This window comes from Kouleothrix sp., assembly GCF_046328425.1.
Lineage (GTDB): Bacteria > Chloroflexota > Chloroflexia > Chloroflexales > Roseiflexaceae > Kouleothrix.
Genome location: NZ_JAXLWP010000014.1, coordinates 57,672 through 115,342 on the forward strand (window position 1 = coordinate 57,672; position 57,671 = coordinate 115,342).

Genomic DNA, 57,671 nt, shown 5'->3' on the forward strand with positions numbered 1-57,671 from the left:
TATCGCCGATGATCGCGTGGATCAGGCCGACGCGCTTGGCGCGCGTGCCGCGCGGCAGAAACCACCAGTCGACCGCGCCGGGCAGCATCGAAGCCCAGCCGCTCAGGCAGCCGGCGAGCATGTTCCAGAACGCGACCTGGCGCCACTTCTTGTCGCCGGTGATCAGGCCGAGCAGATCGAAGCCCAGCGCGCTGGCCAGCAGGCCGATCGGCAGCGCTACCAGGATGGGGTGGGTGCCATGGCCAAGAATCTTGACGCGGCTCTCCATACGATTACAGCCTTTCGCCAGTGTTGAACAGAGCGTAGCCACGAAGTCCGGGCTATGCGTCGGGCGCGAGCGCCGGGCGGCGGGTGTGCCAGTCGGTCACGCGCTGGTAGGCGTCGCCGGCGCGCAGCAGCGTAGCCTCGCCGAACGGCCGGCCGATCAGCTGCAGGCCCACCGGCAGCTCGCTGCTGAAGCCGCACGGCACCACCAGGCCGGGCATGCCGGCGAGGTTGACCGGCAGCGTACACACGTCCTCCAGGTACATCGCCAGCGGGTCGTCGGTCTTCTCGCCGATCTTGAAGGCGACTGTGGGCGCGGTAGGCGCGGCGATGATGTCGACCTGCTCGAACGCCTCGGTGAAGTCGCGGCGGATGAGCGTGCGCACCTGCTGCGCGCGCCTGTAGTAGGCGTCGTAGTAGCCAGCCGAGAGCGCGTAGGTGCCGAGCATGATCCGGCGGCGCACCTCGGCGCCGAAGCCCGCGCCACGCGTGCGCTCCAGCTCGTCCCAGTAGCTGTCGCCGGGCTGCTTGACGCCGTAGCGCACGCCGTCGTAGCGCGCCAGGTTGGCGCTGGCCTCGGCCGGGGCGATGATGTAGTACACCGGCAGGGCGTACTTGGTGTGCGGCAGCGATACCTCAACGACCTCGGCGCCGCCGTCGCGCAGCACATCGAGCGCGGCGCGCACCGCGGCCTCGACGCCGGGCTCGATGCCGTCGACGAAATATTCCTTCGGCACGCCAACGCGCAGGCCGCGCACGTCGCCGCTCAGCGCGGCGGCGTAGTCGGGCACCGGCTGGGGCGCCGCGGTCGAGTCGCGCGGGTCGGCCCCGGCGATCGCGCCGAGGATCAGCGCGCAGTCGCGCGCGGTGCGCGCGAACGGCCCGATCTGGTCGAGCGACGAGCCAAACGCGACCAGGCCGTAGCGCGACACGCGGCCGTAGGTCGGCTTCAGGCCGGTGACACCGCAGAGCGAGGCGGGCTGGCGGATGCTGCCGCCGGTATCGGTGCCGAGCGCGCCAAGCGCCTCGCCGGCCGCCACCGCTGCGGCCGAGCCACCGCTTGAGCCGCCGGGCACGCGCGCGAGATCCCAGGGGTTGTGGGTCGGGAAAAACGCGCTGCGCTCGGTCGACGAGCCCATGGCGAACTCGTCGCAGTTGGTTTTGCCGAGCAGCACGGCGCCGGCGTCTTTCAGCCGGGCCACTGCGGTCGCATCGTAGGGCGGCACAAAGTTCTCGAGGATCTTGGAGCCGCAGGTAGTGGTAAGGCCGGCGGTGGTGATCACGTCTTTGATCGCCAGCGGCACGCCGTCGAGCGGCGAGGATGGCCCGCCTGCGGCGCGGCGCGCGTCGGCGGCGCGGGCCTGCTCGATCGCCAGGTCGTCGCTGATCGCCAGAAAGGCGCGCACCTGGTTCTCGACGGCGGCGATCCGGTCGAGCAGCGCCTCGGTAAGCTGCACCGATGTGATCTCGCCGCGATCGAGCCGCTCGCGGGCCTCGGCGATGGTGAGTTCGTAGAGTTCGGGCATATCCTCGTCTCTTTTCAGATCATTGTTCACAGGTGCAATTGGTATAAGAAAGCCTTTTTTGCCTGCGGCAGCGTTGTGCGGTTTTTCCGTGCTGCGCACGGAAAAACGCACTGATACAGAAGGAGGTACCGCTTTAATAGCCCCGGTTCTCGCCCTGTAGAATGGCAATCGCCGTCTGGATGATAATCTTGATATCAAACAGCAGCGACCAGTAGTCGATATAGTAGAGATCGTAGCGCGTGCGCTCCTCGATGCTGGTGTCGCCGCGCAGGCCGTTCACCTGGGCCCAGCCGGTGATGCCGGCCTTGAGCTTGTGGCGGCGCATGTAGCGCGGGATGCTCTGGCTAAACTTCTCGACCCACACCTGCTGCTCGGGGCGCGGGCCGACCACGCTCATCTCGCCGCGCAGCACATTCATAAACTGCGGCAGCTCGTCGAGCGAGTAGCGCCGCAGAAACGCGCCAATGCCGGTGACGCGCGGGTCGTCTTTGGTCGTCCAGTTGCCGAGCGCGGGCGCGTCGACGCGCATGGTGCGAAACTTGATCGTCGGGAACGGCTTGCCGTCGAGACCCACGCGCTCTTGGGCGAAAAACACCGGCCCGCGCGAGTCCAGGCGGATGAGCGCGGCGATCAGCAGCATCAGCGGCGACGAGAACGTGAGCACCAGCACGGCCACCACTATGTCGAGCATGCGCTTGAGCGCGCGGTTGAGTGGGTTATCGAGCGCCACATTCTTCACGCCGATCAGCGGCAGGCCGCTGACATCGCCGATCGACACCTCGTTGTTGGTGATCAGCTGGAACGCGTCGGGGTAGAGCTTGATCTCGACCGACTCGTCCTCGGCCAGCGCGACGATATCGAGCACCTCGTTCGACGATCGCCCCGACAGCGCGATGATCACCTCGTCGGCGTGGGTGGCGCGGATCACCTTACCGAGCGCCTGGGTGCGGCCCAGCACCGGCACGCCGTCGATCAGCGTGCCGACGGCGGTATGGTCGGAGAGAAAGCCCTGGATGCGGTAGCCCAGCCGCGGGTTGCGCCGGATCGTCTCGTACACCAGGCGGCCGGGCTCGCGTGCGCCGACGATCAGCACGCGGCGGGTATCGACGCCGCGCTGGCGCAGCAGCGCGAGCATGCGCCGGTACAGCAGCCGCAGCAGCATCGTCAGCACAATCGCGGCCAGCCAGGCCAGCGCCACCACCTGCTGGTCGATCGGCAGATCGTCGCCGTTGAACAGGCCGAGCGAGAGCAGCGCGTTGGCCAGGTAGAGCACGAACGCGCTCAGCGAGAGCGCCACCACCACTTTAAACGCCTCGTCGACGCGCGAGGCGCCGCGCTTCAGCGCGTACAGCCCGGTGGCGGCGAAGGTGGTAGCGACGATCACGTTATACAGCAGAATAAAGATCCGCGCGGTATACGGCCCGCTGGCGGCCAGCTGCGTCTGCAGATCGGAGTTGGCGGCGAGCCCCCAGCGGTACGCGCCGATAAACGAGCTATTGATCGCCAGCGCATCGCACCCCATCAGCACCAGCGTCAGCAGCAGGCGCGCGACCCACGGGCGCGGGCGCAGGCGGTTACCCGACGCGGCGCGCGGCCGAGGGGCGGAGGAGATTGCGGCCAAGGCTCAGATACTCCTTCAGCGTAATGCCGGCTTCGATCAGCATGTTGAGCGGCGCCGGGGTGCTGGCCGCGTAATGCTTGCGGTGAAACACGCGCATCGCGTCGTAGAACGCGCGGATCGAGCGAAACGGGCGCTGCCGGCTCGAGGCGCGCTTGTAGTGATGCACCGTGGCGCTCGGCACATACATGATCTTCCAGCCATACTGCTTGATCCGGTAGGCCCAGTCCAGATCTTCGCCATACATGAAGTAGGCCTCGTCGAGCAGGCCGACCTCGCGCACCACGCCGGCGCGCACCAGCATGCACGCGCCTACCACTGCGTCGACTTCGGTCTCGACCTCGGGGCTGAGGTAGGTCATGTTGTAGCTGCCAAAGCGCCGGCTGCGCGGGAATAGCTTCGAGAGGCCCAGCGCGCGGTACACGAACGCGCTCGGCGCCGGGAACGAGCGCCGGCACGCCAGGTCGAGCGAGCCGTCGGCCAGCAGCAGTTTCGGCCCGCAGGCGCCGACATCGGGGTGCGCTTGAAGGTAGGCCACCAGCGTCTCGAGCGCGCCGGCCGGCACCACCGTGTCGGGATTCAGCAGCAGCACGTAGTCGGGGGGCGGGAGCTGCGACGCGGAGGCTGGGAGAGTGTTGGCCGCAGCCGCCGGCTCCGCGCCCGCGAGCGCCAGCGCCGCGCGCAGCGCGAGGTTATTGGCGTAGGCGAAGCCACCGTTGTGCTGGCTCACGATCAGATGCACATGCGGAAACTCGGCGCGCACCATCTCGGCGCTGCCATCGGCCGAGGCGTTATCGACCACCCAGATATCGCGCGCCAGCGCCGACGCGCCCGGCGCGATCGAGCGCAAACAATCGCGCAGCATGTCGCGCGTGTTATAGCTGACGATCACAATAGCCAGGGTGGGCATAGGCAGCCCTTTCCGATCTGTTTGACGCGCCGCGTATTATACCATAGGTGATTCTACCGCCACGCGGCGTTGCTGCTCTACGCCGCCAGTACGGCGTTGCGCGAGCCCTAGGCTCAGGCCCTGCGCGCCAGGCAGGCCAAAAACTCTGTGCTATAATAAGGCCGATGGACCTGGTTGTAGCCCACAAGGAACCCTAGCTATGGCGCAGCGACGCATTCTTCAGATCGAAGACCCCGACGACAAGCGCATACTCAAAACCCGCGCGCACCCGATCAAGCAGTTCACGCCGGCGCTGCGGGCGCTAGCCGCCGACATGTTCGAGACAATGCACGCGGCCAATGGTGTCGGGCTGGCCGCGCCGCAGATCGGCATCAGCCAGCGCATCGCGGTGATCTGGATCCCGGCGGAAGAAGAGGAGCACCCCGACGGCACGATCGTCGAGGTGGCGCCCGAGCAGAACTATGTGCTGATCAACCCCGAGATCATCAAGCACAGCGACAAAGAAGAGATCGGCCAGGAGGGCTGCCTGAGCCTGCCCGGCCGCTACGGCGACGTGCCGCGCGCCAGCTGGGTCACCGTCGACTACACCGACCTGAACGGCAAGCGCCAGCGTATCCGCAAGGCCAACGGGCTGCTGGGCCGCGCGCTCCAGCACGAGATCGACCACCTCGACGGCGTGCTGTTCACCGAGCGCATGCGCGACCTCTCGACGCTTAAAGACATTCGCGAAGACGCCGACGCCGCGCCGATCGAGGCCTGAGAAATTGTCTGAGAAGTAACCACCAAGACACGAAGACACCAATCTGCCGAAGGCTGAGCACGCCAACAACGTACGCCCCACACTTATAGATAATGTTGCACTGCGTGGCTGCGCCATGCAGTGCTTTTTCGCGCCCAGGCAGAGCGGCGGCTCTGCCTGGGCGCGAAAATCAGATCAGCGCTACTGCTCGATCGTAATTGGCGCCCCGCGCAGAATATCCACCTCAAAGGTGTGGCGCACGTCGTCGAAGCCGGCGCGGCGCAGCACCACCTCGATATGCCAGCGCCCGCCCATGGTGGTGAAGTTGCCGCGCGCGACGTAGCGCTCGCCGCCGCTGGCGGCCGCCTCGGTCTGCAGCTTGTTCATCTGCATGCCCTGCATATCGAAGCGCAGCAGCACCTTGGTTTGCGCCGCAGCCGCGCCGGGCCGCCGGTCGCCCACATCCACCGCGAACTCGTTGTCGCCGATCTGCGCCGGTGCGATCCGCAGCGTCAGGCCGACATCGCCGACGCTGGCCGACTGCGCGATGCCCTGCTGCTCGTGGGCCTGCCAGGCAGCAACGCTGGGCGCTACGCTGGTGAGCGCGCCGGCAAGCAGCAGCACCAGCGCCCCAACGGCGATCTCGGCGCTTACGGTGCGGCCAAACGCGCGCGCCTGCGGCTGGCCGGCCCGCCGGATCCGGCGGGTCAGCACCAGCAGGTTGATCGCGCCAAGCGCCACCAGCAGCACGAACAGCGCCAGCTTCAGCGAGAGCGCGCGGCCGTAGGTGGTGGCCGCCAGCAGATCGAGGCTGCCGACGTGCAGGTAGTAGTTGTACAGCCCGGTCAGCGCGAGCGCCAGCACGCTGGGCAGCGACACGCGCGTAAAGCCGGGGATCAGCAGCGCCAGCGGCATGGCGCGCTCGGGCGAGCGCCGGGCGCGCGCCAGCGCCGCCAGCAGCGGCGGCAAGCCACCCAGCCAGGCCGCGCTGGCCGCGAGGTGCAGCCAGTCGACCAGCACGGCGACCGGGGCCTGCTGGCTGGCCGCGGCGTGCGAGAGCATGCTCATCGTCAGCAGCGCCGCGCCGCCGATCAGCAGCGCGATCCACCACAGCCGCGCCGCGCCGCCGCCGGCCAGCGGCATGCGCCACGAGAGCACAATCAGCTGGGCGATCAGCGCCAGGCGCGCCAGCCACAGCAGCCCGGCGCGGCCGCTGAGCAGCTGGAACAGCGGCAGCCCGAGCGCTTGCGCCAGCGATACATTCGCCGCCGCTGCCGCCTGAGTGAGCAGAAACAGCATGTTGCTGAGCACAAACGCCAGCCCGCCAACCAGCAGCAGGCGCCGCAGAAACGTGGTGATCGCCTGGTCGGCCTCGCCCCGCCGATCGGCCGCGTCTGGCTCGGCGGCGGCCCAGCGCCGGTAGGCCGGCCGCCACACCAGCAGCGCAAACGGCACCCCGCCGAGCGCTACCATCGCCGCCAGGAAGTTCAGCCAGCGCGCGGCGGTATCGAGCGGCGGCGGCGGCAGCGTTGCAGGGTCGGGCGCGCCAGGCGGCGGAATCAGCGAGCCGGCGGCCGGCGGCGTGCCAATGCCAAACGGCACGCTGCCCTCGGTGATATGCCCGTCGGCGGCGGAGCGCACGCGCCACAGCACGGTGTAGCTGCCCTTGGCCAGGTCGGGGATGATCAAGCGCAGCAGCTTCGAGTTGGCCGGCTCGACCTGGCCGGGGCCTTTTTCGATCAGCTGGTTCTGGCTATCAAATAGCTGCGCGCTGCTGAAGCTCGCATCGAGTTCTTCGCTAAACTCCAGCTCGATCGAGGGCGGCGCGGCCTCCAGCGTGGCGCCGGCCGGTGGCACCGAGCGCACCAGGTTGGCGTGCGCCTCGGCCGGCAGCGCGAGCAGCAGCAGCGCTGCCACGGCCAGCGCCGCCGCTACGAGTCGGTATATTCGTGGCATGGTATTCCTTTGCTGCTGCGGTGCTGATGAGCGGCGATTTCGCAAACCGGCGACAGCGCGCCTGGGCGCGTCAGCCAGCTTGCGGGCGCGGCGGCCTGCGCAGCGGGGGAAAGAACACCAGGGCCGGGAACTGCGCCAGCGCGGCAGCATAGCGGCGCACCAGCGTCGCCAGCGGCACCAGCACCAGCAGCGCCAGCACGAGATCGTGGACGGGCGGCTGCGGCATGTGCGCGGGCACGCCAGCATCGCCGCGCATCTGGCACTCTGCGGCGCGATCGGCGGCGTGGCCCGGCCCAGGCGCAGGGGTTCCGTGCAGATGGTGGTGCTGCGAGTGCTGGCTCGCGAAGTAGCGGCTGAACTGCAGCGGCAGCCAGATCTGGCAGTGCGCGACGCACAGCAGCGGCTCGCCCAGCGCCAGCAGCAGCGCAAGCAGCGGCAGGGCAAGCGCACGAGCGGCGCGCGGCCGACGGCGCCAGCAGCGAACCAGCGTATTCTGCAAGCGGCGCGGGTGCTTCACGGCATATTCCGGCTGGATGTTCACGAGCGTAGTTATACCCGATAGCCGCGTGCTGTGTCAATCGGCCGGTTGCGCGGCGCCCGCCTCCGATGGTATAGTGTGCGAAGGCTTCACGACGACACAGAAACGCGCCCGTAGCTCGCGACGATGGGCGCCTGGGGCGAACGATGAGCGACAAACGCACTTTTTTCCACTTTCAGGAGCGCGCGCTAGGCGGCCTGTGGGCCTGGGGGCTGGCCAGCATGGCCGCCGGGCTGGGAATGCTGGCGGTGCCAAACCGCGCGCTGCGCCACGCCGGGCTGCAGGCGCTCAGCTGGGGCGCGATCGACGCGCTGCTGGCCTGGCTTGGTCGGCGCGGGGCGCGCCGCAGCATCGCGCGCGGCGCGGCCGACGGGCCACGGCAGGCTCGGCGCTTCCGCGCGATCCTGCTGGCCAACGCCGTGCTTGACGCTGGCTATATCGCCGGCGGGCTCGCGCTGATCCGCAGCGCGCGCGGCCGGCCCGAGCGCGCCGGGATGGGCGTAGGCATTGTACCGCAGGGTCTGTTCTTGCTATGCTACGATCTGCTGCTGGCCTGGCTGGCCGGGCCGTGGGCCAGGGAGCTGCCTGAAGATCAGAATGTGTGAGAAGCTGCCTGATGCCGAACGAAACGATACTAGCGGCCATGCGCCAGGTGATGCAGGCATCGCAGGTGCCGGGCATCGTGGTGGGCATCGCGCGCGGCGACCAGCCGATTGAGTATGTGCAGGCCGGAACCGACGCGCGCGGCGCCGAGCTGCGCGCCGACACGCTGTTCACGGTGGCGTCGATCAGCAAGCTGGCGACTGCCCTGGCGGTGCTGCGCCTGTGCGACGCGGGCGTGCTGGCGCTCGACGACCCGCTCGGCCAACATCTGCCCGAGGCGCTTGCGGCGCAGCCCGGCGTCACGCTGCGCGCGCTGCTGTGCCACACCGCCGGGCTGCCGATCGATGTTTCGCCGCGCCACGCCGCCTACGCCCCCGGCCTCGACTGGCATGCGCTTGGCATGGCCTGCCTGCTGACACCGCCCGACGGCCCGCCTGGCCGGCGCGTGCAGTATGGCAACGTTGGCTATGGCCTGCTGGCGCTGGTGGTCGAGCGCCGCGCCGAGCTGCCATTCGCCGAGGCGCTCGGCCAGCTGGTGCTGCGCCCGCTTGGCGCCGAGGCATACCTGGGCGCCGAGCCGCCGCGCGCGCCGGCTAAGCTTGCGCATGTGCGTGGCCAGCACGCCGGCACGCCGCTTGAGCCGTTCAACTCGCGTTTCTGGCGCAGCCTGGCGCTGCCATGGGCCGGGCTCGTCACCACCACGGCCGGCGCGCTCGCGCTGGTGCGCGCGTTTCACGATCCGGGGTTGCTCAGCGCCGGCCTGCGCGCCGATGCCACGCGCGACCAGACCGGGGGCCTGAATGGCGGGTTTGTCGAGCCGCTGTACTGGGAGCCGTGCCCGTGGGGCCTGGGGCCTGAGATACGCGGAAACAAGTCGCCGCACTGGGTCGCGGCTGCGGCCGGGCCGGCGTCGTTCGGCCACAGCGGGGCCTCGGGGTGCGTGGCGTGGTACGTTCCCGGCAGCGACACCGCCTTCGCGATCGCGGGCACGCGCACTGCCGACAGTGGCTGGCTGCTGCGGCGCGCCCCGGCGATCGGCGCGGCGGTTCTGGCGAGCGCGCCGGGCTAAGGCCCTTCCTTTTGTAGATGACTTACATTTTTGGTGGGAGTTTGGGGGCGGCTTCGCCGCCCCCAATTTTCTTTTGTGTTGCACTACGTGGCGAAGCCACGTAGTGCAACACAAACTTAGGAGTTACGCAGTTGCGGTATTTGGCGTCTCGAAGCCGCACCTGTAGCCTGCGGCAGCATGGTATTTGCCGATCAATTTGTGTGCGGTTTTTTGCGCTACGCGCGAAAAAACCGCACACAAAGAAGATGTAAAGTACCGCTCTGCCGAAGGCTCGGCACGCCAACTGCGTAAGTCCTATTTGTGTTGCACTGCGTGGCGAAGCCACGCAGTGCAATGCAATCTATACGTGATCAAGCGAAGAGCGTATTATAGCAGATGCGGCGCCGGCGGCGTATGCTAGAATACGCCAGTGGCGGCATTGCGCAGCCACCCACGAGCACAGCTGGAGGCCACATGAACTGCTGGCACTGCGAGCGGCCGGCGCACGGCGCATGCCGGTTCTGCGGGCGGGCGATCTGCAAAGAGCACGCGCAGGAGATGCCGCATATCGTGGCGCTGTACGGCGACGCGCGCGCCGGCCACAAGGCGATTGTGACGGCGCGCGCGCTGTTCTGCGGCGTATGCGAGCCGCGCGAGGATCCGGTGGAGCTGCCCGAGTTGAAATAACACGCCAGCGCGGCTACTGGCAGCTCTGCTGCTCCATACCATACTGCTTTAGCTGGTCGCAGGTGAGCTGCGGCACGTACAGGCTTTGCCTGGCCCAGGCCACCAGATCGGGCGCGCGGTCGAAGCGCCAGAAGCGCACGGTGCTGTCACTCGCGGCCGAAATGACGCTGCGGTCGTCGGCGCTGAAGGCCACTTTGCGCACCGGCCGGGTGTGGCGGCTAAACTGCCGAACCGGCTGCTGCTGCTGCAGATCCCAGATAAACACATTCACATCGACGGCCGCAGCGGCGTAGCGGCCATCGTGGCTGAGCGCCACCGCCGCCACCTCGGAAGACTGCTTCGGCGACTGCCAGAGCGGCTGGCCGCTCGCCACGTCCCACAGCACCAGCGTGCCATCCTTCGAGCCCGACACCGCCCTGGTGCCGTCGGCGCTGAGCGCCAGCGCGTTGACGGTAGAGGCGTGAGCTGGCGCGAAATCGCGCACGCGCGCGCCCGTGTCGATATTCCACAGGCTTATGCCCGCGCCCGAGGCCACCAGCACCTGCTTGCCGTCAGGCACAACCTGCAGCACGTTCACGCTATCGGTGAGGCCGAGGAACTGGCGGATCAGCGTGCTATTCTCGACATCCCAGAGCATGAGCATGGTGTTGGTGAGCGCCGGGTTGGCCTTCAGATCGAGGTCGACCGGGATCAGCGAGCCGACGATCGCGCGCTTGCTGTCGGGCAGAAACGCCACGGCATTGACGCCAAACGTTTCGGTGATTGTGTCGGAGCGCAGGATGCGAACCAGGCTGCCGGTGCGCGCGTCGGCCAGCGCCAGCGTGCCATCGTGCTTGTCGCCGCCGGCCAGGATGTACTTGCCGTCGGGGCTGAACGCCACAGCCTTCGAGCCACGGGTCTGGTAGGATTGATCGAAGAGCTGCTTGCCGGTGCGCGCATCCCACAGCACGGCGTGGGCGCCATTGCTCGAGTCGGCGGTGCCGCCGAGAACGAACTGGTTGTCGGGGCTAAACGCGACATCAAGCAGCTGGCCCGGCCCCTTGAGCACCGGCCCTTCGACGTGATTGTTAAGCGACCAGAGCCGGAGCGTGCCATCGGCCGAGCACGAGATGATCTGCTTGGGATTCTGCGGATTCAGGCCGACCTCGCGGATATAGCCGCCGTGGCCGCGCAGCTGGCTGGCGATCGAGCCGCTCTTGATATCCCAGAGGATGATCGTGTTGTCGGCTGACGACGAGAGCATCTGCTTGCCGTCGGGCGTGACGGTGATGTCGTACACCAGCTTGGTGTGGCCTTTATAGAGCTGTGCGGGCTGGTCGCAGAGTGTTGGCGAGGGCGCAGCGCAGCTGAAATCCCAGCGCGCCAGCACGCCACTTTCGCCGCCGGCCACCACGCCGCTGTCGTCGGGCAGAATAGCCACGCCGCGCTGCTCGTTGCGGCCGTCTTTCGGCTCGAAGCGCTTGAGCGGCTGGGCGCTATCGACATCCCAGAGGATCAAGCTGCCGTCTTGCGAGGCCGACACCGCGCGCTTGCCGTCGGAAGTGAAGGCGACATTGTTCACCTCCTGGGTATGGCCTTCGTACACGCGCGCTGGCGTGGTGCAGGTGTCGGTGCCTGCGCCGGCGCAATCGATATCCCAGAGCTGCAGCGTCGACTCGGCCGAGGCGACCATGAACTGGTTGCTATTCGGGCGCAGCGCGAGGCCTTTAACCTCTTTCAGCTCGCCGGTAGACGAGACATAGGTGCGCAGGCGCTTGCCGGTGGCGACATCCCAGAGCATGATTGTGCCGTCGGTCGAGCCCGAAAGCACGCGCTTGCCGTCGGGCAGAAACACGGCCTGGCGAATATCGAGGGTATGGCCGGCGAGGCGTTGCAGCTCCTTGCCAGTTGCCAGATCCCACACGATCACCAGGTGGTCGTCGCGGCCGCCCGACACGGCCATGGTGCCGTCGGGGCTAAAAGCGACGGTATTGACGATACCTTTGTGGCCCTTGGCTGGCCCACCCGGCCGCGGGTAGACGTTCAGCGTGGTTGCCGAGCCGATCGCGTCGGCGAGGGTGCGCTCGGCGAACGGCAGCGGGCTGGGCTTATCGGCGGCCAGCAGCGCCAGCTGAAGCGCCTGATCGGGGTTGCCGCGCGAAAGCTCGGCCTGTGCCGCATACGAAAGCGTGAGATCGCGCGAGACATCGGCGCTCTGGTTGGCGCGCACGGCCTCGCGCTGGGCGATAGCCTGGGCGGTGGCAGCCGTGTCGGCGTTCGCCTGCGCCTCCTGCGCCTTCGCGTCCGCCCGCGCCGCATTCGCCTCCGCCAGCCCCCGCTGCCCAAACGCATACACCGCCAGCACCACCCCCAGCACCGCCGCTGCCCCCGCCACCCCCACCAGCCCCCGCAAGAACCCCCGCGACCGCGCCTCCAGCCGCGCCTCCCGCAACGCCCGCTCCTCCTCTCCCGCCCGCTCCTCCTCCCGCGCCGCCACGCTCGCCGCCAGGTACTCCCGCTCCTCCTCGTTCAACCCCAGGTGCGTCTCCGCTGCCCACCCCGCCAGCTGCTCCAGCCGCGCCCCCCGCGCCAGAAAGCTCCGCTCCTTCCCGCTCCCCGCCCACTCCCCCGCCGCCGCTCCCAGCCGCCGCTGCACCCGCACGTCCTCCCGGCTCGCCTCCAGCCACCCCCGCAGCCGCCCCCACGTCCGCAGCAGCGCCTCGTGCGCCACCTCCACCGTCGGCGCTCGCGTCTCCGGGTCGTGATCCCCCGTCAGCAGCCGGTACCCGCTGTACGCCTCCAGCACCTCCTCCAGCACCTTCGCCTCTCCCCCCGTCCCCGCCAGCTCGCTCCGCCGCACCCGCCGCCGCGTGTCCTCCACTCCCTCCCCCAGCGTCACCAGCCGCAGAAACACCTGCCGCGCCGCCTCCTGCCCCGCCGCGCTCAGCCCCCCGTAGATCTCCTCCGCCCGCCGCCCCAGCGCTCCCACCACCCCCCCGCTCGCCGCGTACCCCTCCAGCGTCAGCGTCCGCCCGTTCCGCCGCGCAAACACCTCCGTCAGCGCGTACTGCAGCAGCGGCAGCGCCCCCGGCTGCTCGCCCACGTCGCTCACGATCGCCTCCACCAGCTCCCCCTCCACCCGCACCCCCACCCGCTCCGCCGGCCCCACAATCGCCGCCCGCAGCTCCTCCTCCGCCAGCGGCACCACCACCTCCGTCCGCTCCCGCATCAGCCCGCTGAACCCCGCATACCGCAGCGGCCGGTCGTAGAAGTCCGCCCGCAGCGTCACCACCACCCGCACCCGGCTGTACGGGTCGCTCACCGTCCGCAGCAGCAGCCCCAGCACGTGCGCCCGCACCCCCTCGTCCTCCACCAGCGTGAACAGCTCCTCGAACTGGTCCAGCACCAGCACCACCTCGGTCTCGTCCCCGCCCGGCACCACCTGGTCCACCACCCGCAGCAGCCCCTGCGCGTCCAGCGCCAGCGGCTCCAGCAGGTCGCCCGGCGGGTTCACGGCGATGCGCAGCAGCGCCTGCGCCAGCTGCTGCAGCGGCTGCGCGCCGGGGAAGCACTCCAGCACGAACCAGCGCTCCGAGCCCGGCAGCGCGCCGCGCTTGAGCGCGGGGACGAGCCCGGCGCGCACCACCGAGGACTTGCCCGAGCCCGACGGCCCGACCACCGCGAGGAAGCGCGCGTACTCGCCGGTTTCGCGCAGGCGCTCGAGCAAGCGCTCGACGAGGGTCTCGCGGCCGAAGAACTCGGCGGCGTCGGCCTCCTGGAAGGCGCGCAAGCCCTTGTAGGGGTTGTCGAGCGGCGTGGGCGGGACGAGCGGCGCGGGGATCTGCAGCAGCGCGGTCTCGTAGCTGGTGCGGCGGGGTGTGGGCGAGGGCGTGGCGCCGTGGGCGCCGGCAGGCCAGGCGGTGGTGGTGGCGGCGGCGCCGAGGGCGCGCTTGAGCTCGGCGATGAGGGTGGGAACGTCGGGGTAGCGGTCGGCAGGGTTCTTGGCGGTGGCGGTGTGGATGACGGCGGTGACGGCGGGGGGCAGGTCGGGGCGGTGGAGGGCGAGCGGGGGCATGGGGTCGTGGACGTGCTTGAACATAAGCGCGATGGGGGTGGGCGCCTGGAAGGGCAGCTGGCCGGTGAGGATCTCGTAGAGCATGACGCCAAAGCTGTAGATATCGGTCTGGGGGGTGATGGCGGCGGCGCGGACCTGCTCGGGGGAGATGTAGGCGGGGGCGCCGACGACGCTGGTCTGGTCGGTCTGGTAGGGGGAGAGCTGCTTGCCGAGGTCTTTGGCGATGCCGAAGTCGGCGAGGTAGGCGTTGCCGTCGTCGTCGAGGAGGATGTTGGCGGGCTTGAGGTCGCGGTGGATGACGCCGCGGCGGTGGGCGGCGGCGAGCGCCCCGCCGACCTGGTCGAGCAGGCGCAGCAGCTGGGTAGTATCCATGGGGCCGCGCGACAGCGCATCGTGGAGGCTGCCGCCGCGGAGGAAGCGCATGACCAGGAAGGCGCCGGAGGGGTCGCGCCAGTAGTCGTAGAGCGGGACGATGTAGGGATGTTCGAGGCGGGCGACGAGCTGGGCCTCGCTTTCGAAGCGGCGGATGAACTCGGGGCGGTTGGCGTGCTGGGGGAGAATGATCTTGATGGCGACGTCGCGGCCGACCTGGGGCTGCCAGGCGCGGAAGACGAGGCCGTAGCCGCCTTCGCCGAGCGGCGCGCGCAGCTCGTAGCCTTTGATCGTCTGCTCAATACCCGCGTCGATCATATCTCCTCCAGGCCCGCACGTCTTCTTGCGCCCCGAAGACTCCAGGCGATAATGCATGTTTCATTTGACTTGACGCAGCGGCGCGATAGGCCGCACCCGTACAGTGGCAAGCTAGAATCCTCTGCATTGAAGCATGCCGATTCTTGCAATATATACAAGTGAACGTTGTGAGTAGTGATTTTGCACGTATCGGCCTCTCGCGGCGGGCGAGCTATGGCCGCTGAGCGCCGCCGCCGGCTCTTTCCGGGCAGCAGCAGGCGCCACTAGGCAGCAATGGTGTCGGGTAAGCGCACGGCGATGATACACGATCTGCGGCGAATAATCTAGTGTTTCGGGGCCGGGGCAGCGCGGGATGCGCTGTGCCACAGCGCCGAGCACGCGCGCAGACGGCAGTTTCGGGCGGCGGCGGCACCGTGCCGCGCAAGCTACGAGCGCGCATCGTAAACACCTACGCGGATGAAACTTTACACATCGTCGTCGTTTCAGTACTTCTTTCCTAGTTATATGGCTTGATCAGTGTGATAGAATAGGCCAACAGTAGACCCCATAATAGTATTATTCTCTGACGTTTGCATCAGGAGAGGAGCGTCCTCATGATCCGCACCCGCCGCACTCTTGCCTGGTCGCTCATTCTTGCGCTGCTATGCGCATCGCTCACGATCGCTCAGCGACCACCGAGCGCGCGTGCGGCCGCCAACACCTATGTCGTCGACAACGCCAGCGACACCGACCTCACCGGCGCGGCGTGCAACAGCGGCGTCGCCGACGACTGCTCGCTGCGCCAGGCGATCAAGCTTGCGAACGCCGACAGCGGCTCGAGCGAGATCGACTTCGACATCCCGGCCGACGAGAACAACCCGCTGTACGGCTACAACCAGTCTACCGGCCGCTGGACGATCGTGCCGCAAAGCTCGCTGCCAGCGCTGAGCGCGGGCAGCACCACGATCAAGGGCCGCAACGACAACGCCGTCGGCACGCCGCGCATCGTGATCGACGGCTCGGGCCTGGCTGGCGGCGGCGTAGGGATCCGGCTCAACTCCTCGAGCAACGTCATTTTGAACCTGATCATCGGCGGGTTTGGCGGATCGTCGACGGCCGGCATTGGCATCCGTATCGACGGCCCGAACACGGCCAACAACCAGGTATACGGCAACTACATCGGCAACTTCCCAGGCGGGGCCACGCTGCCGAACGCCTACGCCGGCGTGCAGATCGACAACAACGCCCACGACAACACGATCGGCATCGGCAGCAGCCCCGGCGAGCGCAATGTGATCGCCGGCAACAGCGGCGACGGCATCCGGCTGCAAAATGCGGCGAACAACAAGATCTACGGTAACTACATCGGCCTGGGCCTGAACGCAAACTTCAGCACCATGCTGCTGCCGAACAGCGCCAATGGTATTGAGATCATCGACAGCAGCGGCAACCAGGTAGGCGGTATCCAGAGCACGCAGCGCAATGTCGTATCGGGCAACGCCGGCGACGGGATTGTGCTGACGGGCGACGCCTCGGCGAACAACCAGATCGCCGGCAACTACATCGGCACCAACGAGATCGGCTCGACCGACCAGGGCAACAGCGGCAACGGCGTGCGCATCGCCAGCGGCGCGAACAACAACGCCGTGTTCGGCAGCGCTGGCGTCAGCACCGTGATCAGCGGCAACGGCGGCTACGGCGTGCTGCTCACCGACGCGAACACCAGTGGCAACCAGGTGTACAACGCCTACATCGGCATCAGCGCCGGCGGCAGCACCGCGCGGCCGAACGACCAGGGCGGCGTGTTTGTGCGCGACAACGCCAGCAACAACCGCATCGGCCTGCCCGGCCAGGGCAACACGATCGCCGGCAACACCGGCTATGGCGTGGCATTCGGCCGCACGGCTGCGGGCTACACCGCGATCTACTCGAACACCGTAGCCGGCAACCTGATCGGCCTGAGCGCGCTTGGCACCAGCGTTGTGAGCAACACGCTCGGCGGCGTGCTGATCGGCAGCGGCGCCAACTACACCACGATCGGCGGCAGCATTGCCTCGGCACAGAATGTGATCGCCGGCAACAACGGCCCAGGCGTCAGCATTGGCGGGTCGTCGGTGTTCAGCAACACCGTGGCCGGCAATATCATCGGCCTGCGGCGCGGCGCGGCCAACGGCCCGTTCACCAGCGCGGCCGGCAACGCCGGCGATGGCGTGCTGATCAACAACGGCGCACAGTACACCCGCGTGGGCGGCAGCAGCGCCGAGGCCAACACGATCGGCGCGAACACCGGCAGCGGCGTGCACGTGGCCGGCGCCACCACCAAGCCGACTACGATCAAAGCGAACTATATTGGCGTGGCCTTCAGCGCGAACGCATATACCGCCGCCGGCAATGCCGGCGACGGCGTGCTGGCCGACAATGGCGCGCAGCAGGTGGCGATCCTGAACAATGCGATCTCGCGCAATAGCGGCAAAGGCATCGCGCTCTCGCCGAACATCGCGGCGCCTGGCGGCAGCGCGGCCAACCCGAACCACGATATCGACCCACCGACGCATATTCGCCTGAACCAGAACGGCCAGCTGACCGGCCAGGTCGGCACCAAGGGCACCACCGACGCCTGCGTCACGCCCTGCACCATTCAGGTATTCACGGCCGACCCGAGCGCGCTCGACGGCCAGGGGCGCAGCTTCGTGGGCCAGCAGATCAGCTCGAACGGCTACTTCACCTTTACGCTCGCCAGCCTGCCCGGCCAGATCGCGCTGACCGCCACCGACAAAAACGGCAACACCTCGGAGTTCGCCGGGCTGACCACCCAGATCGGGCCGATCGACCTGCTCGACGCCGTGCCGAACGCCCAGAACGCCATCCCCGGCCAGGTAGTAACCTACACGCACCAGCTTGTCAATAATGGCTCGATCGACCTGGTCGACCTCAAGGTGAACGCGGTGTCGTCGCGCAAGCTGGCGGTGAAGACCGTGCCGCCGATCGGCACGCAATTCGCGCTGGCCGCCGGCCAGACCAAGCTGGTGACGGTGACGGTGACGCTGCCGCTCGGCCCCGACAAGCGCGTGCTGGCCGGCCCGCCGCCCGACGTCACCACGGTGAGCGTCAGCTCGACCAAGTACGTCACGGTGACCGACAGCGTGACCGACACCACCACGATCCTGCCGAAGTTCTTGCTCGACGTGACGCCCAAGACGCGCACCGGGCTAGGCGCGCCCGACTCGCCCAGCAGCATCGTGCGCTATGTGCACAAGCTCACGAACAATGGCAATGTCACGCGCACCGTCAACGTGCAGATCCGCACGGTGCGCGGCTGGCAGACCGAGGTGAACACTGACACGATCACGCTCGAGCCGGGCGACGACAAGGCCAAATTCCTGACGGTGAGCGTTACGATACCCTCGGGCACGCTGCAGGGCACCACCGAGACAACCTATGTCGACCTGAGCGTGCCGGACGAGCCATCGCAGAACCAGACGATCACCGACACCACGGTAGCCGACCTGACATCGAACGCGCTGCTGACGCACGACGGCGATGTCGACGGCGAGGCCGGCGCGGGCCAGAAGGCCACATTCTTCTACATCGTGGAGAACCGCAGCAACGGGCCGGCCACCTTCTCGCTCGAAGGATCGGGCGCGCTGGGCAGCAAGGTCACCTTCCGCCGCACCGACGGCGGCAGCTTTGGCGCGAACTACTCGTTCACCGTCGGCAACACGCCGGGCGCGAACACCATTCGCTTCGCGATGGAGGTGACGCTCGAACCCAAGCTGACGATCGGCACGACCGAAACCGTGACAGTGCTGCTGCTCGACAACCAGAGCCGCATCCGGCAAGCCGCGCAGAACCGCATCCTGATCAACAAGAACGAGATTGCGCCGCGGCAGTACATACCAATCGCATCGAGCTAGAGCGCCGCTAGGAAATCCGTGCCTCCGCGCGAACCGACACGCAGAGCGAGCCTGCGGTTGGCGCGGGGGCGCGGTGCAATCAGGTGCTGCCGCTGGCACACCAAAGGAGGAGCGCCGTGTCGCTTGTGTTCCGCCGCTTCGGCCTGCTGGCCGCTCTGGCGCTGCTGGCCGCGTTCGCGCCGATCGCCGGGCCGGCCGCCGCCGCCGGGCCGTACATCGTCACCAAAACCGCCGACACCAACGGCACGTGCGCCTCGGGCAGCAACTGCTCGCTGCGCGAGGCGATCAGCGCCGCCAATGCCGCGCCCGGCGAGATCCAGTTCAACATCCCGACCAACGACGCGGGCTACCAGGCGGCCGGGGGCTACTGGCGCATCACCGTGCAGGGCTCGGCGCTGCCCGCGCTGAGCGGCGGCGGCATCACGATCAACGGGTTGGGCGGCGATGGCAAGCCCAAGATCGAGATCAGCGGCGGCGGCGTGCTGGGGCGCCAGGGCCTGCTGATCACCTCGGCGAACAACACCGTCAAGGGCCTGATCATCAACAGCTTTATCGCCACGCCGCAGGGCGGCTATGGCATCTGGCTCAGCGGCGCCGCCGCCACCGGCAATACCATCACCCAGAACTACATTGGCACGAATGGCACCGGCAGCGCTGCGGCCGGCGGCAACGCCAGCAACAACACCGGCGGCGGCGTGGCGCTGCAGTTCGGCGCCAGCAATAACACGATCGACAATAATACGATCTCGGGCAATGGCGGCTACGGCGTGTACCTGTTCACGTCGGTGTTCTTCAGCACCACCGACCGGCAGACCGCCAACGTCATCAAGAACAACCGCATCGGCGTGAGCGCCGACGGCAGCTCGGCGATCGGCAACCGCAGCAGCGGCGTGTACGTAGGCGACAACTCGCCGGACACTCAGGTGGGGCCGGGGAATGTGATCAGCGGCAATGGCGCGGCCGGCGCCGACACCGTGTTTGGCGTGAACGTGGGCGGCTACCAGGGCAGCGACACCACCTACCTGAGCGGCACGCGCGTGATCGGCAACCGGATCGGCACAAACGCGGCAGGCACGGCTGCGCTGCCCAACGCCGGCGGCGGCGTGCTCGTCACTTCCTCCGACGCGACGGTGATCGGCGGGCCGAGCGGCAACCCGGCCACGCCCGGCGGCGATGGCAACCTGATCTCGGGCAACACCAACAGCGGCGTGCTGGTGAAAGACTCGCCGGCGTTTGGCTCGGGCACTACCAATATTCAGATCGAGAATAACTGGATCGGCCTCAACGCCAGCGGCACCGGCGCGCTGCCGAACACCGACGCGGGCGTGTACCTCTCGACCAGCGCGAATACGATCAAGATCGGGCCGAACAACAGCATCAGCGGCAACGCCACCGACGGCGTGCTGATCGAGGCCGAGGCCAACCGCAGCGGGCAGCCGGCGGTGCCGAACGCGCGCCAGGTGCGGCAGAATACGATCACCGGCAACTACATCGGCACCGACGCCAGCGGCAACGCGGCTGTGCCGAACGGGCGCTACGGCATACAGCTGCTCGGCGGCACGTTCGCGAACGTGCTCAGCAACAACCGCATCGCCAACAACCCCACCGGCGGCGTCTACCTGGCCGCCGACGCCGGCACGCCGCCGGCCGCGCCCACGCAGAACAAGATCAGCGGCAATACGATCAAGGCCAATGGCGCGGTGGGCATTACGCTCACGGCCGGCAGCAACAACAATATCGTCGGCCAGAGCGACGCGGGCGCCGGCAATACGATCGAAAGCCACAGCAGCAGCGGCGTCGAGATCCAGAGCAGCGGCAACACGCTGAAGGCCAACGAGGTGCGCCTGAACCAGATCGGCATCACGATCAACGGCGCGGCGAATAATACGATCGGCGGCGCCACGGCGGCCGAGGGCAACGTGCTGCACAACAACACGCTGCACGGCATCTTCATCAACGGCTCTGGCGCCACCGGCAACCGCGTCAGCCACACCACGACCTACGCCAATGGCGGCAAGGGCATCGCGCTCGCGAGCGGCGGCAACGCGCCGATCGTAGGCGCGACGATCAGCGCCACGCCGCCGTCGAGCGGCTTCACGCTCAGCGGCACGGTGAGCGGCTGCGCCGCGCCGGGCTGCACCGTCGAGATCTTCACCGACGACAGCCCGCCAGGCGACGAAGGGCCGGCGTTCCTGGCCAGCACGCAGCCGGGCAACGGCGGCGCCTTCAGCGTCGACATCAGCGGCTGCAAGCACTACCTGATCTTTACGCTCAGCGATGCCGCCAACAACACCTCGGAGTTCATCGGCGCCACCGGCACTATCGCGCAGTGCGTGCCGTCGGCGCCGGGCGTGCAGATCACGACTGCCGACCCGCAGCCGCCGCGCAGCGTGTCGCCGGGCGCCACGACGATCTACACCCACACCGTGACGAATATCGGCAGCGGCACGGGCGCAGTGACGGTTGATCTCAGCCAGTCGCCCAACAGCTGGGCCACGCTGATCAACAACGACTGCGCCGGCAAGACGCTCGCGCCGCAGGCCAGCTGCACTTTCGCGCTGCAGGTGAGCGTGCCGGCGAACGCGCAGGCCGGCGACTTCAACCAGAGCACGATCACCGTATCGATCGGCGCCGCCAGCAAGCAGCAGGTCGACCGCACCAATGTGCTCTCGCAGGCCGGGCTGACGTTCACGCCCTACCCAACCCCCGGCTCGAACGCCAAGACCACCGTGCCGGGCCAGCCGGTGAGCTACCAGCACCAGCTGACCAACACCGGCAACGGCCCCGACAGCTTCACCATCATCGCCGCGCCGCCGGCCGGCTGGGGCTACGCGCTCGCGCCCACGAGCGTGAGCAACCTGCAGCCCAATGCCTCGGCGCTCGTCACGCTGGTGCTGACGCCAACCAACGGCATCAGCAGCCCGCCCGACTACGAGGCGACGGTGACGGCAAGCTCGGTGGCGAACCCAAGCGCGTCGGCCAGCATCACCGACACCACGACGATCACCTCGTCGGCGGTGCCCGAGATCACTGGCAGCCTGGTGACGCCGCCGAGCGTCGACCCTGGCGCGCAGGTAGATGTGGCCTACACCGTGAAGAATGCCGGTAACCTGAGCGGCACGTTCGATCTGCAGCTCGCGCCGCCGGCCGGCTGGAGCGTGCTGGTGCCGATCTCGAGCACGGTGGCGCTCACGACCGGCGCGAGCATTGTGGTAAGCGCCACGCTGCAGGTGCCGCAGGGCGCGCTGGGCGGCGCGTACCCGGTGAAGCTCACCGCGACCGACCAGGCCAACCCCGGCGCGAGCGCCAGCCTGGCGGCGATCGTAAACGTGAACAAGCGGGCCGCGCTGACGCTCGGCCCCGACATCGACGACCCGACCCCGCGCGCGCCGGGCCAGGTGGTGACGTACACCGCGACGCTGCAGAACGCCGGCAACTTCACCGACACCGTAAGCCTGGCGGCGAGCAGCTCGCGCGGCTGGCCGCTGCAGATCACGCCATCGGCGCCGGCGGTCGGCCCCGGCGCGAGCCAGCCGATCACGATCGCGCTGAGCATCCCGCCGGGCCAGCCCGCGCTGCCGGCCAATATCGCCACGATCACCGCCACCTCGTCGCTGCCGTCGGTGCAGGCGAGCATGCAGATCACCACGACGCTGGCGGCGGTGGCGGCGGCCGACCTGACGCCCGACACGCAGACGCAGCAGCTGATCGACACCAAGCCGGTGACGTTCAGCTTCACGCTGCGCAACACCGGCAGCATCACGCAATCGTACGCGCTCGACGCGGCGAACGTGCCGGCCGGCTGGCAGAGCACGCTCGCGCCAACCGAAACCCAGGTGCTTCAGCCAAACGAGACCGTGAGCGTAACTCTGGTGCTGAGCGCGCCGGCCGGCCAGCCGAACGGCCAGCAGTTCACCATTCTGGTGAACGCCAGCTGCCGCGAGAATAGCTGCGGTGGCGACAGCGCGCAGGCGATCGTGCGAACCGGGCCACCGGTGCAGATCGGCGGCACCTGCGACGTATCGGCACGGCCGGGCGCAACCGTGACCTGCCTGCACCAGCTGACCAACAGCAGCGGCGTGACCGACACCTTCGTGCTCACGCCGATCTCGCTGCTGGGCTGGCGCGCCACGCTCTCGCCGCAGATCGTGGTGCTAGGGCCGGGCGCCACGCGCAGCTTCACCGCCACCACCACTGTGCCGCCGGCCACGGCGGCCGGGGTGGCCGAGCGCCTGAAGATCAGCGCGAAGTCGACGGGGGCGCCCGGCACGGTGCGCGAGGTGGTCGACACGATCACCGTGCTGCAGTTCGCGCGGCTGAGCTTTGTGGCCAGCCAGGGCCGGCCGCTGGTGCCGGGGCAGACGCTGACCTTCCGGCACCAGCTGGTGAACACCGGCAACAACAACGACGCGTTCACGATCACCACCACCCAGCAGCTCAACTGGAACGTGACCGTAACGCCGACGACCACGGCCGCGCTGGCGCCGGGCTTCACCTACCCGGTGACGGTGATCGTGGAGGTGCCGAACGGCACCGCAGTGACAACCGTCAACAGCATCACAGTGCGCGCCACGTCGGTATTTTCGCCCACCGTGTACGACGAAGTTGTCGATATCGTCGGGGTGCAGCGCGCGCCCTCGACGCTGATGTATTTCCCGATCGCGCAGCAGTAGCGCGCGAGACTCGATATATTTAGCTGGCAGGCTCGGTACTCTGTAAACAACGTTACCTTGTATTTCATTGGCATGTTGTGCGAAGCGAACCATCTCGATGCGGAATCGGCGATGTTCCATCGAGATGGTTCGCTGCGATCACCATGACACTGATATGCGAGGAAACCTCGTTGACTGAGTACTCAGCCTTCGGATGCAGAAGCAAGAATGAAGATACTACTGCTGCACGGCCCAAACCTGAACATGCTCGGCCGGCGCGAGCCGGCGATCTACGGCCACACCACGCTGGCGCAGATCGACGCGGCGGTGCGCGAGCGTGCCGAGTCGGCCGGCGCCACGCTGCTGGCGCTGCAATCGAACCACGAGGGCGCGCTGATCGACTTCATCCAGGCCGAGGGCTGGGATGCCGACGGGGTTATCATCAACCCCGGCGCGCTGACGCACTATGGGCTGGCGCTGCGCGACGCGCTGGCGAGCCTGAGCGCGCCGATCGTCGAGGTGCACCTGTCGAACGTGTATAAGCGCGAGGCATTCAGGCACACCTCGGTGGTGGCGCCAGTGGCCAGCGGCCAGATCGCCGGGCTGGGCTGGCGCGGCTACCTGCTGGCGCTGGAGTGGCTGCTGGCCGAGCGCTAGGCCGGCACCAGCGCGCGCGCGGCCCAATCGCCGAACTGCTCGTCCGGCGCGCGCTCGCGCCGCCACTGGTCGAGCGCTTCGGCAAGCACGTCGGCCAGCACATTGGCGCGCACATTCTCGCGGTACAGCCGGGCCAGGCGCGTGCCGGCGAAGCTGCCGCCGACGTACACATTGTACAGGTTCAGGCTGCGGCCGACGATGCCGATCTCGGCTGTGGGCGGGCGCGAGCAGGCATTCGGGCAGCCGCTCATGCGGATCCACACGCGCTCGCCGCCGTAGCCGCGCTGCTCAAGCTCGCCGATCAGGTCGGGCAGGTAGCGCTCGCTCTCGGCCACCGCCAGCCCGCAGGTGGGCATGGCCGGGCAGGCCATGGCGTAGCGCCGCAGCGCGCTCAGCGGGTCGCAGCCGATCAGCAGGCCGTAGGCGCTGAGCATTGCGTCGACGCGCGCCTTCTGCGCCGGCTCGATATTCGCCAGGATCAGGTTCTGCTGCGCTGTCAGGCGGATCTCGGGCCGCGCCTTCTCGATCACCGCGCGCAGCCCGGCCTTCAGCTGCTCTTTGATGCGCCCGTTCTCGACCCACACGCCCACCAGCCAGCGGCCGTCGGCCTGGCGCTGCCAGCCCAGGTGATCGTGCGCCTGGTACTGCGGCACGTCGGCGGGCGGCGCTAGCGGCGCGCCCAGGCGCGCGGCCAGCTCGTCGCGGAACCACTGCACGCCGCGCTCTTCGAGCACATACTTCAGGCGCGCATGGCGGCGGTTGGTGCGGTCGCCCTCGTCGCGGTAGATCGCCGAGGCGGCCTCGATCGCGCGCATGGCGTCGGCGGGCGCGAGAAAGCCAACGCGATCGGCCAGGCGCGGGAAGGTTTCGGCCTTGCCGTGGGTGCTGCCCAGGCCGCCGCCGGCCAGCAAATTAAAGCCGCGCAGCGCGCCGTCGGCCGCCAGCACCGCTTCGAGCGCCAGGTCGTGGGTGAAAATATCGACGCAGTTATCGTGCGGTAGGCCGATCGCCATCTTGTGCTTGCGCGGCATGTAGGTGGGGCCGTAGAACGCCTCGTCGCGCTTCGGCTGCACCTGCACGCGCGTACCGTCGACCAGCACTTTTTCGCCGTCGAGCCAGAACTCGTAGTATGCCGTCGACTCGGGCATGAAGCGGTCGCTGATCTGTCTGGCCAGCGCCTGGTAGTCGTAGCTGTGGCCGGGCAGCAGGTCGGCCACCGGGCAGGCCATGAAGTTGCGCGCTACGTCGCCGCAGCCGCCGTAGGTGGTAACCCAGCGCTCGTTCAGGGCCTTGATCAGCGGCTTCATGTTCGCCTTACCGACGCCGTGGAACTGGAAATCCTGGCGCGTGGTGATGCGCAGGGTGTTGTTGGCGTATGCCGAGGCCAGCTCGTCGGCCAGCAGGTACTGCTCGGCGGTGAGGCGACCGCCGGGGAACTTGGTGCGCACCATAAACGACCAGGCGCGGCCGAGGCCCTGCTGCTTGCGCTCGCGGCGGCTGTCGCGATCGTCCTGCTGGTACGAGCCGTGGAACTTCAGCAGCTGGTGGGCATCTTCCGAAATATGATCGGTCGACAGGTCGGCCAGCTCGTCGAGCAGGAAACCGCCCAGGCCGTCGCTGATCTGCTTCAGGTGCTCGACGTGCGCGAGCGGTTTTGAAGACTCAGGCTGAGAATCGACAGACATCGTCATCTCCATGTTTCACTGTAGCTATTCACCACCAAGGCACCAAGACACCAAGAATAGAAACATACATAGGAGCTACGCACGTGCGTGATTCGGCTTCCTCACGGTACGAGATTGAGCCTGCGACAGCATGGTACGTGTTGCTCTTCTGTGTGCGATTTCCCGCGCTCCGCGCAGAAAACCGCACACGATACGGAGCATAGCACTGCTCTGCCCAAGGCGGAAGGCGCCAACTGCGTAGGTCCTAATAAACCTTGGAGCCTTGGTGTCTTGGTGGTTCCAAAATCTACAGGTAGCCCAGCTCGCGCAGCGCCGCCAGAATGCGCCCGGCGCTCGCTTCGGGTGTTTCCTGGTCGGTATGCACCACCAGCTCGGGATCGATCGGCGGCTCGTAGGGGTCGTCGATGCCGGTGAAGCCCTTCAGCTCGCCGGCCAGCGCTTTCTTGTAGAGCCCCTTGGTATCGCGGGCGATCGCCACCTCGAGTGGCACCTCGACGTACACCTCGAAGAAGCGGCCGGCGTGGCGCTCGCGCACCTCGTCGCGCACGGCGCGGTAGGGCGAGATCGCCGCGGCGATCGCGAACACGCCGTTGCGCGAGAGCACCTCGCACACCCAGCCGATCCGGCGGATGTTGATGTCGCGGTCTTCCTTCGAGAAGCCCAGGCCCTTGCTCAGGTGCGTGCGCACCACGTCGCCGTCGAGCACTTCGACTTTTTGGCCCGCAGCGCGCAGCTCGCGCTCGAGAATGGCCGAGATCGTCGATTTTCCGGCGCCAGACAGGCCGGTGAACCAGATGGTAAGGCCAGTTGTCATGTTGTTCCTTTTAGGAGTTACGCACGTGCGTGCTTCGGCTTCCTGACGGTACGAGATTGAGCCTGCGGCAGCATGGTACGTGTTGATCTTCTGTGTGTGGTTTTTCCGCACGGAGCGCGGAACAACCGCACACGCTACTGAGAAGAGTCGCGAGGCGCGCGGCCTGCCGGCAGGCGGCTTGGCACGGCCGCGCCCACACATCGATGCGCGAGCCTACACTGCGCGCATGGCGTCGATCAGCACGCGGGCCACTTCGGGCCGGGTGAACTCGGGCGGCGGCAGCGTGCCGGCGCGCAGCAGCTCGCGCACGCGGGTGCCGCTGAGCACCAGGTGATGCTCGCTGGTATGCGGGCAGGTGCGCGTCGAGGCGATATTGCCGCAGGTTTTGCAGAAAAAGGTGTGCTCGAACTTGAGCGGCGTGATCGCCAGATCGCCCGGCTCGAGCGTATCGAACAGCCGCTGGGCATCGTAGGTGCCGTAGTAGCTGCCCACGCCCGCGTGGTCGCGCCCGACGATGAAATGCGTGCAGCCGTAGTTCTGGCGCGAGATCGCGTGCAGCAGCGCCTCGCGCGGGCCGGCGTAGCGCATGGCCGCCGGGTAGGCCGCCAGCAGCACGCGCTCGCGCGGGTAGTATCCCTCCAGCAGCACCTCGTACGAGCGCACGCGCGTCGCGGCGGGCACGTCGTCGTCCTTGGTGGCGCCGACGAGCGGGTGTAGCAGCAGGCCATCGACCAGCTCAAGCGCGGCCTTCTGGAGGTACTCGTGGGCGCGGTGCACGGGGTTGCGCGTCTGGAAGCCGACGATCGTGCGCCAGCCGCGCTCGGCGAAGATCGCGCGCGTGGCGCTCGGCGCAAACGCCAGGCTGGGGAACGAGCTGCGCGGCAGATCGAGCAGCCAGACATCGCCGGCCAGCAGCACCGGCCCCTGGGCATACAGACGGGCCACGCCGGGGTGCTCGGCCGCAGTGGTGCGGTACACCTGCTCGGCCTCGCGGCGGGCGTCGTAGCCGAAGCGCTCGCGCAGCTCGAGCAGGCCCACCAGCGCGCCGTCGGCGCTGTAGAGGCCCACGGGCTGGCCTTCGCGCAGCATGTCGGCGCGGCTCTCGCTCACCGGCAGCGTGATCGGGATGGGCCACAGCGTGCCGTTCGAGAGGCGCATCTCGCTCACCACGCGCTCGTAGTCGGCGTGGCCGAGAAAGCCGGTGAGCGGACTGTAGGCGCCGCTGGCGATCATCTCAAGGTCGGCCAGGGCCACCTCGCTGAGCGTGACGCGCGGCGCCGACTGGGCAATTGCGCGCGCTTCGGCCGCGGCCGCGCCGCTGAGCACGCGATCGACGAGGGTTGAGCCATGGGGTTGGATGGGATTGTGGGATGGCATACTGCTCCTTCAAACACTACGAACGATATTCTCGCCGGGCGCCAGATGCCAGGCGCGGCGGCAGGCCAGCTCACCTGGCGGCCAGAAGCGGCGAGCGCTCGGCAATTCGGGCATCGGGCAGGGATCGAGCGTATTTTAACCGAAGTTTACAAATGGATGCCGCATTCGACCTTATCGAAGCCGGCCCAGCGCCCGGCCCGTGCGTCGCCGGCAGCAGACTGGCGGGTGCAGGGCGTGCAGCCAATGCTGGGGTAGCCCGCGTCGAGCAGCGGGTTGTAGGGCACATTGTTCGCGTGGACATACCGCCACACATCGCGCTCGCTCCAGAAGGCCAGCGGGCTGAGCTTCAGCAGCTCGTGGCGGCTGCTCCACTGCACCAGCTCGGTGGTAGCGCGCGTGCTCGACTGATCGCGCCTGATGCCGCTGAGCCAGGCGTCGTAGGGCCGCAGCGCCTCGGCCAGCGGCGCGACCTTGCGAATAGCGCAGCAGCGGTCGGGGTTGCGCTCGTACAGGCGCGGGCCTTCGGCCTGGGCCTGCTGCTCAAGCGTCAGCGCCGGCCGGCGGCGCTCGATCCGCACGCCATAGCGCTGTGCGGCGGCCTGGGCCAGCGCGTAGGTTTCGGGGAACAGCAGGTCGGTGTCGAGAAAGAGCACCGGCGTGCCATGCCCCAGGCGCGCCACCATATCGAGCAGCACCATGCCCGAGGCGCCGCCGAAGCTACACGTGAGCACCAGCTGGCGGCCGAATGTCTGCGCCGCCCAGTCGATCAGATCCTCAGGCGCGCGCCCGCGAAAGGCGTTGTTCAACGCCCGCAGCTCCGCCTCAGTCCACTCCAGCGCCGGCGCACCTCGCGCATTCGTCTTGAACATGGCCGCGTACCTTTCGCATAAAAAACGAGCACGGCGATGCTGCTGGCTCGCTGTGCCCGTGCGGCGACGCACCCTGACTTCAGATTGGTTCCAAAACGGTGACAAAGCAATCCTAAATTATTTGATCTGATTTGTCAAGTAACATATAATTGCCAGCGCCATGAGCAACACCAATGGCCCTGCGGGGTATGCGGCGATCCTCACCAACCTGGAACATGCACGCTGCGTGGTCGTCGGCGGCGGCGCGGTAGCCGAGCGCAAAGTGCGCGAGCTGCTGGCCGGCGGCGCGCGCCCGCTGGTGATCAGCCCAGCCCTCAGCGCGGCGCTGGCGAGCTGGCGCGACGCCGGGGCGATCGAGCACGCCGCGCGCCCGTATCGGCCTGGCGACCTCGCAGGCGCGTTTCTGGTGATCGCCGCCACCGACGACCGCGCCACAAACGCGGCGGTGGCGGCCGAGGCCGCCGGGATCTGCCCGCTAGTGAATATCGCCGACGCGCCAGACGAGGGTACAATGCACACGGCGGCGGTGGTACGGCGCGGCCAGCTGCTGCTGGCCGTATCGACGGGCGGCGCGGCCCCGGCGCTGGCGGCGCGGATCAGCCGCGAGCTGGCCGAGCGCTACGGCGAGGAGTACGCCGAGCTGCTGAGCCTGCTGGGGCGGCTGCGCGCCGGGGCCGCGCGCGAGCTGCCTGCGGCGCGGCGCGCGGCCCTGTGGCGGCGGCTGGTATCGGGCGACGAGCTGCTGGCGCGGCTGCGTGCCGGCGACAGCGCAGCGGCCGAGGCATACGCGCTCGCGCTGATCGGCGAGCTGTCGGCGCAAGCTAGTGGCGCGCCAGAATGATGTAGGAGTTACGCAATGACCCAGGGCTTTGTCTCGCTTGTTGGCGCAGGGCCAGGCGACCCCGATCTGATCACGGTGAAAGGGCTGCGGCGCCTGCGCGCGGCCGATGTGGTAGTGTACGACGCCCTGGCGAACCCCGAGCTGCTGCGCGAGTGCCGGGCCGACGCCGAGCTGATCGACGCTGGCAAGCGCGCCGGGCAGCCGCACCGCTCGCAGGCGGCGATCAACGCGCTGCTGATCGCGCACGCCCGGCGTGGCCGGCTCGTGGTGCGGCTGAAAGGCGGCGACCCGTTTGTGTTCGGGCGGGGCGGCGAAGAGGCCAGCGCGCTGGCCGAGGCCGGCGTGGCATGGGAGGTTGTGCCGGGTGTCAGCTCGGCGGTGGCGGCGCCGGCCTACGCCGGCATCCCGGTCACACACCGCGCCGTGGCCTCTTCGCTGGCGATCATCACCGGCCACGAAGATCCCGAGCGCTCGTCTACACGTATACACTGGCATGCGCTGGCTCAGGGCGTCGACACGCTGGTGTTCCTGATGGGCCTTGGCCGCCTGCCGACGATCGCGGCGCAGCTGATCGCCCACGGCCGCCCGGCCGATACGCCGGCCGCCGCGATCAGCTGCGGCAGCACCGCCGAGCAAGAGACCGTCGTGGCAACGCTGGCGACGATCGGCGAGGCGGCCGCGCGTGCCGGGCTGGCCGCGCCCGCGACCCTGGTGGTGGGCGAGGTTGTGCGCATGCGCGAGCAGCTGCGCTGGTTCGATACGCTGGAGCCGCTGGCCCAGCCGGCCAATGCTGTCTATGTTTTGCACGATTCCTAGACAGCAATTGAATCATTTACTGGTCGGTGATACAATACACCTGATCAGCAATACGCCGGAAGATACAAGGGCGCGGTATGGCGCGCCCGTACAGCGCCAAGCCGAAACGCCGAAAGGCGAAACGGCTGTTTGAAAAGGGCGATCTGGCGGCGCTTCGCAAGTCGCATCGTGCATCGAGAGAGCCGCCTGGGCAGAAACGGCAGAACATGCGAGCCCCATTCAAACAGATGAGCCAGCGTTCCGCTTCGGCCGCCGAGCAGCGCCGGCCCGAGGCCGACAGCGCGCGGGCAGTGCTGCTGATCGGCCACGGCAGCTTGCGGCCGGGCGCGGGCGCCGCGATGATCCGCCTGGTCGAGCGCGTACAGGCGGCCGGCGTCGCACCGATCGTCACCGCCGGGTTCTTGAACTACCGCCGGCCGACGTTTTCCGAGGCGCTGGCGCGCTGCATTCACGACGGCGCGCACGATGTGATCGTGCAGCCGTACTTTCTGGTGCCTGGGAAATTTGTTCAGAAGGATCTGCAGCGCCTGATCGAGACCGGGCGCCTGGCGCATCCGACGCTGTCGCTGCGCATGGCCCGGCCGTTGGGCGACCACCCGGCGCTGGCGCGGCTGGTGCTCAAGCGCGCGCTCGAAGCCGACTACCTGTTTGCCAACCCGCAGATCGCCAGCCAGGTGGGGCCGCGCTCGCTCGACGAGGGCGCCGACTGGCAGCCGCTCCACACGCGCCACCGCACCGGCCTGCTGATCATGGCCCACGGCAGCCCCGACGCGCAGGCAAACGAGCCGATCCACGTGATCGCGCGGCTGGCGCGCGCCAGCAGCCAGTATGTTGCGGTGACAGCCTGTTTCATGGATCTAAACCAGCCCAGCATCCCCGACGCCGCCGCCGCGATGATCCGGCGCGGGATCACGCATATCATCGCGGTGCCCTACTTCCTGCATCTCGGCAACCACGTGCGCGACGACCTGCCGGTCTTGATCGACGCGGCGCGCGCGCGCCACCCGCGCAGCACAATTATTCTGGCCGAGCACCTGGGCTTCGATCGGTCGATTGTGTCGGTGATCGCCGACCGGGTGGCCGAGGTTGCCTGGCAGCATCGCACCGTGCCGGCGCGCGCCTGAGGCGCCGGCCGCTCACCAGAAGTGCTCGTGCACGGCGCGGCCTTCTTCCTCGATCAGCGGGCCGCGCACCGCCACTACGCGCAGCCCGCGCGCAAACACCTCGCGGCAGGGTAGCAGCAACGCGTCGTTCGCCGGGCTGTGCTCGGTGAGCGCGAGCAGGCCCTGCTCGGACAGCGCGTACACCACCCGGCCGATCCCAGCCCAGTAGATCGCCCCCGCGCACATTGGGCACGGCTCGGTGCTGCTATACAGCGTGCTTCCCGCCAGCGCCGCGCGGTCGAGGCGCTGCGCGGCCAGCCGCACCAGGTTCAGCTCGGCATGCCCGGTGATGTCGCGCCCGGTCGCAACCGTGTTCTCGGCCTCGAGCAGCACGCGCCCATCCGCACCAACCAGCAGCGCGCCAAACGGGTGGTTGCCCCGGGCGCGCGCCTGGCGGGCCAGGTCGATCGCCGCGCGCAGATGCGGCAGATCAATATCATCCATAGGGTCGCTTCTTTCTCACGGCTCGCCAACGACTAGCTCGCTCGGGGTGCCATAGGCCGGCGGGGCATCGCCGAGGCGCGCAACCGGCGCGGGCACGCCAAAGCGGCCGGCATTGGCCAGGCGCAGCGTATATTCGAACTGCAGAATGCCGGGCGACAGCGCGGATTTCACCAGCGCCAGCCCGCCCGGCGCCGCCGACACCTGGTCGAACAGGCCGGACGGGGCCTGCACCACCACAGCCCCGGCGGGAATAGCTTCGTCGAGCGCGAGCCCGGCGCCGGCCAGCGTGCTCAGCAGGGTCAGGCGGGCGCGCACCAGCTGCCCCGCGCGCAGCTGGCCCACATCGAGCGGGCGGCCAGTCTGCGGGTCGAGGTACTCGCGCAGCAGCGCCAGGCCGTGGCCGGCTGGCCCGGCGGCAGGGGCAGGCAGGATCGGCTGGTCGAGCGGCATGGTCTGGAATGGCGCGCCGTCGATCCGCACGGCAATGCTTCCACTGGCGTTGGCGGCGCCAAGCACGCGCACGCGCCAGGCGAGCTGGCGTGTTTCGCCAGGGGCCACAGCCGCCTGCTGCACCGGCGAGGCGCCTGGCTGCAGCGCGAAGCCCTGCGCATCGAGCTGAGCCTCGACGGCGTGGGGCTGGGGGCCAGAGTTACTCAGCCGTGCCACCAGCAGCACTTCATCGCCCGCGCGCAGCACCGGCGGCACGATCACGCGCAGGTCGAGCGGCTGCGAGATCGCGAGGCTGGCCCGAGCCTCGCCGGCCCGCTCGGCGCTGGCGGCCCACGCCTGGGCAAACAAGGTGGCGGGCGCGCGCGGCAGCTGGAGCGTTACAGTGAGCAACCCGGTCGCGTCGGTGCGCAGCGCCGGGTTCCAGAAGCCCGCGCCCTCGGCCGGCTGCGCGGCCAGCGGCGAGCCGGCGCGCGCCGACTGCGCGACCAGCAGCTGCGCGGCAGCGCCCGGCGCCATGAGCAGCTGCGCGGCAAGCGGGCGGAAAGCCTCGGCGAGCGGGCTGGCGGCCACAGCGGGCTGGCCGCCGACCGCCAGCAGCACGTCGGCGGGCACGCCATTGCCGGCAGGATCGCTCGTGGTAATCGTGATAGTGGCGGTTGCGCCGGGCTGGTAGTCGTGCCGATCGGGCGTGATCGTCACACGCAGCGCGGCCTGGTCGTTCTCGATCGGCAGGATGGCGCTCGCGACCGGCAGCGGCGCGAGTGTCGCGGCGTCGTTGGGCCGCCGCGCGCGGGCGGCCACCATCGCCACCACCGGCAGCGCGGGCGCGTCGCCTGGCTCGACCGTCAGCGTCAGCGTTTCGCCGGCGCGCACGGTGCGCGCCAGCCCGGCCGGCCCGCCCGCGCCGCCGCGCGCAATCAGCACAGTCGCCGGGCTCTCGGCGCCGGCGAGCAGCAGCGTGGCGGTTTCGCCCGGCCGGTAGGCCGCCTTATCGGCCACCAGCAGCAGGCCGCCGCCCGGCAGCTCGCCCCAGCGCGCGAAGCCGGGCGCGCTGGCCCACAGCGACACCGCGCTATACACGGCGTTGTCGGCGCCCTCTGGCGTGCTGACGCGCAGCCGGTACATGCCGCCGCCCGGCAGCGTGATCGGCAGGCTCACCCGCCCGTCGGGGCCAGTCACTGCACTGCGGCTAAACGCGATCTGGTCGTTCGGCGCCCAGGCTGGCGCATCCGCCTGGGCTGGCTGGGCGGCGCGCTCCCAGCTGCGGCGGTATACCTCGATACGCAGCGGCGTGCGCGGCGCAGGCTGGCCGGCAGCATCGAGTGCCAGCAGGTCGACCGTGCCGGGCTGGCCGGCCGTGAAGATCCGGCTGAGCGGGCGCACGCCGGCCATGCGCCGCGCGGGGGCCACACGAAATTCGGCCTGGCCAGCCGCGCCCGACGCATCAGGGGCGCTCGCCTGAGCCACAAAGCGGTAGCGCAGCGGCACGTCGGCCAGGTCAAGGTCGGCCATGTCGATCTGCAGCCGCCCGTTCGCGTCGGTCTGCGACACGCCGGCCCGCGCCTGGGGAGCCAGCTGGGTGCGCTCGTCGTCGCCGAACACAAAGCCGTCGGTGGGAGGCGTGTCGTCGCGCGCGACGTCAAGCGTCCACGAGATCGTGGCGCCGGCCACCGGCAGGCCCTCGGCAGTAGCCAGGCTGATCGACACCGGCACGTCGTCGCCGCCGGTGAGCTGCGGCGGCGCGCGCACCTCCAGCCGCAGCGGCGTAGCTGGCCGGGGCCGCACCGCCAGATCCAGCTGCGAGGCGGCGCCGTCGGCCGTGGCGCTCAGGGTATACGCGCCGGGCACGGCATCCGGCGGCAGCGCCACCGTCGCGCTGAACGCGCCGGTGGGGCCGGGCTGGAGCGCGGCCTGGTACAGCCGGCCCATGCTGCCAGGGCCGCGCAGGCTCGCGCTCAGCGCTGGCGCTGCCCCGGCGGCGCGCACAAACCCGGCCAGCCGGATGGTGTCGCCAGGGTAGTAGGCCGGCCGGTCGGCGGCGAGGAACAGCCGCGCCGGGCGATCGGCGCGCGCGCGCAGATCAGCCGCAACCGCGCCGATCTGCGGGCCGCCGGCCAGCGCCACGTACGCAGCCGGGCCGCTGAGCGCGCCGAAGCGCGCGAGCCCCTGCGCGTCGGTCGTGGCCTGCTGCACCAGCGCGCCGCCTTGGTACAGCGCCACCGGCAGCCCGGCCAGCGGCGTGCCGGTGATAATGTCGGTGGCCCACACCAGCGCGGCGCCGGTATCGGCCGGCTGCACGAATTGCAGCGCCAGGCGCGCGCGCGACACCAGCAGCAGCACGTCGGCGCGCGGCCCCTCAAGCGTGCGTACGCGCAGGTAGTAGGCGCCGGCCGGCAGCGGCGCGCCGGCATCGGTGGCCAGCGGCAGGCGATCGTCGACCGGCGTATTCAGCGGGTCGCTCAGCGGCATGCGCCAGGCGCGCAGGCGCTTCTGGCCGTAGCGCTCGGGCTGAAACCCGGCCCAGTCGTCGTCGCTAAAGGCCAGCGCGCGCAGCAGCGCGGCATCGTCGAGCTGGTACAGCTCGATGTCGAGCGCCGACAGGTTGGTGCGCCGCAGCCGCAGCCCGGCCGGCGGGCCGCCCGGCGCGGCCTGCGCCACGTGCCCGGCCACGTCGGGCAGCTCGAGCGCCGGGCCGGCCGGGGCCGAAAGAAAGCGCATGCGGTATTCCTGGCCCAGCGCAATGCCGTTGCGATCGGCCAGGCTGGCCGGCAGCGTCAGCGTGTACACCGTGGCGGCGCGCAGGCTGGCGCCAATGCGCACCTCGGCGTCGCTGGCGCTGACGCGCAGGTCGCCGGCGGCCGGCTCGATCCGCAGCGCGGCGCGCACGGCAGCCGCGTCCATCGGCGTGTTGAACACCAGGCGGATCTCCTGGTCGGCCGGCAGCGTCTGGCCCTCGCCGGGGAAGCGCGCGCTGAGCGAGGGCTGCGGCGCGGTGGCGAAGCGCCAGCGCACCGGCTGGATCAGCGGCAGGTTGCCTTCGGCCGGCGCCGCGCCGGCCTGCAGCGTAGCGGTGTAGGTGGTGCCGGGGCGCAGCTGATCCGAGGGCGTGAGCGTGACCAGCTGCTGCCCGCCGGGCAGGCTCGCGGCCACGAGCGGGCCGCTGATGGCGGGCGAGAACACCAGCGTGGCGCGCAGCGCGTCGAGCGCCAGCGGCTGCGAGATCGTCAGGGCGATGGTGGCCTGCGGCGGCACCAGGCGCGCGCCATCGGCGGGCTGCAGGCCCAGCACGCGCGGGGCGGGCGTGCTGAAGCTCCAGCTGTACTCGCGCCCAAGCTGGCCGCCGCTCACATCCGCCAGCCCGGCGTCGAGCGTGGCGCGGTAGCGCGTGCCAGGCAGCAGCGGCGCGTCGGGGCGAAACAGCACGGTGGCCTGGTCGATCCAGGTGGCCCGGCCGGCGATCGGCGGGTCGAAGCGCAGCTCGGGCAGCGCGCGCGGCTCGCGCAGCGCGGCGGGGGGCACAATGGTGCGGCTGAAGGTGATGCCGATCGGGCTATCGAGCGGCACGTCGGCGGCGCCGTCGGGCGGCAGCGCGGCCACCACTGCCGGGGCCTGCGCGGTGCGGAAGCGCAGCCTGATCGGCTGGCCGAGCGGGTGGAAGCGCCAGCTCAGCGCGCCCTCGCCGACTGTCAGCTGGTACTCGGCGTCGGGGCTGAGCGCCTCGGTTGGCGAGATCGTGAGCGTGGTGCCCGCGGCGTCCCAGCCTGGCTCCCAGCGCAGCGTCGGGCTGATCTGCAGGGCCGCCACAACGCTCGGCGGGTTCATGGGCGTGTCGAACGTCAGCGCCAGCGGGGCGCGCAGCGCGACATTCGCGGCGCCATCGGGCGGCGCCACGGCGCGCAGCGACGGCGCCGAGCCGGTGAGCGGCAGCAGCGCACGCGCGCCGAGCAGCATGGCTGCCAGCACCACACAAACAACGAGCACTGCGGTCCACAGGCGACCAGCCCAGCGCAGGATGCGCACAAACGCTCCTTTGCGGTAAGCGCGCCTTGCGATACACCATGGCGACGCGCCATCACGACGGCCAGCGAACGCGAGCTAGTATAGCACGTGCGTCCAGGCGCGTAAATCGGCTCGGCAAGCGTGCCCATAGCGCTTATGCGCCCCGGCGCCGCCAGCTTTACGATTCGCCAATCTTGCGCTAGGATCGGGGGCGCAACAATAGGCGAGGTTCCCGCTCGCTAGCTAGCGTTATGTTCGCCGTGCCAACCGAGAACTCAAAACCCAGCACTCCATACTCCGAGCTGTTTGGCGCAGCCTGGGCGGTGTTCCGCAAAGACGTGCGCGCCGAGCTGCGCACGCGCTACGCGCTGAACGCCGTAGCGCTGTTCGCCGTCAGCACCGTGGTGGCGATCAGCCTGGGGCTCGGCCCGCTGACGCGCAGCGCCGACCTGCCGCTGATCCACGCGGCGCTGCTGTGGGTGGCGATCCTGTTCGCGGCGTTCACCGGGCTGGCGCGCGCGTTTGTGCAAGAAGAAGAGGCGCGCACCGCCGCCGCGCTGCGGCTGGCCGCGCCGCCGCTGGCGGTGTACCTCGGCAAGCTGCTGTTCAACCTGCTGCTGCTGCTGCTGCTCGATATACTGACGGCCGCGCTGTTTGTGGTGCTGCTGCGGGTGCAGGTGGGCAACGCCACGATGTTCGCCGCGCTGCTGCTGGCCGGCAGCCTGGGGCTGGTGGCCGCCACCACGCTGATCGCCGCGATCATCGCGCGGGCCAGCGTGAAGGGCGCGCTGTTCGCGGTGCTGTCGTTCCCGCTGCTCGCGCCGCTGCTGGTGGTGGCGATCAAAGGCACCGCGCTCGCGCTCGAGGGCGCCGCCTGGGCGCGCGGCCTCGCGCCGCTGCAGGTGCTGCTGGCCTACACCGTCGCGCTGTTCGTGGCCTCGCTGTTCCTGTTTGGCAGCGTGTGGGAGGCGTGAGCACAACCCTTGCCGCCGCCCTCCGAAGCGCGTATAATGTCGCCGGCGCAGATCCGCAAACTTGTGCTACTGCGCGCCGCGCGATATGCAATCAAAGCCGGAGGCCCCTGTGATCCCACGCACCCTGGTGCTGCGCAACTTCATGTGCTACCGCGACGAGCTGCCGCCGCTCGATTTCGCCGGCATCCAGATCGCCTGCCTGTCGGGCGAAAACGGCGCTGGCAAGTCGGCGCTGCTCGACGCCATGACCTGGGCGCTGTGGGGCGAGGCGCGCCTGAAGAGCGACGACGACCTGATCGCGCTAGGCGCGCAGGAGATGGAGGTCGACTTCACGTTTCTGCTCGACGGCCACGACTACCGCGTGATCCGCAAGCGCAACAAGACGCGCAAAACCGGCGTGAGCACGCTGGATTTCCAGGTGCGCAACAACGGCGCCTGGAAGGCGCTCAGCGGCGCGACCATCCGCGAAACCCAGCAGTCGATTATTTCCACGCTGCGGATGGACTACGATATTTTCGCCAACTCGGCCTACCTGCGCCAGGGCCACGCCGACGAGTTCACCAAAAAGGAGCCCGGCCGCCGCAAGCAGGTGCTGGCCGACATTCTGGGGCTCGATATCTACGAGAAGCTTGAGACCGGCTCGAAAGAGCGCGCGCGCGGCCTCGACGGCCAGCTGAAGGGCCTGGAAGGCCAGATCGCCGAGCTTGGGCGCCAGGCCGAGAAGCGCGCCGCCTATGCCCAGCTGGTGGCCGCGCAGGCCGCCCTGGTCGACCAGATCGGCGCGGCGGTGGCTGCCGCCGAGGCCGCCTACGCCGACGCCAGCGCGCGGGTACAGGCGCTCGACGCGCTGAAGGCCCGCCGCGCCGCCGCTGATGCCGAGCTGCGCCGCCTCCATGCCGAGCAGAACGAGCGCGCCGCCGCGGTGGCGCGCCTGCAGCGCGCAATTGCCGAGGCCCAGCACATCCTGGCGCGGCGCGCCGAGATCAACGCCGGCCTTGCGCAGCTGCAGGCCGCCCAGGCCGAGCGCGAGCGACTCGACGGCCTGCGCGGCGCCTACGACGCGCTGCAGGCGCGCCAGCGCGCCCACGCCGACGCGCTGCGCGAGGCCGAGCGCCAGCTGCGATCGGATCTGGCGATCGCCACCAGCAAGGCCAACGATATTCGCGAGCGCGCGGCCCGCCGGCCCAAGGTCGAAGCCGAGATCGCCCGGCTGAACAGCCAGCTCGAAGGCCTGGCCCCGGCCGCGCGCGACCTGGCCGAGGCGCGCGTGCGCCGCGACGAGCTACGCGAGCGCCAGCGCAGCGCCTCGCAGCTGGTGCTGCAGCGCAACGAGCTGCAGCACAAGATCGACCTCAAGCACGACTCGCTGGTGGGCACGCGCGAGGAGCTGAAGCGCAAGATCAAGGAGACCGCCGACCGCCTGCGCGACGAGCCGGCATGGCGCGCCGACCTGGCCCGAGCCAGCGAGGAGCGCGCGCGCCTCGACGCCGACGCCGCCGCGCTCGAGCAGGCCCGCGCCGACGAGCACGAGCTGGTGGAGCGCAGCGCCACCCGCCGCTCGGAGTGCGAGGCGATCAAGGCGCGCGGCGAAGATATCAACCGTAAGCTGGCCCTGCTCGACGCCGACGCCCACGTCTGCCCGCTGTGCAAGAGCGAGCTGGGCGAAGACGGCGTCGGCCATATTCAGGCTGAGTACGCCCGCGAGCGCGCCGAGCTGCGCAGCCTGTTCAGCAGCGCCAAGCGCGAGGCCGACGCCGCCGACGCGCGCCTGGCCGAGCTGCGCGGCTCGCTGAAGACGATCGAGCGCCGCGTGGCCGCCCTGCCCGACCTGGCCGGCCGGATCGCGCGGCTCGAGCGCGAGCTGCATACCGCCGACGAGCTGCGCCGCCGCCAGGCCGACGACCAGCGCACCCTCGACGATATTCAGCTACAGCTGGTGAAGGGCGACTACGAGCGCGGCACGCGCGGCGAGCGCGATCGGGTCGACGCCGCGCTTGCTGCGCTGGGCGAGCCGGCCGCGCTCGACCGCGAGCTGACGCGCATGGAAGGCCGGATCGCCGCGCTCGAGCAGCAGCTCGGCGCGCAGGCCGGCCTGCGCGCCGAGATCGAGATGAAGCGCCGCGCGCTGGCCGAGATCGAAGCCGAGACGCCCGCGCTGCACGAGCTGGAAGAGCGCATCGGCGAGCTCCATACCACGCTCGAGCTCGAAGACTTCGCCCAGGCCGACCGGGTGGCGATCAAGCGTGCCGAGGCCGAGATCGCCGCGCTGGGCTACGCCCCCGAGCTGGCCGCTGCCGCCACCGCCGCCGCGCGCGACCTGGCCCACTGGGCCGCCGAGGGCCAGCAGCTCGGGCGCGCTGAAGAGCGCGAAGAGCGCGACCGCGGCGACCTCGAGCGCGCCAGCCAGGCGCTCGAGCGCAGCGCCGCCCAGGCCGAGGCGGCCGAGGCGCAGATCGCCGCGCTCGACGACGAGCTGCGCAACCTGGCGCTGGCGCTGCGCGAGCGCGATGCCGCCCAGGCCGAGCTGAAGGCGCGCCGCAACGAGCTGCTGGTGCGCGAGCGCGACCTCGCCGAGCGCCGCGCCGACCTGAAGCGCGCCGAGGAAGCCGCCGCCGACTTGCTCGAGGCCGAGGCCCGCCGCCGCGCGCTGGCCGAGCGCAAAGGCCTGTTCGACGAGCTAACCCTGGCGTTCGGCAAGAAGGGCGTCCAGGCGCTGCTGATCGAGACGGCCATCCCCGAGATCGAGCGCGAGGCCAACCACCTGCTCGGGCGCATGACCGACAACCAGATGCACCTGACATTCGAGACTCAGCGCGACACCAAAAAGGGCGACGTCGCCGAGACGCTCGATATCAAGATCGCCGACGGCCTGGGCACGCGCGACTACGACGCATTCTCGGGCGGCGAGGCGTTCCGGCTCAACTTCGCCATCCGCGTGGCGCTGGCGAAGCTGCTGGCCCGCCGCGCCGGCGCGCGCCTCGAAACACTGGTGATCGACGAAGGCTTCGGCTCGCAAGACGCCAAGGGCCGCGAGCGGCTGGTCGAGGCGATCACCTCGGTGCAGGGCGATTTCAAACACATCCTGGTGATCACCCATATCCAGGAGCTGAAAGACCTGTTCCCCGTGCAGATCGAGATCACCAAGACACCTCAGGGCAGCGTCTGGGCGCTGGCCTGAGATCTATCTGAAAGGCCCCGTATGACACCCAGCACCTACGATGTCGTCCTGGTTGGCGGTGGCGTGATGGGCAGCGCGACCGCCTACCACCTGCTGCGGGCCGACGCGCGGCTGCGCGTGGCGCTGATCGAGCAGGACCCGACCTACGCCCGCGCTTCCACCACGCTATCCGATGGCAACATGCGCGTGCAGTTCAACATCAAAGAGAACATCCAGATGTCGCTGTATGGCCTCGAGGTGCTGGCGCGCTTCGGCGACGAATTCGCCGTCGACGGCGACCGGCCCGACCCGGGCTTTCGCCAGCAGGGCAACCTGTTCGTGATCGACGAGGCCAGCCACGACGAAACGCGCGATGGCCTGGCGCAGCAGCAGCGCCTTGGCGGCATGGTCGAGTGGCTGGCCCCCGAGCAGGTGCGGGCCGCCTACCCGCTCTACGAAAACCTGGACGGCTGCGTCGGCGGCACGCTTGGCCGCCAGGACGGCACAATGTCGCCGCTGGCGGTGCTGCAGGCCTACCGCAAGAAGGCGATCGCGCTGGGCGCGCGCTTCATCCAGGCCGAGGTGGCCGAGGTGCTGCGCGATGGCGGGCGCGCGGCAGGCGTGGCGCTGGCCTCGGGCGAGCGCCTGAGCGCCCCGGCCGTGGTGAACAGCGCTGGGCCATGGGCCAGCCGGGTCGCGCATACCGCCGGCGTACGCCTGCCGGTGAGCCCCACGAAACGCCAGGTCACGACCGTCGAGGTGGCGGCGCGGCCCGGCCACATCCTGCCGGCGCTGTTCTTTCCGTCGGGGCTCTACTGCATCCACGAGGGCGGCGGGCTGTTCATGATCGGCAAATCATTCCCCGACGACCCGGTTGGCCTCGAGGATTTCAGCTGGGAGCGGCGCCGCTTCGAAGAGCTGATCTGGCCCGAGCTTGTCGAGCTTATGCCCAGCTTCGACCGGCTCAAGATCACCGGCGGCTGGGCCGGCCTGTACGAGGTCAATACCTTCGACGGCAACGCGATCCTCGGCGAGTGGCCCGAGCTACCGGGGTTCTACCTGGCGAACGGCTTCTCGGGGCACGGCTTCCAGCAGTGCCACGCGGTAGGGCGCTACACTGCCGAGCTGATCCTGGGCCGGCCGCACGCGCTCGACCTTGCGGTCTTCGCGGCCAGCCGCATCCTCGAGAACCGGCCGGCGTACGAGAGCCGCCGCAAATTATCTGAGAGCCTGTTTGAAAAGGGGTGCGCGAGGGCTATGCCCTCGCATTCCCTTCTGGCGGGCGGCGGCCACGAATGTGGCCGCCGCCCGCCAGAAAAAGTGGATATTTTGGAGGGACTTCGCCCCTCCAAACCACCCTTTTCAGACAGCTTCTGAAGCGCTAGAACAGCCCCTCCAGCGCATCGACAAGCGCCAGCGCGTGCTCGGCCTCGCGCTCCAGCGCCGCGCTGTTCTTGCCCGCGAGCGCCTTCTGCAGCGCTGCGAGGCTCCCGTCGAACTTTGCCGCCACGCCGGCACCGTCGTGCGCCAGCACCACCGGCTTCAGCCGCGCCCACACCGCGCCGGCTTTCGCCAGGCTGTCGGCGGCGGCGGCATAATCGCTCGCGGCCACGTCGAGCTTCACCTGCCGCCCCAGCACATCGAGCCAGCCGAGGTCGGGTGGGAGCGCCGGCTGGTATACCGCGAATAGGTCGACCACCGCCGCGCTCAGGTCGTTGGCGGCCTGCAGCGTGGCGCGCGGCTGCTTGCCCGCCGCCGCCTTCTGCAGCCGCGCGAGCGCGCCCGCCAGCGCGTCGCGGAATGGCGCCGGCACGCCGTCGTGCTCGCCCGCGTAGCCCTGCCAGGCCGCCCGCGCGGCGTCCACGTCGGCGCTCACCTTGGCCCAGCTGCCGCCGGGCACAGCATCGGCAATATCTTCGGCCTGAGCCTCGATCGTCGATAGCGCGTCGGGCACGGCACGCGGCGGCGCGCCGGCCGGGGCATACAGCACCAGGTGCGAAAGCTCGTCGCTGGCCTGCTCTTCCACAATGCCGAAATTCGCGGCGTAGATCTTGTGCTCGACGCTGCCGTCCATCAGCGTCTCTTCGACAAACACGCCGTTGTCGATCGGCCCGGCTGGCGTGGTGGTCTTCTGGCCCAGGCTTAGCACTTTGTCGGTCTCGAACACTACACCCGGCAGATTCTCGGGGTTGAACACCTGGCCGACGCTTGGCCGTGCCGGCATGATCAGCGCCGGCGGCGCGCCATCCTTGCCCGCCTGCCACGAGCCGCCGTGGTCGGCTACTTTGCCGTCGCGGTAGTTGGTTACATCTTCGCCCATGTAGTACACGCTGCCGTCGTCGGCCTGGGCGAAGTAGTCGTAGGCGACCTCGACCAGCCGGCCGCCGACCATGGCCATGAACTGCACCACGCGCACCTCGGTCTGCTGGCCATTCCACGCGATCACGCGCGTGCCGGGCAGCAGCGTGATCTCGGTGCGCGACGGGTCGCCGCCCTCGGTTCCCAGCGCAATCGTGTAGCGCGTCAGCGCTATCGGGTACAGCGGGTTGCTGATCGCGGTCGGGTGCGTAAAGCGCGGGCCGCCTGTGCCGCTGGCGGGCGCTGCGGTGGCCGGAGCAGCCGTCGGCACCGCCTCGGTGGGCGGCGCTGCGGTAGGCGGCACAGCTGTCGGCGGCGCTGCGGTGGCCGGAGCAGCCGTCGGCGGCGCTGCGGTAGGCGCCGCAGCCAGCGGAGTTGCGCGCGAGGCAGCAGGCTGCTGCGCGCTACACCCGGCGAACGCCACCAGCGCGAGCGCCAGCAGCAGTAGTCGGTAGAAGAACTTCAGCATCGGGACGCTTCTCCTGGCATCGTGCATATGCTGGCGCGCCAGGCGGGGCTTTGCCGCACAGGCGCGCCAGAGCACGCGCGCATCGCTCTCACTGATCGACCCAATAGCTGACAAGCGTGCCGGTCGCGTCGTAGAGCGCGCCGTCGTCGCGGTGGCTTGCATCCCAGATCCGGCTGCCGCCGGTGTTCGGGAAGTCGCGCGTCTGGCCTGGCGCGATCGTGCCAAAGATCTGGTCGTGCTCCTGGTTGCCGTTCAGGCTGCACATGTTCCAGTCCTCGACGCTCACAACCGTGCCGCTGACGTTCTGCAGCGTCACAACCTCGGTGGCTTTATTTACCTTCACGATCCGCACCGGGTAGTTCGGCGCGCTGGCGGGGTTGGGGTCGTCTTTGCAGCCGTCGAATGGCGCGGCCGCCGGCAGGTGCTTCTCGACAAACGGCAAGAACAGGCGCGGATTTGGCGCCCCGCCCGGCGTGGTGGTCGGCGTGGCGCTGGCCGTCGGCGTAGGCGACACCGGCGGCGTCGGCGAGGCGGTTGGCGTAGCGGTTGGCGTCGGCAGCGTATCGCAGCGGCCAGTCGACTGCGCGGGCGCGGTTTTGCCGTAGATGCTCTTGCTCACCTGGTAGGCGTGCTGCTCGAGCTTCAGCGCCTCGGCGCGCGCCGAGGCACAGCCCGATGGCCCAAGCTGCACCGCGCTCACCAGCGACATGATCTCGGCGGCCGGGTCGTTGATCGCGCCAATCAGCACCGTGCCAACGCTCGGCGCGTAGTACTTCTGCTGCGTGGCGGGGCCGTCGAGCGGGCTGCTCTCGTCGACAACCACCACGTTATCGTAGCAGGTGCCGAGCGTGCAGACATGCTGGCCCACCGACGCGACCTGCCCGCAGTCGAGGAAGCCGATATTCGGCGAGTAGCCCTGCAGAAAGATCGGCGTGCCAACCTGCGGATTGCCGGGGAGGATCGTGCCGGCCTGCGCGCTGGCAATGCCCGCGAACCAGGTGTCGGGCGCGCCGGTGAACTTCCCCTGCGAGTATGTCTCGGGGTACTCGCCCAGGTTCCAGATATTCTTGGCGTTATCTTGGGCGTGGAAGGCCAGCTCGGCCTCGGTAAGCACGCCCTGGCTGAAGTCGCGATCCCACAGCACCACCGTGTTCACGCCATTGATCACCTTGGTCAGGTCGGTGACGGTGAAGATCACCTGGTGCTCAAGCGACTGGCCGCCCTGGTTGACATGGCCCTCGTAGACGAACTGCATGCCCGGCACCAGCGGGAAAAACTGGTTGTCGATCGTCGTCGAGCTAGTGAAGTTATTGGCGTTGAACGGCGTGAGCTGGTTGCAGGGAAGTGTCGCGGCAAGCCGGACGCCTGGCTGCTCGGGGCTGACGCTGGCGTCGATCGTGCCGGCAATCGGCAAAGACACCAGGAGCACAGCGAGGATGCACAGTCGGGCAAACTGCGTGCGTGATGCGCTGAACATCAAAGGCTCCTTTCGAACGTGCTGGGTAGGTCGCCGCCTTCTGGGAAAGGCCGCGGCCGGTTGGGCGCTGGCGCGCCCGACCGGCGCTCGAGGCTCAAGCCGCCGGGCGCTGCGCGCAGCGCCCGGCGAGCAGTGATTTAGTTGGCCGGGGCCAGCACCGGCGCAGGCACGGCCTTGCGCTGCTTCCCGAAGCGCAGGTACAGCGACGGCACCACAAACAGGTTGAGCAAGGTCGAGGTGATCAGGCCGCCGAGGATCACGATCGCCATCGGGTACTCGATCTCGTGGCCAGGCACATCGCCGGCGAGCACCAGCGGCACCAGCGCCAGCCCGGTCGCCAGCGCGGTCATCAGGATGGGCGAGAGCCGCTCGCTGGCGCCGCGCAAGATCAGCTCGGGGCCGAACTCGAACCCCTCGTGGCGCTCGAGGTGCTGGTAGTGGTTGATCAGCATGATCTTGTTGCGCGCCGCGATGCCGAACACCGTCAGGAAGCCCACCAGCGACCCGAGCGAGATCACGTCGCCGGTGAAGTAGGCCGCCAGCAGCCCGCCCACCAGCGCCGAGGGCAGCGTCAGGAAGCCCAGCACCGCCAGGCGCAGGTTGCCGAACGACGCCAGCAGTATCAGCAGCACGCCGAGCGCCGCCGCCACCGCGAAGATCAGCAGGCGGGTTTGCGCGGCCTGGCGCTCGGCGTATTCGCCCAGCACCTCGGCGTGGTAGCCGAGCGGGAACGAGACCTTCTGCAGCCGGTTGTTGACCTCGGCCATGGTCGCGGCCAGGTCGCGGCCGCGCACGTTGCCGCTCACGTCGATCCGGCGCGAGTCGTTCTCGCGGTAGATCACGCTCTGCGCCGGGGCGATCCGCACGTCGGCCACGTCGCCCAGCCGCACCTGCTTGCCGTCGGGCGTGTCGATCGGCAGGCTGCGGATGCTGCTCAGGCTGTTGCGCGTGGCGGGCGTGCTCCACACCTGCACGTCGTAGGCCTTGCCGTCGCGGAACAGGTCGCCCACCTCTTCGCCCGACATCAGCGTGGCCGCCGCGCGGCGCACGTCGCCGGGCTTGATGCCATAGCGCTTGGCCTCGTCGAGCTTCACCTGCACTTGGATCTGCGGCACCTCCGACTGCAGCTGCACGTGCAGGTCGACAGTGCCGGGGATGCCCTTCAGCGCCTGCTCGACTTCGTCGGCCTTGGCGTGGATGCCATGCAGGTCGGAGCCGTAGATCCGCACCACGAACGTCTCGCTCGAGCCCGTCAGCACCTCGTCGATGCGCTCGTTCAGGTAGGTTTCGACATTATGGAACAGGCCGGGGTAGCCGTACACCACCTCTTCGATCGCCGAAACGGTCTTGTCGTAGTCGGCCTTCGGGTCGACGCTGATCCAGTTCTCGCCGAAGTTCACGCCGTTCAGCTCGTCGGCCAGCAGCGCCTGGCCAATATGCGAGCCAAAGTTGCGCACGCCGGGGATCTCGCGCAGCTCGCGGCTCACCTGCGTCACAATCCGCTGCTCCTCGGGCGCCGAAGTGCCGGGCTTGGTGATCCAGTGGATCAGGAAGTCGCGCTCCTTGAACTCGGGGAACAGCGACTCGCCCAGCAGCGGCACCACCGCCACGCCGACGATCATGATCAGCGCGGTGGCCACGAATACCGGCCGCGGCCGGCGGATGATCCGCTGCAGCAGCGGCTCGTAGATCCGCTGGAGCCACAGCACCAGCGGCGGGTTGTGGCGCTCGATCGACGCGCGCGACAGCAGCAGCAGGCACAGCGCCGGGGTCAGCGTCAGCGCCACCAGCATCGACACCATCACCGCTAGGCCGTAGGCCACCGCCAGCGGCTGGAAAAACGCCCCCGAAAGCCCGCCCATGAAGAAGATCGGCAGCAGCACCACCGCGTCGATCACCGTGGCGTGAATGATCGCCTGGCGCACCTCGAGCGAGGCCTCGAGGATGATGCTGGCGGTCGAGCGTGCGCTGCCCTCCTGGCGGTGCTGGCGCAGCCGCCGCACGATGTTCTCCACGTCGATGATCGCGTCGTCGACCACCACGCCGATCGCGATCACAAAGCCGGCCAGGATCATGGTGTTGATCGTCGAGCCGTACAGGTACAGCACCACGCCGCCGGCCAGCAGCGAGAGCGGGATGGCGATCAGGCTGATCAGCGCGGTGCGCCACTCGAACAGAAATGCGCCCAGCACCAGCATCACCAGCACGCAGCCGAGGATCAGCGCGCGCGTGAGGTTGTCGAGCGCCACCTGGATGAAGTCGGCCGGCCGGAAGATCGTCGAGTCCATCTCGATGCCCGGCAGGCCCGGCCGCAGCTGGTCGAGCGCCTGCTCGACGCCGCGGGTCACGTCGAGGGTGTTGGCCCACGGGAACTTCTCGACCACCAGCATCAGGCCGGGGCCATCGTTCACCACCGCGTCGCCGATCAGCGGCCAGGTGCTATCCTTCACGTCGGCCACGTCGCTCAGGCGCAGCGGCGTGCCGTCGCTTTTCTTGCGGTCGCCGATCGGGATGGCCGCCAGCTCCTCCGAGGTCTTGATCGGCGAGAGCGGGTGGATCGTCAGGCGCTGGTTGGGCGTCTCGATCATGCCGCCGGTGCCGATCACCGCGCCGGTCGAGTAGTACAGCAGGCCGGCGTCGAGCGCGTCCGAGGTCGTCTGCTTTACGTCTTCGAGCGTCACGCCATGCTCGGCCATGCGCGCCGGGTCGGCCTGCACCTGCGGCATCTTGATGCGCTCGCCCCAGATCGCCACGTTGGCCACGCCCGGCACGCGCAGCAGCCGCGCGCGGATCGTCCAGTAGGCGATCATCGACATATCGACCAGCGACACGTTCTTCGACGAGAGGCCGATCTTCACCACGCGCCCGGTGGTCGATACTGGCGGCATCATCACCGGCGGCGCCGCCCAGGTGGGCATGGTTGGCAGCACGGTCTGCAGCCGCTCCTGCACCAGCTGGCGCGCACGCAGCACGTCGGTGCCGGGCTTGAACAGCAGCTCGATCGACGACAGGTCGGGGATCGATTTCGAGCGCATCAGGTCGAGCCCTTCGACGCCGTTGAACGCCTGCTCCAGCGGCACTGTCACCAGCGACTCGACCTCTTCCGACGAGAGGCCGAGGCTGGGCGTCTGGATCTCGACGCGCGGCGGCGCGAACTCGGGGAATACGTCCATTGGCATGTTTGGCAGCTGCGCGATGCCGAAAAACATCATCGCGGCGGCCATCACCAGCACAACGAAGCGGAGCTTCAGGCTTGTTCCAACGATCCACCGTATCATAGCGGAAGCCCTCCTCGCGCTTACTCTTCCTCGAACTCGAACTCGGCGCCGTACAGCTCGGTTGCGCCAACCGTCACTACGGCGCTGCCGGCCGGAAGCTCGTCGGTGATAAACGCCTTGTCGCCCTGGATGTCGTCGATGCTGACAGAGTGGCGCACAAACGTCAGCGGCTCGGAGTTCACGTAGATCCACGCCCCGCCATCGGTGTCGTAGATCAGCGAGGAGTACGGGATGACTTTATGCTGCGCGCCGTTGAGCTGCGCCTCGCCGACCTGGGTGGTTTGTATGTCGAGCCGCTTGGCGGCCTCTTCGGTCAGGATGGCGCGCGAGGGATCTTTGCCGTCGAGCTGCTCGATCGTGATCGGGTGATGTTCGTCCGTCGCGGCCTCGGGGGCCTGGCCGCACGCGCCCAGCGTCAGCGCGCCAGCCACCAGCGCCACGGCCAACCGGCGATAGTTCAGCTTCATGTATTTCTCCTATCGAACCTGTGCAGTTGGTGTGCTCCGCCCTTGCCAGAGCGGCTCGCGCCGCCGCCGCGCGCTCTGCCGGCGCGGCGGCGGCGCCAGGGCCTGGCGCGCTACAGTGCCGCGCCGGCGATCTCCTGCTCGGCCACGCCGGCCAGCGGCGGCAGCTCAAGCTCGTCTACCGATGTCACCCGCAGGCTCAGGTACAGCGCCGGCAGCGCGAAGAAGTTGATCGCCGCCGTGGTAACCAGCCCGCCCAACACCGCCACCGCCAGCGGCCGCACAAGCTCGAGGCCCGGCACGTCGCCCAGGAACAGCGTGGCCAGCAGCGCCAGGCCCAGCGCCACCACGGTGGCCAGCGCCGGCGCCAGCCGCTCGCGCGCGCCCTCGAGCACCATGTCGGCGCCAAACGGCCGCCCCTCGCGCCCGATCAGCCGGCGGTAGCGGCCCAGCAGCAAGATCTGCCCGCGCACCGCCAGGCCAAACACCGCCAGCAGCCCGCCCAGCGCGCCGATCGACAGCGCGCCGCCGGCCGCGAGCGTGGCCAGCAGCCCGCCCGACAGCGCCGCCGGCAGCGTCAGGAACGACAGCAGCGCCAGCCGCCAGCTGCCGTAGGCCGCCTGCAGCACGAAGAAGATGCCGATCGCCACGGCGATGGCCAGGGCCAGCAGCCGCGTCTGCGCCGCCTGTTGCTCGGCGTAGTCGCCCAGCACCTCGGCGTGGTACTCCATCGGGAACTGCAGCTGCCGGATGCGGCTGTCGATCTCGGCCGCCACCGCGCCGAGCGAGCGGCCGCGCACGTCGGCCACCACGTCGAGGTAGCGCTTCACGGCGTCGTGGCGAATGATGCTCGGCGCCGGCACGATCCGCACCTTTGCTACGTCGCCCAGCCGCACGCGCTGGCCGCCCGGCGTGTCGATCTGCAGGTCGTTGATGTTGCTGATGCTGTTGCGCGTCTCGGGCGTGCTCCACACCACTACGTCGAAGACCTTCTGCTCTTCGAACAGGTTGCCGACCTGCAGGCCCGAGAGCATGGTTGCCGCGGTGCGCCGCACGTCGCCGGGCTTGATGCCATAGCGCTGCGCCGCCGCCAGGTCGACATTGATCTCGAGGGTTGGCTGCTGCACCGGCAGGGTGACCCGCGTGCCGACGATGCCGGCGATCCCGGCCAGCGACTGCTTCACATTCTCGGCCTGGAGCCGCAGCAGGTCGGTGGTGTCGCCATACACCCGCACCACCAGCGCGTTGCTGGCCTGCCCGGCGAGGTTTTCGCTCTCGGCGCGCAGCGCGGTGCGCACGCTATGGCGAATGCCGGGGTAGCCGCTGATCACCGACTGGATGGCCGCGGCGGTGCTGTCGTAGCTGGCGCGCGGGTCGATGCTCACCCACACCTGCGCCGAGCTGACGTTCACCACCTGGTCGCCCTGCACGGCGCGCCCAACCTCGGCACCCACATTGCTCACGCCCGCGATGCCGCGCAGCTCCTGGCTCACCCTGCCGGCGATCCGGCTCATCTCGGGCTGCGAGGTGCCCGGCGGGCCGCTCAGCGTGATCAGCAGGTTGCGCTCTTTGAACGACGGCGTCAGCGCGGGGCTGAGCAGCGGCAGCGCCACCAGGCCGAGCACCAGCAGCAGCGCCGCCAGCAGGTAGGCCGCGCGCGGGGCGCTCAGCAGCCGGCTCAGCAGCCGGCCGTAGCCGCGCGCCAGGCGGCTGGCCAGCCCGGCCTCGCGCAGCGCAGCCGGCGCGCGGCCCAGCAGCAGCAGGCACAGCCCCGGCGTCACCAGCAGCGCCACCGCCATGCCCGCCACCACCGCCAGCAGGTAGGTCAGCGCCAGCGGCTGCAGGAACGTGCCGAGCATGCCCTCGACAAAGAACACCGGCACGATCGCCAGCAGCGCGATCAGCAGCGCGTAGGCCAGCGGGCCGCGCATCTCGAGCACCGCCGCGCGGATCACCGCCGCCGCAGGCTCGCCGGGCGCCGCGCGCAGCCGCCGCACCACGTGCTCAACATCGACGATCGCGTCGTCGATCAGCACGCCTGCGGCAACCGCCAGCCCGAGGATCGCAACGATATTGATCGTCGCGCCGCGCATCCACAGCACCAGCCCGGCCGCCACCACCGCCAGCGGGATGGTGACCAGGCTGATCAGCACTGTGCGCCACTCAAAGAAGAACGCCACCAGCGCCAGCAGCATGGCCACAAACCCGATCAGCAGCGTCAGCGCCAGGTTGTCCAGCATCGCCTGGATGAAGTCGGCCGGCCGGAAGACGCTCGAGTCGGTCTGCATGCCCGCGAGGCCGGGGCGCATATCTTCAAGCGCCTGCTCGATATTGCGCGTCACGTCGAACGTGCTGGCGCCGGGGAACTTTTCGATCACCAGCATGATGCTGGCACCATTGTTTGTCAGCGCGTCGCCGATCAGCGGCTGGTGATCCTCAACCACGTTCGCCACGTCGCTCAGCCGCAGCGAGGTCTCTTCGATCGGCACCTGCGCCAGGCTGTCGCCCGACACAATCGGCAGGATGTGGCGGATGCCCAGGCGCTGGTTCGCCGTGTCGATGAACCCGCCGGTGCCGGGCGTCGAGGCCTCCACAAAGCTCAGCGACGAAACCCACAGCGAGTTTGCGGTGGTCTCGAGCACCTGCAGCAGCGACACGTTCTTCTCCTGCAGGCGCTTTGGGTCTACCTGCACCTGCAGCTGCCGGTCGCGCTGGCCCCAGATCGCCACATTGGCCACGCCGGGTACGCCCATCAGGCGCGGCGCGATCGTCCAACGCGCCAGCACCGACATCTGGATCAGCGAGAGATCCTTCGACGACAGGCCGACCATCAGCACCCGGCTGCTCGACGACAGCGGCTGGAGCATGGTTGGCGGCTTCGAGACGTGCGGCAGCGCCACGGCCTGGGTCATGCGCTCCGACACCATCTGCCGCGCGCGGATCAGGTCGGTGCCTGGCTGAAACAGCAGCACGATCGACGAAAGCCCCGGCACCGACTCCGAGCGGATCGTCTGGAGCCAGGGCAGGCCGTTCAGCAGATCTTGCTCAAGCGGCACGGTGATCAGCTGCTCGACTTCCTGGGCGGAAAGGCCGAGCGATTCGGTCTGGATCTCGACGTACGGCGGTGTGAATTCGGGCAGCACGTCCACCGGCATGGTGCGCATCTGCACAATGCCGAAGCAGATCAGCCCCGCCGCGAGCGCAACGACGACGAGCCGCAACCGCAGGCTCGCTCCAACGATCCTGTGCATCGAAGACCTCCATGTGTCACTATGCCAGCCTCACATGCAGCGCCGAACGCTTGCCCCCTTTCTCTGCCGCGCCGCGATTGTTGCCTGCGGCAGCATAGGATTGCTATATGGCGCTCCAGCTTGGCGCTTCGCGCAGCATCCGAGCACACCGCAGCGGCGCCCAACGCTGCACGCGCCGCAGCGCCGCCACATGCGGCACAATCGCACTATTCCTGGCGAATGCCGAGTATCGAGCCGGTATGCGAAGACGTGAGTGGAGTGCGTGCAGAACGCTGGTAGAGCGTGGCCTATGAGGAACTACCTTCGGTAGTAAAAATACTACAACAAAATCTCCCCGGCCGCATCGGGCAGCTGGGGAGATTTCAGGCGGCCAGGTGGCTAGAATTTCGCCCTGGTCAGTTGACCAGGTTGCGCTGCACGGCCAGGGCCACAGCCTCGACACGGCTGGCTACTTCGAGCTTGGCGAGGATGCTGCTCACAAAGAACTTGATCGTCGAGCGGCTGACCATCAGGCGCTCGGCGATCTCGGTGTTGCTCAGGCCGGCGATCATCAGCGCCAGAACTTCGCGCTCGCGGTTGGTGAGCGCGCGGGCCGGATCCGGCGGGTGCGCGGTCGCCTGGATCAGCGTCTTGGCCACCTCGGGGGCGAACGTGGGCCGGCCGCCATGGGCCGCGCGCACCGCCGCCGCCAGCTCCTCGGCGGTGGCGTTTTTGAGTATGTAGCCGATCGCGCCGGCCTGCAGCACCGAGCGCACAAGCTCCTCGTCCCAAAAGCTCGTGAGCACGATCACCTGCGTGCCGGCATGGCGCTGGCGGATGGCGCGCGTGGCGCTGGTGCCGTCCATGCCCGGCATCACCAGGTCCATCAGCACTACGTCGGGCTGCAGCGTCTCGCAGGCGCGGATCGCCTCCTGGCCGCTGGCGACCTCGCCAGCCAGCTCGAGGTCGTCGTAGACTTGCAGGAACGCCGAAAGGCCGCTGCGCACGACGGCGTGATCGTCGACGACGAGCACGCGCACGCGGTTATACTCGCTCATTTGCTCTTCCCCCTACTGCCGGGCTACCCCAGCCGCGCGCCAGCCGCCACTGCGGGCAGCGCGGCCACCGCCTGCGGCAGTGGCCACACCACCAGCACCTGTGTGCCCTCGCCAGGGCGCGTCTGTATACACAGCGTCGCACCAATGTCGCCGGCGCGCTCGCGCATGATCTCGAGCCCCAGATGGTCGCCCGCGACGCGGGCCGGGTCGAAGCCGCGGCCGTCGTCGCTGATCCGCATTTCGATCTGGCTGGCCTGGCAGTGCAGCGATACCGCCAGCTGGCTGGCACCGGCGTGGCGCGCGACATTGTTCATCGCCTCCTGGGCGATGCGGTACAGCGTCAGCCGCACGTCGGGCGGAATTGGGCACTGTCCCTCGACAGTCAGCGTCACCGGGATGCGCGCGCGGCTGCCCATCATCTCGCTCAGCAGCCGCAGCAGCTCGCCCAGGTCGATCTCGGCCATGGTGGCGGGGCGCAGCTCGAGCAGCAGCGCGCGCATCTCGGCCAGCGCGCCGCGCGTCATCTGGCGCAGCTCGTCGAGCTGGCGGCGCGCCTCGGCGGCGTTACGCTCCCACAATCGCGGCAGCACGTCGGCGATAAGCGTAGTCGAGAACAGCGTCTGCGTCACCGCGTCGTGGAGGTCGCGCGCGAGCCGGCTGCGCTCGGCCGCTACCGCCACGCGCTCGGCCTGGATGCGCAGCCGGGCGTTTTCGATCGCCAGCGCGGCTTGGTCGCTAAATGCCACCGCCACCGCAACCTCGTCGCGTGAAAATTCGCGCGGCTGCGGGTAGAACAGCGCCATCACGCCGTAGGCTTCTTCCTTCACCACCAGCGGCACCGCCAGCACCGCCCGGAAGTGCTGCCGCAAGGCGGCAATACGCGCCTGCAGCGCTGGCGCCAGCGCGCCGTCGGCTAGGTCGTCGTGCTCAGCAATATCGCTCATCGCAACGGGCTGCCGGCTTTCGATTGCCTGGCTCAGCGGGCGCCAGCTGGCCGGGATGCCGTCGGCCATGTCGGGCTCCAGGCCGCTCGCCGACTCAAGATCCAGCATCGGGTCGCGGCCGCTCAGCCGGTATACCACCCCGGCGTCGGTGCCAAGCAGCCGGCCGGCCTGCACCAGAATCGTATGCAGTATCTCGTCGAGCGGCCGGTTCGAGTTCAAGATCGCCAGGATGTCGCGCATGCCCTCGGCCACCTGGCGCCGGCGGGCGATCTCGTGGGTGCGCTCCTCGACGCGCCGCTCGAGCGTATGGTAGGCCTGCACCCGCTCGGTGATATCGTGGAGAATGCTGATCGCGAACTGCACCAGCCCGCGCTCATCAAAGGCCGGCGTGGCCTTCACCACCATCCAGCGCTCCGCGCCGGTGTCGCGCACGCGGAAGTGTACGATCGTCTCGGGGTGCTGCTGGCCGCGCAGGGCCAGCCGCTCGGGCAGATCCGCCGCGATCGGCTGGCCCTGCTCGTCGAGGAAGTCGAGCTTCTGCAGCATGTCGGTGCCAGGCGCCTCGAGCAGCGCCGCCACCGAATCGTAGCCCAGCGCTAGCGCCGCCGCGTCGTTGGCGTAGATCAGCGCGCCGCTCGCATCGCGCACGCTGATACCGTCGGCGACGCCCTGCAGAATAATCGCCAGCTGATCGCGCGATTTGCGCAGGTTGGCCTCGGCCTGCTGGCGTGCGCGAATGTCGCGGTCGATCAGGATGCCCGCGCCAGTCACCAGCATGATCGCTACCATGCAGCCGATCGCGATACGTACGATAATATCGTACTCGCGCGCGTCGGCCTCGGCCGCGCGCTGGTACAGCTGCTGCTCCTGCTCGCCGCGCAGCCCGCTTAACAGCGCCTCGATACCGTCCATCACCGGCTTGTCCTCCTGCTCAAGGATCATCTTGAGCGCAGGATCAAAGCCTTGCTCGCGGCGCACGTCGATCGTCGCCACAATCTCGCCCAGCCGCGTGGCGATCAGCGGCTTGAGCGCGGCGATCTTCTCTTGCTGCGACGGGTACTCGACCGTCAGCTTCTCCAGGTCGCGCACGTCCTGGTTGATCGTCTGCATCTCGGCATCGTACGAGCCGAGGTAGCGCTCGTCGCCGGTGATCACGTAGCCGCGCTGCACGTCTTCGGCGTCGTTTAGCAGCGACGAGACCGCCTCGATCTTGGCCAGCGCCGCCGCCGCCTGCGAGCCGCGCTCGTCGACTTCGCGCAGCTTGCGGGTGGCCTGGTAGGTCAACAGGCCCATCAGCACCAGCAGCAGCAGCGCGAGAACAAACCCAAGCTGCAAATACCGCTCGGTGGCGCGTACAAGCTGATATACTTGCTGCGGCCAGATCTTCGCAAGGCCACGCCGGGTCGGCGACGAAACGCTCATGGTGCTGCCCCACTACAGGCGCCTGAGCCAGCGGCATTGCAGCGCGCAAGCCGGCCCATCAATGTAGATGTAATGGTAGAAGCAATTGCGAAAGCGTGCGAAAGCGACCAATGCAGTAGATATTACGCCTCACAGAATGTCTGTGACAGGAAATTACCGCCGCGTAGGCGTTCGCCGCGGCAGTGGCCGAACGTCGAGGCCAGATTCAGCCGCCGCGGTCGTTCAATGGCGCTGCGCCAGGTAGCTGCAAGCGTATGGAGACGCAGTATTTATTGAGGCGTAAAATGTACTACGTAGTATAGCAGCGCAAAAGCGTTACTGCAAGTATTAATATACGAAAGATACTGCGTTGCAAAGGCTTTTAAGGAGCTTATTGTTCCATAGAACTGTTAAAATAACGCGATCATCAAATGAATATTTTGTCATTTGACAGGACTTACGCGGTGTCCCGCGCGGGGGGCTTGGAGGGCTTGCGCCCTCCAAAATCATCTCTTTTTGGCCGTTCGCGGCCACGGTGGTGGCCGCGAACGCCCCGAGATACCGCCCTTTTCAAACCATTTCCGAGGGATGTCATGAATTTAACGCAGCTCCTCCCCGAATTCGTTGGTATTGCGGCCGGTGATTTTCCGATGGGCACGCCCGAGCGCCAGCTTAGCGCTCTGGCCAAGGCCTACGGCGGCACGCGCGAGTCGTACCGCGAGGAGTCGCCGCAGCACACTGTCGCGCTGGCGGGCTTCGCGATCGCGCGCGCGCCGGTGAGCAATGCGCTCTATGGCGCGTTTGTCGCCGCCACCGGCGCGCGCGCGCCCATTCACTGGCGCGCGCCGCAGCCGCCCGCGCAGCTGCTCAGCCACCCCGTGGCCGACGTGAGCTGGAACGAGGCTGTGGCGTTCTGCGCCTGGCTTAGCGGCGCGCTGGAGCAAGAACAACGAGGCAGCGGGGCGGTTGGCGATCGCGCCTCGGTCTTTCGCCTGCCATCCGAGGCCGAGTGGGAGCGCGCCGCACGCGGCACCGACGGGCGCATGTTTCCATGGGGCGAGCGCTGGGAGTCTACCCGCGCGAACACGCGCGAGGCCGAGATCGGCGGCACTACGCCGCTAGGCGCGTACCCGTCGGGCGCCAGCCCGGCGGGCTGCCTCGACATGGCCGGCAATGTGTGGGAGTGGACGGCCTCGCTCGACGCGCTGTACCCGTACCAAGCCGGCGATGGCCGCGAGCAGGCGGATGCGCCGGGGCGGCGGATCTTGCGCGGCGGCTGCTACGCCAACCCGCAGGGCTTTGCGCGCTGCGCCTGCCGCTTCCGGCTGCTGCCCGGCGCGAGCAACCCGTTTCTGGGCTTTCGCCTGGCGATCTAGCGCATCAGGAAGAGAACCAGCGCCAGCAGCGCCAGCACCACCAGGCCAGCGTACAGCATCAGCCGCTCGCGATCGACCAGCGCCGAGTCGCCGCGCACCTCGTTGTTGAAGCCTATCAGCGTCAGGCTGTGCGGCTTGGCTTTGTAGGTGTAGTCCACCTCGGTCACCGGCACGCCTTTGATCAGCAGCTCGGCGCTGATCAGCCGGGCGTTGGCGCCGCCGCCATTGATCGCCTGCTCGACCAGCTCCTTCAGCGGCGCCACCTGGTACCACTGCGCCTCGTAGGCGTCGATCCGGCTGCTGAACACTTCCTGCGCCTGGGTCTGGATCGTCAGCTTATGCAGGCCGGTCAGGTCGTCCTCGTTGAGGTACAGCTTCCCGTGGCGCGACCAGCTGAAGACCTTTTCTTCCATCATCTGGCCGGCGCCCTCGCAGCGCGGGCAGGCCTGCTTGCCATAGCCGCGGCAGATCGGGCATGGCTCTTTCAGCGCCTCGTTGCGCGTCGAGCCGTCGGGCTCGCGCACCTTGCGCACGCGCTCGATCTGGCCCTCGCCGCCGCAGTGCTTGCACGTGACATTCGCCGCGCCGCCGCAGTCGCCGCACGGCACCACCCGCCGCGACCCAGGGATCACGATCGGCGTCGGCGGCGCGTCGACGAACGGCTCGATCTCGGGCACCGGCGCGCCCCACAGGTCGGGCTCGCGCGCCGCCGGGCTGATCGCGCCTTCTTCAGGCACCACCTGGCGCACCTGCGCTGGCGTGCGCGTCTCGTAGTGCGCGCGCAGCTCGTAGAGGTATACGTCGTAGCTGACGATCTGGCTGGGCTGGATCACCTGGCCCAGCAGCGGCCGGCGCAGCGCGCCCGACTGGCTCCAGCGGTCGAGCAGCTTGCGGATCACCCCGGTGCGGTGCAGGTTATCGGCGCGGGCGCGGCTGCGCGCCACAAACTCGTGGTCGAGCAGGTTGCCGACGACCGTCTCGAGCGGGTTCTCGAGCCACTCGGCCACTGGCTCCCAGCGCGACTCCTCCATGTCGTCGGTCGACTGGTCGATCTGCTGCCGCAGTGCCTGGCGCAGCGCCACGGCCGCCTGCGCGGCGCCGGCGTAGCGCTGCGCGGGCTGCGGCGCCAGCAGGCGCCGGATCACCCGGTCGGCGTCGGCCAGCGCTACGTCGCGCGTGCTCAGCGAGCGCG

The 57,671-nt window shown here is 69.0% G+C and carries 35 protein-coding genes (2 of these 35 cut by a window edge); 14 read left to right on the forward strand and 21 right to left on the reverse strand.

Annotation, left to right across the window (positions count from 1 at the left end):
- The 4 genes from U0177_RS14400 to U0177_RS14415 all read right to left on the reverse strand — a co-directional run.
- Positions 1–268, reverse strand: partial view of a DUF2231 domain-containing protein gene (locus U0177_RS14400; RefSeq protein ID WP_409571336.1) — the 5' portion only. The gene continues 206 nt to the left of window position 1, outside the view; 268 of the gene's 474 nt are visible here — the first part of the coding sequence; its start codon is at positions 266–268; its stop codon lies beyond the left edge, outside the window.
- Between the two features lie 52 nt (positions 269–320).
- On the reverse strand, positions 321–1,790 hold the full coding sequence (gene gatA, locus U0177_RS14405) for an Asp-tRNA(Asn)/Glu-tRNA(Gln) amidotransferase subunit GatA (protein WP_409571337.1): 1,470 nt from the start codon (positions 1,788–1,790) through the stop codon (positions 321–323).
- A 133-nt stretch (positions 1,791–1,923) separates the two neighbouring features.
- Complete coding sequence (locus U0177_RS14410) at positions 1,924–3,312, reverse strand: undecaprenyl-phosphate glucose phosphotransferase (RefSeq protein WP_409571427.1); 1,389 nt, start codon at positions 3,310–3,312, stop codon at positions 1,924–1,926.
- A 52-nt stretch (positions 3,313–3,364) separates the two neighbouring features.
- A complete protein-coding gene (locus U0177_RS14415) occupies positions 3,365–4,318 on the reverse strand; it encodes a glycosyltransferase family 2 protein (protein WP_409571338.1) in 954 nt (317 codons plus the stop codon).
- A gap of 199 nt (positions 4,319–4,517) precedes the next feature.
- Here U0177_RS14415 and def point away from each other — a divergent pair, with 199 nt between their 5' ends.
- Positions 4,518–5,078 (forward strand): peptide deformylase, encoded by a 561-nt coding sequence (def, locus tag U0177_RS14420; protein WP_409571339.1) that lies wholly within the window; start codon positions 4,518–4,520, stop codon positions 5,076–5,078.
- Positions 5,079–5,258: 180 nt separating this feature from the next.
- Here the strand turns inward: def and U0177_RS14425 are convergent, their stop codons facing one another.
- Both U0177_RS14425 and U0177_RS14430 read right to left on the reverse strand, forming a co-directional pair.
- Positions 5,259–7,013 (reverse strand): CopD family protein, encoded by a 1,755-nt coding sequence (locus U0177_RS14425; RefSeq protein ID WP_409571340.1) that lies wholly within the window; start codon positions 7,011–7,013, stop codon positions 5,259–5,261.
- A 70-nt stretch (positions 7,014–7,083) separates the two neighbouring features.
- Positions 7,084–7,530, reverse strand: a complete 447-nt coding sequence (locus U0177_RS14430) for a hypothetical protein (protein WP_409571341.1) — start codon at positions 7,528–7,530, stop codon at positions 7,084–7,086.
- A 167-nt stretch (positions 7,531–7,697) separates the two neighbouring features.
- Here U0177_RS14430 and U0177_RS14435 point away from each other — a divergent pair, with 167 nt between their 5' ends.
- The 3 genes from U0177_RS14435 to U0177_RS14445 all read left to right on the forward strand — a co-directional run bounded on the left by U0177_RS14435 (position 7,698) and on the right by U0177_RS14445 (position 9,889).
- Positions 7,698–8,156: a DUF6992 family protein gene (locus U0177_RS14435; protein ID WP_409571342.1), complete on the forward strand. Its 459-nt coding sequence runs from the start codon at positions 7,698–7,700 to the stop codon at positions 8,154–8,156.
- An 11-nt stretch (positions 8,157–8,167) separates the two neighbouring features.
- Positions 8,168–9,223 (forward strand): serine hydrolase domain-containing protein, encoded by a 1,056-nt coding sequence (locus U0177_RS14440; RefSeq protein ID WP_409571343.1) that lies wholly within the window; start codon positions 8,168–8,170, stop codon positions 9,221–9,223.
- A 453-nt stretch (positions 9,224–9,676) separates the two neighbouring features.
- On the forward strand, positions 9,677–9,889 hold the full coding sequence (locus tag U0177_RS14445; RefSeq protein ID WP_409571344.1) for a hypothetical protein: 213 nt from the start codon (positions 9,677–9,679) through the stop codon (positions 9,887–9,889).
- Positions 9,890–9,902: 13 nt separating this feature from the next.
- Here the strand turns inward: U0177_RS14445 and U0177_RS14450 are convergent, their stop codons facing one another.
- Entirely contained in the window at positions 9,903–14,633 is a 4,731-nt protein-coding gene (locus U0177_RS14450) for a protein kinase domain-containing protein (RefSeq protein ID WP_409571345.1), read from the reverse strand.
- A 593-nt stretch (positions 14,634–15,226) separates the two neighbouring features.
- Between U0177_RS14450 and U0177_RS14455 the strand changes: the two genes are divergently transcribed.
- From U0177_RS14455 to aroQ, 3 genes are all read left to right on the forward strand, one after another.
- Positions 15,227–18,526: a beta strand repeat-containing protein gene (locus U0177_RS14455; protein ID WP_409571346.1), complete on the forward strand. Its 3,300-nt coding sequence runs from the start codon at positions 15,227–15,229 to the stop codon at positions 18,524–18,526.
- 116 nt (positions 18,527–18,642) lie between these two features.
- On the forward strand, positions 18,643–23,199 hold the full coding sequence (locus tag U0177_RS14460; RefSeq protein ID WP_409571347.1) for a beta strand repeat-containing protein: 4,557 nt from the start codon (positions 18,643–18,645) through the stop codon (positions 23,197–23,199).
- 207 nt (positions 23,200–23,406) lie between these two features.
- Entirely contained in the window at positions 23,407–23,835 is a 429-nt protein-coding gene (aroQ, locus tag U0177_RS14465) for a type II 3-dehydroquinate dehydratase (RefSeq protein ID WP_409571348.1), read from the forward strand.
- Here aroQ and U0177_RS14470 read toward each other — a convergent pair.
- From U0177_RS14470 to U0177_RS14485, 4 genes are all read right to left on the reverse strand, one after another.
- Positions 23,832–25,520, reverse strand: a complete 1,689-nt coding sequence (locus U0177_RS14470) for an NADPH-dependent assimilatory sulfite reductase hemoprotein subunit (RefSeq protein WP_409571349.1) — start codon at positions 25,518–25,520, stop codon at positions 23,832–23,834. The two genes, aroQ and U0177_RS14470, sit on opposite strands and share 4 nt — an antisense overlap.
- 286 nt (positions 25,521–25,806) lie before the next feature.
- Positions 25,807–26,334 (reverse strand): adenylyl-sulfate kinase, encoded by a 528-nt coding sequence (gene cysC, locus U0177_RS14475; protein ID WP_409571350.1) that lies wholly within the window; start codon positions 26,332–26,334, stop codon positions 25,807–25,809.
- Between the two features lie 213 nt (positions 26,335–26,547).
- Positions 26,548–27,711 carry a sulfate adenylyltransferase gene (gene sat / locus U0177_RS14480; RefSeq protein WP_409571351.1) on the reverse strand — a complete coding sequence of 388 codons (1,164 nt, stop codon included), beginning with the start codon at positions 27,709–27,711 and terminating at the stop codon, positions 26,548–26,550.
- A 146-nt stretch (positions 27,712–27,857) separates the two neighbouring features.
- A complete protein-coding gene (locus U0177_RS14485; protein ID WP_409571352.1) occupies positions 27,858–28,580 on the reverse strand; it encodes a phosphoadenylyl-sulfate reductase in 723 nt (240 codons plus the stop codon).
- A gap of 160 nt (positions 28,581–28,740) precedes the next feature.
- Between U0177_RS14485 and U0177_RS14490 the strand changes: the two genes are divergently transcribed.
- The 3 genes from U0177_RS14490 to U0177_RS14500 all read left to right on the forward strand — a co-directional run bounded on the left by U0177_RS14490 (position 28,741) and on the right by U0177_RS14500 (position 31,361).
- Positions 28,741–29,421 (forward strand): bifunctional precorrin-2 dehydrogenase/sirohydrochlorin ferrochelatase, encoded by a 681-nt coding sequence (locus U0177_RS14490; protein WP_409571353.1) that lies wholly within the window; start codon positions 28,741–28,743, stop codon positions 29,419–29,421.
- A gap of 15 nt (positions 29,422–29,436) precedes the next feature.
- Positions 29,437–30,237: a uroporphyrinogen-III C-methyltransferase gene (gene cobA, locus U0177_RS14495; protein ID WP_409571354.1), complete on the forward strand. Its 801-nt coding sequence runs from the start codon at positions 29,437–29,439 to the stop codon at positions 30,235–30,237.
- Positions 30,238–30,464: 227 nt separating this feature from the next.
- Positions 30,465–31,361 carry a sirohydrochlorin chelatase gene (locus U0177_RS14500; RefSeq protein ID WP_409571355.1) on the forward strand — a complete coding sequence of 299 codons (897 nt, stop codon included), beginning with the start codon at positions 30,465–30,467 and terminating at the stop codon, positions 31,359–31,361.
- Positions 31,362–31,373: 12 nt separating this feature from the next.
- Here the strand turns inward: U0177_RS14500 and U0177_RS14505 are convergent, their stop codons facing one another.
- Both U0177_RS14505 and U0177_RS14510 read right to left on the reverse strand, forming a co-directional pair.
- Entirely contained in the window at positions 31,374–31,844 is a 471-nt protein-coding gene (locus tag U0177_RS14505; RefSeq protein WP_409571356.1) for a nucleoside deaminase, read from the reverse strand.
- A 15-nt stretch (positions 31,845–31,859) separates the two neighbouring features.
- A complete protein-coding gene (locus U0177_RS14510; RefSeq protein WP_409571357.1) occupies positions 31,860–36,314 on the reverse strand; it encodes an Ig-like domain-containing protein in 4,455 nt (1,484 codons plus the stop codon).
- 230 nt (positions 36,315–36,544) lie between these two features.
- Between U0177_RS14510 and U0177_RS14515 the strand changes: the two genes are divergently transcribed.
- From U0177_RS14515 to U0177_RS14525, 3 genes are all read left to right on the forward strand, one after another.
- On the forward strand, positions 36,545–37,267 hold the full coding sequence (locus tag U0177_RS14515) for a heme exporter protein CcmB (RefSeq protein ID WP_409571358.1): 723 nt from the start codon (positions 36,545–36,547) through the stop codon (positions 37,265–37,267).
- A 109-nt stretch (positions 37,268–37,376) separates the two neighbouring features.
- Positions 37,377–40,445 (forward strand): AAA family ATPase, encoded by a 3,069-nt coding sequence (locus U0177_RS14520; protein WP_409571359.1) that lies wholly within the window; start codon positions 37,377–37,379, stop codon positions 40,443–40,445.
- A 21-nt stretch (positions 40,446–40,466) separates the two neighbouring features.
- On the forward strand, positions 40,467–41,801 hold the full coding sequence (locus U0177_RS14525) for an NAD(P)/FAD-dependent oxidoreductase (RefSeq protein WP_409571360.1): 1,335 nt from the start codon (positions 40,467–40,469) through the stop codon (positions 41,799–41,801).
- A 4-nt stretch (positions 41,802–41,805) separates the two neighbouring features.
- Here the strand turns inward: U0177_RS14525 and U0177_RS14530 are convergent, their stop codons facing one another.
- The 7 genes from U0177_RS14530 to U0177_RS14560 all read right to left on the reverse strand — a co-directional run bounded on the left by U0177_RS14530 (position 41,806) and on the right by U0177_RS14560 (position 55,124).
- A complete protein-coding gene (locus tag U0177_RS14530; protein WP_409571361.1) occupies positions 41,806–43,251 on the reverse strand; it encodes a hypothetical protein in 1,446 nt (481 codons plus the stop codon).
- A gap of 88 nt (positions 43,252–43,339) precedes the next feature.
- Positions 43,340–44,728, reverse strand: coding sequence for a hypothetical protein (locus U0177_RS14535; protein ID WP_409571362.1), 1,389 nt, complete (start codon positions 44,726–44,728; stop codon positions 43,340–43,342).
- Between the two features lie 137 nt (positions 44,729–44,865).
- Positions 44,866–48,006 (reverse strand): efflux RND transporter permease subunit, encoded by a 3,141-nt coding sequence (locus U0177_RS14540; protein WP_409571363.1) that lies wholly within the window; start codon positions 48,004–48,006, stop codon positions 44,866–44,868.
- 20 nt (positions 48,007–48,026) lie between these two features.
- Positions 48,027–48,473, reverse strand: a complete 447-nt coding sequence (locus U0177_RS14545) for a hypothetical protein (RefSeq protein ID WP_409571364.1) — start codon at positions 48,471–48,473, stop codon at positions 48,027–48,029.
- Between the two features lie 110 nt (positions 48,474–48,583).
- Entirely contained in the window at positions 48,584–51,721 is a 3,138-nt protein-coding gene (locus U0177_RS14550) for an efflux RND transporter permease subunit (RefSeq protein ID WP_409571365.1), read from the reverse strand.
- Positions 51,722–52,116: 395 nt separating this feature from the next.
- Positions 52,117–52,758 (reverse strand): response regulator, encoded by a 642-nt coding sequence (locus U0177_RS14555; protein WP_409571366.1) that lies wholly within the window; start codon positions 52,756–52,758, stop codon positions 52,117–52,119.
- A 23-nt stretch (positions 52,759–52,781) separates the two neighbouring features.
- On the reverse strand, positions 52,782–55,124 hold the full coding sequence (locus tag U0177_RS14560; protein WP_409571367.1) for a CHASE3 domain-containing protein: 2,343 nt from the start codon (positions 55,122–55,124) through the stop codon (positions 52,782–52,784).
- A gap of 572 nt (positions 55,125–55,696) precedes the next feature.
- On the opposite strand from U0177_RS14560, the gene U0177_RS14565 reads away from it, so the two are divergent.
- The gene (locus tag U0177_RS14565) at positions 55,697–56,479 is read left to right on the forward strand and encodes a formylglycine-generating enzyme family protein (protein ID WP_409571368.1); all 783 of its coding nucleotides are present in this window, start codon (positions 55,697–55,699) and stop codon (positions 56,477–56,479) included.
- Here the strand turns inward: U0177_RS14565 and U0177_RS14570 are convergent.
- A protein-coding gene (locus U0177_RS14570) for a protein kinase domain-containing protein (RefSeq protein ID WP_409571369.1) crosses the window boundary here: on the reverse strand, positions 56,476–57,671 show its 3' portion. It continues 709 nt past the right edge of the window; 1,196 of the gene's 1,905 nt are visible here — the last part of the coding sequence; the start codon falls outside the window, past its right edge — the gene reads right to left on this strand; the stop codon is at positions 56,476–56,478. The genes U0177_RS14565 and U0177_RS14570 overlap by 4 nt on opposite strands.

Bases quoted from the DNA above. Each gene is read 5' to 3' on its own strand.
- gatA (WP_409571337.1), bottom strand. From the start codon at position 1,790: ATGCCCGAACTCTACGAACTCACCATCGCCGAGGCCCGCGAGCGGCTC.
- U0177_RS14410 (WP_409571427.1), bottom strand. From the start codon at position 3,312: ATGGGGTGCGATGCGCTGGCGATCAATAGCTCGTTTATCGGCGCGTAC.
- U0177_RS14415 (WP_409571338.1), bottom strand. From the start codon at position 4,318: ATGCCCACCCTGGCTATTGTGATCGTCAGCTATAACACGCGCGACATG.
- def (WP_409571339.1), top strand. From the start codon at position 4,518: ATGGCGCAGCGACGCATTCTTCAGATCGAAGACCCCGACGACAAGCGC.
- U0177_RS14425 (WP_409571340.1), bottom strand. From the start codon at position 7,013: ATGCCACGAATATACCGACTCGTAGCGGCGGCGCTGGCCGTGGCAGCG.
- U0177_RS14435 (WP_409571342.1), top strand. From the start codon at position 7,698: ATGAGCGACAAACGCACTTTTTTCCACTTTCAGGAGCGCGCGCTAGGC.
- U0177_RS14440 (WP_409571343.1), top strand. From the start codon at position 8,168: ATGCCGAACGAAACGATACTAGCGGCCATGCGCCAGGTGATGCAGGCA.
- U0177_RS14445 (WP_409571344.1), top strand. From the start codon at position 9,677: ATGAACTGCTGGCACTGCGAGCGGCCGGCGCACGGCGCATGCCGGTTC.
- U0177_RS14450 (WP_409571345.1), bottom strand. From the start codon at position 14,633: ATGATCGACGCGGGTATTGAGCAGACGATCAAAGGCTACGAGCTGCGC.
- U0177_RS14455 (WP_409571346.1), top strand. From the start codon at position 15,227: ATGATCCGCACCCGCCGCACTCTTGCCTGGTCGCTCATTCTTGCGCTG.
- aroQ (WP_409571348.1), top strand. From the start codon at position 23,407: ATGAAGATACTACTGCTGCACGGCCCAAACCTGAACATGCTCGGCCGG.
- U0177_RS14470 (WP_409571349.1), bottom strand. From the start codon at position 25,520: ATGTCTGTCGATTCTCAGCCTGAGTCTTCAAAACCGCTCGCGCACGTC.
- cysC (WP_409571350.1), bottom strand. From the start codon at position 26,334: ATGACAACTGGCCTTACCATCTGGTTCACCGGCCTGTCTGGCGCCGGA.
- sat (WP_409571351.1), bottom strand. From the start codon at position 27,711: ATGCCATCCCACAATCCCATCCAACCCCATGGCTCAACCCTCGTCGAT.
- U0177_RS14485 (WP_409571352.1), bottom strand. From the start codon at position 28,580: ATGTTCAAGACGAATGCGCGAGGTGCGCCGGCGCTGGAGTGGACTGAG.
- U0177_RS14490 (WP_409571353.1), top strand. From the start codon at position 28,741: ATGAGCAACACCAATGGCCCTGCGGGGTATGCGGCGATCCTCACCAAC.
- cobA (WP_409571354.1), top strand. From the start codon at position 29,437: ATGACCCAGGGCTTTGTCTCGCTTGTTGGCGCAGGGCCAGGCGACCCC.
- U0177_RS14500 (WP_409571355.1), top strand. From the start codon at position 30,465: ATGAGCCAGCGTTCCGCTTCGGCCGCCGAGCAGCGCCGGCCCGAGGCC.
- U0177_RS14505 (WP_409571356.1), bottom strand. From the start codon at position 31,844: ATGGATGATATTGATCTGCCGCATCTGCGCGCGGCGATCGACCTGGCC.
- U0177_RS14515 (WP_409571358.1), top strand. From the start codon at position 36,545: ATGTTCGCCGTGCCAACCGAGAACTCAAAACCCAGCACTCCATACTCC.
- U0177_RS14525 (WP_409571360.1), top strand. From the start codon at position 40,467: ATGACACCCAGCACCTACGATGTCGTCCTGGTTGGCGGTGGCGTGATG.
- U0177_RS14530 (WP_409571361.1), bottom strand. From the start codon at position 43,251: ATGCTGAAGTTCTTCTACCGACTACTGCTGCTGGCGCTCGCGCTGGTG.
- U0177_RS14535 (WP_409571362.1), bottom strand. From the start codon at position 44,728: ATGTTCAGCGCATCACGCACGCAGTTTGCCCGACTGTGCATCCTCGCT.
- U0177_RS14540 (WP_409571363.1), bottom strand. From the start codon at position 48,006: ATGATACGGTGGATCGTTGGAACAAGCCTGAAGCTCCGCTTCGTTGTG.
- U0177_RS14545 (WP_409571364.1), bottom strand. From the start codon at position 48,473: ATGAAGCTGAACTATCGCCGGTTGGCCGTGGCGCTGGTGGCTGGCGCG.
- U0177_RS14550 (WP_409571365.1), bottom strand. From the start codon at position 51,721: ATGCACAGGATCGTTGGAGCGAGCCTGCGGTTGCGGCTCGTCGTCGTT.
- U0177_RS14555 (WP_409571366.1), bottom strand. From the start codon at position 52,758: ATGAGCGAGTATAACCGCGTGCGCGTGCTCGTCGTCGACGATCACGCC.
- U0177_RS14560 (WP_409571367.1), bottom strand. From the start codon at position 55,124: ATGAGCGTTTCGTCGCCGACCCGGCGTGGCCTTGCGAAGATCTGGCCG.
- U0177_RS14565 (WP_409571368.1), top strand. From the start codon at position 55,697: ATGAATTTAACGCAGCTCCTCCCCGAATTCGTTGGTATTGCGGCCGGT.